Annotated in this window: 52 protein-coding genes, 4 tRNA genes and 1 pseudogene (1 of these 57 only partly in view); 31 read left to right on the top strand and 26 right to left on the bottom strand. The window is 71.4% G+C overall.

Annotation, left to right across the window (positions count from 1 at the left end; translation table 11 throughout):
* A protein-coding gene (locus tag DEI81_RS08825; RefSeq protein ID WP_111010340.1) for a 6-phospho-beta-glucosidase crosses the window boundary here: on the bottom strand, positions 1–871 show its 5' portion. It extends 488 nt beyond the left edge of the window; 871 of the gene's 1359 nt are visible here — the first part of the coding sequence; it begins with the start codon at positions 869–871; its stop codon lies beyond the left edge, outside the window.
* Positions 868–1644: a DeoR/GlpR family DNA-binding transcription regulator gene (locus DEI81_RS08820; protein WP_111010339.1), complete on the bottom strand. Its 777-nt coding sequence runs from the start codon at positions 1642–1644 to the stop codon at positions 868–870. Before DEI81_RS08820 ends, DEI81_RS08825 begins: the two co-directional genes overlap by 4 nt.
* A 200-nt stretch (positions 1645–1844) precedes the next feature.
* Between DEI81_RS08820 and DEI81_RS08815 the strand changes: the two genes are divergently transcribed.
* The 4 genes from DEI81_RS08815 to DEI81_RS08800 all read left to right on the top strand — a co-directional run bounded on the left by DEI81_RS08815 (position 1845) and on the right by DEI81_RS08800 (position 6112).
* The gene (locus DEI81_RS08815) at positions 1845–2903 is read left to right on the top strand and encodes a carbohydrate kinase family protein (protein WP_111010338.1); all 1059 of its coding nucleotides are present in this window, start codon (positions 1845–1847) and stop codon (positions 2901–2903) included.
* 85 nt (positions 2904–2988) lie between these two features.
* Positions 2989–4350: an extracellular solute-binding protein gene (locus tag DEI81_RS08810; protein WP_111010337.1), complete on the top strand. Its 1362-nt coding sequence runs from the start codon at positions 2989–2991 to the stop codon at positions 4348–4350.
* A 2-nt stretch (positions 4351–4352) separates the two neighbouring features.
* Positions 4353–5291, top strand: a complete 939-nt coding sequence (locus tag DEI81_RS08805; protein WP_111010336.1) for a carbohydrate ABC transporter permease — start codon at positions 4353–4355, stop codon at positions 5289–5291.
* The gene (locus DEI81_RS08800) at positions 5288–6112 is read left to right on the top strand and encodes a carbohydrate ABC transporter permease (protein ID WP_111010335.1); all 825 of its coding nucleotides are present in this window, start codon (positions 5288–5290) and stop codon (positions 6110–6112) included. The genes DEI81_RS08805 and DEI81_RS08800 overlap by 4 nt, the downstream gene beginning before the upstream one ends.
* A gap of 34 nt (positions 6113–6146) precedes the next feature.
* On the opposite strand, the gene DEI81_RS08795 is transcribed toward DEI81_RS08800, so the two are convergent.
* The 7 genes from DEI81_RS08795 to DEI81_RS08765 all read right to left on the bottom strand — a co-directional run bounded on the left by DEI81_RS08795 (position 6147) and on the right by DEI81_RS08765 (position 11425).
* A complete protein-coding gene (locus tag DEI81_RS08795) occupies positions 6147–6950 on the bottom strand; it encodes an ABC transporter ATP-binding protein (protein WP_220035656.1) in 804 nt (267 codons plus the stop codon).
* 5 nt (positions 6951–6955) lie between these two features.
* A complete protein-coding gene (locus DEI81_RS16400) occupies positions 6956–7678 on the bottom strand; it encodes a GntR family transcriptional regulator (protein WP_111010333.1) in 723 nt (240 codons plus the stop codon).
* Between the two features lie 110 nt (positions 7679–7788).
* Complete coding sequence (locus tag DEI81_RS08785; RefSeq protein ID WP_111010332.1) at positions 7789–8778, bottom strand: acryloyl-CoA reductase; 990 nt, start codon at positions 8776–8778, stop codon at positions 7789–7791.
* A 30-nt stretch (positions 8779–8808) separates the two neighbouring features.
* Complete coding sequence (locus DEI81_RS08780; protein ID WP_111010331.1) at positions 8809–9792, bottom strand: aldo/keto reductase; 984 nt, start codon at positions 9790–9792, stop codon at positions 8809–8811.
* Between the two features lie 38 nt (positions 9793–9830).
* Positions 9831–10091 (bottom strand): Txe/YoeB family addiction module toxin, encoded by a 261-nt coding sequence (locus DEI81_RS08775; protein ID WP_111010330.1) that lies wholly within the window; start codon positions 10089–10091, stop codon positions 9831–9833.
* Complete coding sequence (locus DEI81_RS08770; RefSeq protein WP_111010329.1) at positions 10088–10339, bottom strand: type II toxin-antitoxin system Phd/YefM family antitoxin; 252 nt, start codon at positions 10337–10339, stop codon at positions 10088–10090. Before DEI81_RS08770 ends, DEI81_RS08775 begins: the two co-directional genes overlap by 4 nt.
* 57 nt (positions 10340–10396) lie before the next feature.
* On the bottom strand, positions 10397–11425 hold the full coding sequence (locus DEI81_RS08765; RefSeq protein ID WP_111010328.1) for a 6-phosphofructokinase: 1029 nt from the start codon (positions 11423–11425) through the stop codon (positions 10397–10399).
* 124 nt (positions 11426–11549) lie between these two features.
* On the opposite strand from DEI81_RS08765, the gene DEI81_RS08760 reads away from it, so the two are divergent.
* Together DEI81_RS08760 and DEI81_RS08755 are read left to right on the top strand one after the other, a co-directional pair.
* Positions 11550–12521: a DNA-3-methyladenine glycosylase family protein gene (locus DEI81_RS08760; protein WP_375334604.1), complete on the top strand. Its 972-nt coding sequence runs from the start codon at positions 11550–11552 to the stop codon at positions 12519–12521.
* Between the two features lie 145 nt (positions 12522–12666).
* Positions 12667–16218, top strand: coding sequence for a proline dehydrogenase family protein (locus DEI81_RS08755; protein ID WP_111010327.1), 3552 nt, complete (start codon positions 12667–12669; stop codon positions 16216–16218).
* A gap of 62 nt (positions 16219–16280) precedes the next feature.
* Here DEI81_RS08755 and DEI81_RS08750 read toward each other — a convergent pair whose 3' ends face one another.
* The 4 genes from DEI81_RS08750 to DEI81_RS08735 all read right to left on the bottom strand — a co-directional run bounded on the left by DEI81_RS08750 (position 16281) and on the right by DEI81_RS08735 (position 18865).
* The gene (locus tag DEI81_RS08750) at positions 16281–17078 is read right to left on the bottom strand and encodes a YqjF family protein (protein WP_111010326.1); all 798 of its coding nucleotides are present in this window, start codon (positions 17076–17078) and stop codon (positions 16281–16283) included.
* Entirely contained in the window at positions 17075–17935 is an 861-nt protein-coding gene (locus tag DEI81_RS08745; RefSeq protein ID WP_111010325.1) for a nitroreductase family protein, read from the bottom strand. The genes DEI81_RS08750 and DEI81_RS08745 overlap by 4 nt, the downstream gene beginning before the upstream one ends.
* A 64-nt stretch (positions 17936–17999) precedes the next feature.
* Positions 18000–18425, bottom strand: a complete 426-nt coding sequence (locus tag DEI81_RS08740; protein ID WP_220035655.1) for a hypothetical protein — start codon at positions 18423–18425, stop codon at positions 18000–18002.
* A gap of 2 nt (positions 18426–18427) precedes the next feature.
* Positions 18428–18865, bottom strand: coding sequence for an Lrp/AsnC family transcriptional regulator (locus DEI81_RS08735; protein WP_111010397.1), 438 nt, complete (start codon positions 18863–18865; stop codon positions 18428–18430).
* Positions 18866–19117: 252 nt separating this feature from the next.
* Between DEI81_RS08735 and ddaH the strand changes: the two genes are divergently transcribed.
* Positions 19118–19987: a dimethylargininase gene (gene ddaH, locus DEI81_RS08730; protein ID WP_258368582.1), complete on the top strand. Its 870-nt coding sequence runs from the start codon at positions 19118–19120 to the stop codon at positions 19985–19987.
* 28 nt (positions 19988–20015) lie between these two features.
* Here ddaH and DEI81_RS08725 read toward each other — a convergent pair whose 3' ends face one another.
* The 4 genes from DEI81_RS08725 to DEI81_RS08710 form a co-directional block, all read right to left on the bottom strand.
* Complete coding sequence (locus DEI81_RS08725) at positions 20016–21293, bottom strand: MFS transporter (RefSeq protein WP_111010324.1); 1278 nt, start codon at positions 21291–21293, stop codon at positions 20016–20018.
* Positions 21294–21541: 248 nt separating this feature from the next.
* Positions 21542–21617 (bottom strand) — tRNA-Phe (locus tag DEI81_RS08720).
* 60 nt (positions 21618–21677) lie between these two features.
* Positions 21678–21754: transfer RNA gene (locus tag DEI81_RS08715), tRNA-Asp, on the bottom strand.
* A gap of 43 nt (positions 21755–21797) precedes the next feature.
* Positions 21798–21870 (bottom strand) — tRNA-Glu (locus DEI81_RS08710).
* Positions 21871–22162: 292 nt separating this feature from the next.
* Here DEI81_RS08710 and DEI81_RS08705 point away from each other — a divergent pair.
* Positions 22163–23530 carry a M23 family metallopeptidase gene (locus DEI81_RS08705; RefSeq protein ID WP_146244061.1) on the top strand — a complete coding sequence of 456 codons (1368 nt, stop codon included), beginning with the start codon at positions 22163–22165 and terminating at the stop codon, positions 23528–23530.
* 31 nt (positions 23531–23561) lie between these two features.
* Positions 23562–25031, top strand: coding sequence for an NlpC/P60 family protein (locus DEI81_RS08700; protein ID WP_111010322.1), 1470 nt, complete (start codon positions 23562–23564; stop codon positions 25029–25031).
* A 168-nt stretch (positions 25032–25199) separates the two neighbouring features.
* Here DEI81_RS08700 and DEI81_RS08695 read toward each other — a convergent pair whose 3' ends face one another.
* On the bottom strand, positions 25200–25688 hold the full coding sequence (locus tag DEI81_RS08695) for an inorganic diphosphatase (RefSeq protein WP_111010321.1): 489 nt from the start codon (positions 25686–25688) through the stop codon (positions 25200–25202).
* Between the two features lie 63 nt (positions 25689–25751).
* On the opposite strand from DEI81_RS08695, the gene tilS reads away from it, so the two are divergent.
* The 14 genes from tilS to DEI81_RS08630 all read left to right on the top strand — a co-directional run bounded on the left by tilS (position 25752) and on the right by DEI81_RS08630 (position 38747).
* The gene (gene tilS / locus DEI81_RS08690; RefSeq protein ID WP_111010395.1) at positions 25752–26876 is read left to right on the top strand and encodes a tRNA lysidine(34) synthetase TilS; all 1125 of its coding nucleotides are present in this window, start codon (positions 25752–25754) and stop codon (positions 26874–26876) included.
* A gap of 19 nt (positions 26877–26895) precedes the next feature.
* Entirely contained in the window at positions 26896–27447 is a 552-nt protein-coding gene (gene hpt, locus DEI81_RS08685) for a hypoxanthine phosphoribosyltransferase (RefSeq protein WP_111010320.1), read from the top strand.
* Between the two features lie 126 nt (positions 27448–27573).
* Positions 27574–29571: an ATP-dependent zinc metalloprotease FtsH gene (gene ftsH / locus DEI81_RS08680; RefSeq protein ID WP_111010319.1), complete on the top strand. Its 1998-nt coding sequence runs from the start codon at positions 27574–27576 to the stop codon at positions 29569–29571.
* A gap of 9 nt (positions 29572–29580) precedes the next feature.
* Positions 29581–30555 carry a dihydropteroate synthase gene (gene folP / locus DEI81_RS08675; RefSeq protein ID WP_111010318.1) on the top strand — a complete coding sequence of 325 codons (975 nt, stop codon included), beginning with the start codon at positions 29581–29583 and terminating at the stop codon, positions 30553–30555.
* A complete protein-coding gene (gene folB / locus DEI81_RS16560) occupies positions 30552–30929 on the top strand; it encodes a dihydroneopterin aldolase (RefSeq protein ID WP_111010317.1) in 378 nt (125 codons plus the stop codon). Before folP ends, folB begins: the two co-directional genes overlap by 4 nt.
* On the top strand, positions 30926–31465 hold the full coding sequence (gene folK / locus DEI81_RS16555; RefSeq protein ID WP_111010316.1) for a 2-amino-4-hydroxy-6-hydroxymethyldihydropteridine diphosphokinase: 540 nt from the start codon (positions 30926–30928) through the stop codon (positions 31463–31465). The genes folB and folK overlap by 4 nt, the downstream gene beginning before the upstream one ends.
* Positions 31462–31938, top strand: a complete 477-nt coding sequence (locus DEI81_RS08660; protein ID WP_111010315.1) for a DUF3180 domain-containing protein — start codon at positions 31462–31464, stop codon at positions 31936–31938. Before folK ends, DEI81_RS08660 begins: the two co-directional genes overlap by 4 nt.
* A gap of 38 nt (positions 31939–31976) precedes the next feature.
* Positions 31977–32483, top strand: a complete 507-nt coding sequence (locus DEI81_RS08655) for a PH domain-containing protein (RefSeq protein ID WP_111010314.1) — start codon at positions 31977–31979, stop codon at positions 32481–32483.
* Positions 32480–34201: a PH domain-containing protein gene (locus DEI81_RS08650; RefSeq protein ID WP_258368580.1), complete on the top strand. Its 1722-nt coding sequence runs from the start codon at positions 32480–32482 to the stop codon at positions 34199–34201. Before DEI81_RS08655 ends, DEI81_RS08650 begins: the two co-directional genes overlap by 4 nt.
* Positions 34198–34896, top strand: a complete 699-nt coding sequence (locus DEI81_RS08645; RefSeq protein WP_111010313.1) for a Rossmann-like and DUF2520 domain-containing protein — start codon at positions 34198–34200, stop codon at positions 34894–34896. The genes DEI81_RS08650 and DEI81_RS08645 overlap by 4 nt, the downstream gene beginning before the upstream one ends.
* A gap of 111 nt (positions 34897–35007) precedes the next feature.
* Positions 35008–36567 carry a lysine--tRNA ligase gene (gene lysS / locus DEI81_RS08640; RefSeq protein ID WP_111010312.1) on the top strand — a complete coding sequence of 520 codons (1560 nt, stop codon included), beginning with the start codon at positions 35008–35010 and terminating at the stop codon, positions 36565–36567.
* A 210-nt stretch (positions 36568–36777) separates the two neighbouring features.
* Positions 36778–37044, top strand: a complete 267-nt coding sequence (locus tag DEI81_RS08635) for a hypothetical protein (protein ID WP_146244060.1) — start codon at positions 36778–36780, stop codon at positions 37042–37044.
* Between the two features lie 81 nt (positions 37045–37125).
* Entirely contained in the window at positions 37126–37257 is a 132-nt protein-coding gene (locus DEI81_RS16550) for a hypothetical protein (RefSeq protein ID WP_258368579.1), read from the top strand.
* A gap of 443 nt (positions 37258–37700) precedes the next feature.
* A complete protein-coding gene (locus DEI81_RS08630; protein WP_111010310.1) occupies positions 37701–38747 on the top strand; it encodes a sigma-70 family RNA polymerase sigma factor in 1047 nt (348 codons plus the stop codon).
* A gap of 195 nt (positions 38748–38942) precedes the next feature.
* On the opposite strand, the gene DEI81_RS08625 is transcribed toward DEI81_RS08630, so the two are convergent.
* Positions 38943–39890: an NAD(+)/NADH kinase gene (locus tag DEI81_RS08625; protein WP_111010309.1), complete on the bottom strand. Its 948-nt coding sequence runs from the start codon at positions 39888–39890 to the stop codon at positions 38943–38945.
* A 219-nt stretch (positions 39891–40109) separates the two neighbouring features.
* Here DEI81_RS08625 and DEI81_RS08620 point away from each other — a divergent pair, with 219 nt between their 5' ends.
* On the top strand, positions 40110–42608 hold the full coding sequence (locus DEI81_RS08620) for an ATP-dependent Clp protease ATP-binding subunit (protein WP_111010393.1): 2499 nt from the start codon (positions 40110–40112) through the stop codon (positions 42606–42608).
* 129 nt (positions 42609–42737) lie between these two features.
* On the opposite strand, the gene DEI81_RS08615 is transcribed toward DEI81_RS08620, so the two are convergent.
* Positions 42738–43100, bottom strand: coding sequence for a hypothetical protein (locus DEI81_RS08615; protein WP_146244059.1), 363 nt, complete (start codon positions 43098–43100; stop codon positions 42738–42740).
* A 138-nt stretch (positions 43101–43238) separates the two neighbouring features.
* Between DEI81_RS08615 and DEI81_RS08610 the strand changes: the two genes are divergently transcribed.
* The 3 genes from DEI81_RS08610 (at position 43239) to DEI81_RS08590 (ending at position 44989) form a co-directional block, all read left to right on the top strand.
* The gene (locus tag DEI81_RS08610; RefSeq protein ID WP_111010307.1) at positions 43239–43778 is read left to right on the top strand and encodes an amino-acid N-acetyltransferase; all 540 of its coding nucleotides are present in this window, start codon (positions 43239–43241) and stop codon (positions 43776–43778) included.
* A gap of 63 nt (positions 43779–43841) precedes the next feature.
* Positions 43842–44609 (top strand): hypothetical protein, encoded by a 768-nt coding sequence (locus tag DEI81_RS16210; protein ID WP_181435358.1) that lies wholly within the window; start codon positions 43842–43844, stop codon positions 44607–44609.
* Positions 44609–44989, top strand: a complete 381-nt coding sequence (locus DEI81_RS08590; RefSeq protein WP_111010304.1) for a dehydrogenase — start codon at positions 44609–44611, stop codon at positions 44987–44989. The genes DEI81_RS16210 and DEI81_RS08590 overlap by 1 nt, the downstream gene beginning before the upstream one ends.
* A gap of 136 nt (positions 44990–45125) precedes the next feature.
* On the opposite strand, the gene DEI81_RS08585 is transcribed toward DEI81_RS08590, so the two are convergent.
* Both DEI81_RS08585 and DEI81_RS08580 read right to left on the bottom strand, forming a co-directional pair.
* A complete protein-coding gene (locus DEI81_RS08585) occupies positions 45126–46523 on the bottom strand; it encodes a sensor histidine kinase KdpD (protein ID WP_111010303.1) in 1398 nt (465 codons plus the stop codon).
* Positions 46523–47203, bottom strand: coding sequence for a response regulator transcription factor (locus DEI81_RS08580; protein WP_111010302.1), 681 nt, complete (start codon positions 47201–47203; stop codon positions 46523–46525). Before DEI81_RS08580 ends, DEI81_RS08585 begins: the two co-directional genes overlap by 1 nt.
* Before the next feature lie 135 nt (positions 47204–47338).
* Between DEI81_RS08580 and DEI81_RS08575 the strand changes: the two genes are divergently transcribed.
* Positions 47339–47926 (top strand): hypothetical protein, encoded by a 588-nt coding sequence (locus tag DEI81_RS08575; RefSeq protein ID WP_146244058.1) that lies wholly within the window; start codon positions 47339–47341, stop codon positions 47924–47926.
* 100 nt (positions 47927–48026) lie between these two features.
* On the opposite strand, the gene radA is transcribed toward DEI81_RS08575, so the two are convergent.
* Both radA and DEI81_RS08565 read right to left on the bottom strand, forming a co-directional pair.
* Positions 48027–49388 (bottom strand): DNA repair protein RadA, encoded by a 1362-nt coding sequence (gene radA / locus DEI81_RS08570; protein ID WP_111010300.1) that lies wholly within the window; start codon positions 49386–49388, stop codon positions 48027–48029.
* Positions 49389–49397: 9 nt separating this feature from the next.
* The gene (locus DEI81_RS08565; protein WP_111010299.1) at positions 49398–50375 is read right to left on the bottom strand and encodes an SGNH/GDSL hydrolase family protein; all 978 of its coding nucleotides are present in this window, start codon (positions 50373–50375) and stop codon (positions 49398–49400) included.
* Between the two features lie 143 nt (positions 50376–50518).
* Between DEI81_RS08565 and DEI81_RS08560 the strand changes: the two genes are divergently transcribed.
* From DEI81_RS08560 to DEI81_RS15990, 3 genes are all read left to right on the top strand, one after another.
* Positions 50519–50608, top strand: a tRNA-Ser gene (locus DEI81_RS08560).
* A 451-nt stretch (positions 50609–51059) separates the two neighbouring features.
* Positions 51060–52670 carry a DUF262 domain-containing protein gene (locus DEI81_RS08555; protein WP_111010298.1) on the top strand — a complete coding sequence of 537 codons (1611 nt, stop codon included), beginning with the start codon at positions 51060–51062 and terminating at the stop codon, positions 52668–52670.
* The gene (locus tag DEI81_RS15990) at positions 52658–53509 is read left to right on the top strand and encodes a PIN-like domain-containing protein (protein WP_146244057.1); all 852 of its coding nucleotides are present in this window, start codon (positions 52658–52660) and stop codon (positions 53507–53509) included. Before DEI81_RS08555 ends, DEI81_RS15990 begins: the two co-directional genes overlap by 13 nt.
* Before the next feature lie 53 nt (positions 53510–53562).
* On the opposite strand, the pseudogene DEI81_RS08550 reads toward DEI81_RS15990, so the two are convergent.
* Positions 53563–54874: pseudogene (locus DEI81_RS08550) on the bottom strand (ISL3 family transposase).
* 339 nt (positions 54875–55213) lie between these two features.
* Complete coding sequence (locus DEI81_RS08545; RefSeq protein ID WP_146244056.1) at positions 55214–56365, bottom strand: hypothetical protein; 1152 nt, start codon at positions 56363–56365, stop codon at positions 55214–55216.
* Positions 56366–56423 lie beyond the last annotated feature (58 nt).

Here is a 56423-nt window from a genome sequence, read left to right as displayed (position 1 = left end):
AGAGATCGGCGACCCCGTTCCCCGCGGCCGTGGCCCGGTCGTAGAAGGCGCCCTGGGACTCGGCGAGGAAGTCACCGCGGGTCTTGCCGGAGTCGATGATCGTCCGCACGGCGTCGCGGTTGAAGTAGTAGTAGAAGAGGTACTCGTTCGGGATCGCGCCGAGGGAGCGGATCCAGTCGAGTCCGAAGACGTGACCCTCCTCCATGGCGGCGAGGCGGGCGTCGTCCGCCAGCAGCTCGGGCAGGACGTCGCGGCCGTCGTACAGGACGCGGCGCATCCAGCCGAGGTGGTTGAGCCCGACGTAGTCCATCTGCACCCGCGTGTGGTCGAGCCCGAGGGTGCCCGCGACGCGACGCCCGAGACCGGACGGGGTGTCGCAGATGCCGAGCACGCGGTCGCCGAGCACGGTCTGCATCGCCTCGGTGATGATGCCCGCGGGGTTCGTGAAGTTCATGACGTAGGCGTCGGGTGCGAGGTCCGCGATGACCCGGGCCGCCTCGACCATGACCGGGACGGTGCGGATCGCGTACGCGAGGCCGCCGGGTCCCGTGGTCTCCTGGCCGAGCACGTCGAGGTCGAGGGCGACGTGCTCGTCGCAACGCCGTCCCTCCAGGCCGCCGACGCGGAGCGCGGCGAACACGTACTGGCTCCCCGCCACGGCGTCCTGAAGGACCGTGGTCGGCACGAGTCGCGGCGCGTCCTCGAACCCGGCCGCGAGCTCGGTGAGGATCGCGACCATGGCGGCGAGGCGGCGTTCGTCGACGTCGTACAGCGCGACCTCGTCCACGCGGGGCGTGCCGGTGTCGCGGAGCAGTGCCTGGTACACGTACGGCGTGCGGAACCCGCCGCCTCCGAGGATGCAGAGCTTCATGCGATGGTGACCTCTCCGCCGGCGTTCCGGCACAGTGCGAGCGTGTCGTCGGGGGCGCCCGTGGTGGTGACCAGGGCGTCGACGTCGGTGAGGGAGCAGAGCCGGAGGGCTCCGGTCCCGGGGAACTTGGCCTCGGACGCGAGCAGGACGACCTTGTCCGACGCCGCGATCATCGACTGCTTGATGGGGGCCTCCACGGCCATGTTGTCGACGACGTGCCCGTTCGCGCGCACCCCGGTGCACGACAGGAACAGGACGTCGGCGCTGATCTGGCTCAGCGCGAGCTCGGCGAGGGACCCGACGAGCGTGCGGTAGTTGCGGCGGACCACGCCGCCGAGCAGGACGAGCCGCACGGCGCGGTCGTCGCGGAGCTCGTCGAAGACGGCGAGGTTCGAGGTGACGACGGTGACGTCACGGCCGTGCAGGCGGCGCGCGAGCAGCGGCGTCGTGGTGCCGATGTCGAGCAGCACGACGTTCCCGTCGGCGACCATCGCGGCCGCGGCCTCGGCCATCCGTTCCTTGAGATCGAGGTCGCGCCCGTCGTCGAACGGCCCCTCGGCGCGGACGCGGCCGTGGTCCTCGACGGTCGTGCCGGGCTTCAGGACCGCACCGCCGTACGTGCGGGTCAGCTCGCCGTTACGGTCGAGCACCTCGAGGTCGCGGCGGATCGTCGCCTCGCTCACGTCGAGCGCGGCGGCGAGTTCCCGCACGGAGGCGGCACCCTCGGCGCGCAGGGCGCTGATGATGCGGTTCTGCCGTTCGCGCAGGATCATGCCGTCACTCTAACCACGCCGTGCTCGACTTCGGGCAAACCCGAGCAGAACCGCACCGGAGATGAACAGGATTAACAGAACCGCGTCACTTCGGTAATGTGCCGGAAACACCGAGTGCACAGGCTTGCAGGACATCGGGCGGAACCGCGACGTCGTGCAGCACGCACCCGGACGCGGAACCGCGATGACGAGGAGCCTCCGTGACCGACAGCCAGCGCGCCGACCCCGGCGGGACGGACCTGCCCGCCACCGGCCTGCCCCGCGCCGCCGGCCTGCCCGGTGCGGCGGGCCTGCCCGCTGCGGCCGACCTGCCCGGTGCGATCGATCTGCTGTTCGCGGGCGACGTCTTCTGCGACGTCGTGTTCTCGGGCGTCTCCGTGCCCGAACCCGGCACCGAGGTGTACGCCGACGGGTTCACCGTGACGCCCGGCGGTGTCGCGAACCGCGCGGTCGCCGCGGCCCGGGCCGGTGCGAGCACGCGGATCCTCGCCCGCCTCGGCGACGACCCGCTGGGCACCCACGTCCGCGCCGTGCTCGACGCCGAGCCGGACCTCGACACGAGCCTGCTCGAGCTGGTGCCCGGACACCAGAGCCCCGTCACGGTGGCCCTCACCGGTGCGCACGACCGGAGCTTCATCACCTACCAGGAGGCCCTCGGGCACCTCGAGCTCCCGGACGACCTCGGGCCCGTCGGCGCGACGCACGTCGGCATCGCGCACGAGCTGCCGCCATGGGTCGCCCGGCTGCGCGCGGCGGGCACGACCGTCGTCGGCGGTGTCGGCTGGGACCACACCGGCGAGTGGGGGTCGCACGTGCTCGACCGCCTCGCCGAGGTCGACGTGTTCGTGCCGAACGACGTCGAGGCGATGCGCTACACCCGCACCGACGACGCCGTCGCCGCCGCACGCGTGCTCGCCGAGCGGGTCCCGCTCGCCGTCGTCACGCGTGGCGCGGCGGGCGTCGTCGCCGTCGACGGCGGCACCGGTACGGTGGTCGAGGTCCCGACCGTGACCGTCCCGGTCGTCGACCCCACCGGCGCCGGCGACGTCTTCGTCGCCACGTTCATGGCGTCGGCATCGCGCGGCTGGGACCTCCGCACGCGCCTCCGGTTCGCGGGGCTGTGCGCGTCGATGTCCGTCACCGGACTCGGCGGTGCCGCGAGCGCACCGCGACCTGCCGACCTCGTCGCGTTCGTCGACCGGCACCGTCCGGACGGCGACTGGGCGTTCCTCCGGGAGGCCCTGCTCCCGGCCGCCTGACCGGCCCGCTCCGTCACCACCACCACACCCGCCCACCACCTCCACCGCCGCCGCGCTCCCCGCGACCCGGAGATCGGAACGAACCATGAAGACCACCAGGAAGGCACCGCTCCTCGTCGGTGTGGCGACCGCGCTCGCGCTGGGCCTCGCAGCGTGCACCCCCGGCGGCACGTCCGCCTCGAGCGACCAGAGCCTCGGCCCCGTGTCGAAGAGCGTCGGATCGGGCCGGACGACCCTGACGGTGTGGGACCAGAACACCGACGGCGGCATCGACGAGGCGCAGCAGCAGCTCAACGCGGCGTTCGAGAAGGCGCACCCGAACATCACCGTCAAGCGGGTCTCGCGGTCGTTCGCGGACCTCAAGACGACGCTGAAGCTCGCGCTCTCCGGGGACAACCCGCCCGACGTCGTGCAGGCGAACCAGGGCTACCCGGACATGGGCGCGTTCGTCAAGGCCGGACTGCTCCGTCCCGTCGACGACTACGCGAAGCTGTACGGCTGGAACGACTACTACCCGTCGAGCCTGCTCAAGCTCAACTCGTTCTCGTCGAACGGCACGACCTGGCAGGGCGACCACCTGTACGGCGTCTCGCAGACGGGTGAGCTCGTCGGGCTGTACTACGACAAGGCGGTGCTCGCGAAGGCCGGGATCACGAACCCCCCGACGACCGTGTCCGAGCTCACCGAGGACATGGCGAAGGTCAAGGCGGCCGGATCGCTGCCGCTCAGCTACGGCGACGTCGAGAAGAGCCCGGGCATCCACCTGTACGGCTTCGTGCTCTCGGCGCTCGCCGGGCACGACGCGGTGAACGACCTCGTCACGTCGGAGCGCGGCTCGTGGACCGGCTCCGACGAGGTCACCGCGGCGAAGACGATCCAGGGCTGGCAGGAGAAGGGCTACATCACGCCGGGTGCCAACGGGGTCTCGCGTGACGACGCCGTCGCGGCCTTCGGCAAGGGGCAGTCCGCGTTCCTCGTGACCGGGACCTGGTACGAGGCGACGCTCGAGGCCGCCGCCGCCGCGAAGGACATCGGCTTCACGGCGCTCACCCCGAAGGGCTCGGACACGCCGGTCACCATGGGCGGCGAGGGGCTCGCGTGGGCGCTGACCTCGAAGACGAAGCACCCGGACGCCGCGGCCGCGTACGTCGACTTCATCACGAACGCGAAGGCGTCCGAGACCCTCGTGAAGACGGGCAACCTGCCCACGGTCGTCCCGAGCAGCGACACCCCGGCCTCGGGCACGATCTCGGGCGACATCACGAGCGAGTACAAGGAGATCTCGCAGGCGAACGGCATCACGCCCTACCTCGACTACGCGACCCCGACGTTCTACGACACCCTCACCGCCGCGGCGCAGGACCTCGTCGCGGGCAAGGCGACGCCGCAGGAGTTCACGCAGACCCTGCAGACGGACTACGCGGCGTTCGGCAAGAGCCGCGGCTGAGCATGGTCGACGCCCTGCCCCGGGTCACCGCACCCGCACCCGCGGTCCGCGTTCGGACGCAGCCGCGGCGGCGACGCAGGCGCAGCCTCGTCCCGTACCTGTACGTGCTGCCCGCGTTCGTCGTGTTCGCGGTGTTCCTCGGGTGGCCGTTCCTGCAGACTGTGCAGTACTCGTTCTTCGACTGGGACGGCCTGTCGACCGCGACCTGGGCCGGGTTCGCGAACTACGTCGACGTCGTGCAGGACGCCGAGCTCCGCGGGGCGTTCCTCCACGCACTCGTGCTCATGGTGTTCTACTGCGCAGTGCCGGTCGCGCTCGCGTTGTTCCTGACGGCGCTCATCTCGCGGGCGAACGCGCTGCCGGGGATGAGCGTGTTCCGGACCGTGCTGTTCCTGCCGCAGGTCATCGCGTCGGTCGTCGTCGCGACGATCTGGGTGTCGATCTACTCCACCGACGGCCTGCTCAACCAGGTCCTCCGGCTCGTCGGACTCGGCGGCCTGGCGCGGGTGTGGCTCGGCGACTACGGCACGGCGCTGCCCGCGATCGGGTTCGTGGGCACGTGGCTCAACGTCGGGCTGTGCCTCGTGCTGTTCCTCTCGGGCGTCGGCAACATCGCGCCCGCGCTGTTCGAGGCGGCGCGGCTCGACGGTGCCGGGGCGGCGCGCGAGTTCTTCTCCATCACGTTGCCGTCGCTCCGCGGGCAGATCGCGGTGGCGCTGACCCTGACGATCGTGTCGGCGCTCAAGACCTTCGACCTCGTGTACATCACCACGCGCGGCGGTCCGGGCAACTCGACGACCGTACCGGCGTTCGAGGCGTACAACCGCGCGTTCAACACGGGCCAGGTCGGCGCAGCTGCCGCCGTCGCGGTCACCCTGACCGTCGTGATCATGATCGTCACGGCACTCGTGAACCGGATCCAGCCGAAGGACACCGAATGAGGATCACCACGCGCGAGAAGGTCGTCGACTACGTCGTCCTGAGCCTCTTCGCCCTGTTCGCGATCGTCCCGCTCGTCGGTGTGCTGTTCTCGGCCGTCACCCCGGCGACCGAGAACACCGGCTCGTTCACGCTGCCGACCCGGATCGACCTCGGGAACTTCGGGGACGCGTGGAGCCAGGGGCACTTCGGGTCGTACATGCTGTCGAGCGTCGTCGTGACGGTGTCCGTCGTGCTGCTGACGACGGTGCTCGCGGTGTTCGCCGGGTTCGCGTTCGCGCGCCTCGACTTCGCCGGGTCCGGGATCGTGTTCTTCGTGATGCTCGCCGGGCTCATGCTGCCGGCCGAGGCGTTCATCATCCCGCTGTACTTCGACCTGCGGGGTGTGGGCCTGACGGACACGTACGAGAGCCTCATCCTGCCCCAGACCGCGCAGTCGCTCGCGTTCGGGATCTTCTGGATGCGGAACCAGTTCCGGACGTTCCCGACCGAGGTGATCGAGGCCGCGCGGCTCGACGGTGCGCGCGACGTCCGGCTGCTGTGGCGGGTCGTCGTCCCCGCGTCCATCGCGCCGATCATGACGATGGGCGTGCTCCTGGCGATGTGGACCTGGAACGAGTTCCTGCTCCCGCTCGTCCTCATCACGAGCGAGGACCACCGGACCGCGCCGCTCGGTCTCGCGTTCTTCCAAGGCGAGCACCTGACCGACTACTCGCTCCTGTCGGCCGCGGGCGTGATCGTCGCCCTCCCGATCGTCGTGCTCTACTTCTTCCTGCAGCGGCGGTTCATCTCGGGCATGCTCGGCGGCGTGACCGCGAAGTAGCGCGGATCGTCGGGCCGGTGCCGCGCCTCCCGGCTCAGTCGGCGCGGCGTGCCTGCCAGCGTCCGTCGGTGCGCGTGATCGCGAGCGGGAACGCGAAGCAGGCGGACACGGCCTCGGACGTGATGACGTCGTCCGCGCGGCCCGCGGCGACCACTCCGCCGTCGCGGAGGAGCATCGCGTGCGACGTCGACGCGGGCAGGTCCTCGAGGTGGTGCGTCACCATGACGCTCGCGAGCTCGGGGTGCCGGTGGCGGAGGGCGTCGACCGTCTCGAGCAGGTGCTCGCGGGCCGCGACGTCGAGGCCGGTGGCGGGCTCGTCGAGCAGGAGCAGGCGCGGCTCGGACATGAGCGCCCGGGCGATGAGCGTGCGACCGCGCTCGCCCTGCGACAGGACGGCCCAGGACGCGTCCGACCGGTCGCGCAGCCCGACGTCGGCGATGTGCTCGAGGGCGAGTGCGCGCTGCTCGGGGGTCGGTTCCCACCGCATCATGAGGTCGGTCGTGCCCGTGAGCCCGGTCAGCACGGTGTCGAGGACCGAGAGCGGCGTGAGCATCCGGTGGCGCGGGTCGACGTGGCCGATGTGCTCGCGGAGCTCCCGCACGTCGGTGCGGCCGAGTCGCCGTCCGAGCAGGTCGACGCTGCCGGCGCTGGGGTGGCTCGTCGCGCCGAGCACGGCGAGCAGTGTCGACTTGCCGGCGCCGTTCGGTCCGAGGAGCGCCCAGTGCTCCCCGGCGCGCACGACGAGGTCGACCTCGTGCACGAGGTCGCGTCCGCCGCGGGTGACGCGGAGGCCCCGTGCGTCGACCAGGGGGCTGTCGGAGGTGGTGCCGGTGCTCACCCGGGTCAGATCCCGGGACCGGAGGTGATGACGAGCGCGGCTTCCTCGGGCTCGGCGGTCGCGAGGTCGGCGGCCCGGACGGCGTCGAGGTGGTCGGCCATGCCGTCGGCGAGGGCGCGGACGGCGGCGGCACCGGCCTCGCCGTCCCGGCCGGTGGCCGCGTCACGGAGGCTGGCGACCGCGTCCGCCGCGGCGGCGAACACGGGTTCGGCGCTGCCGACGGTCACGAAGCGCGCCCGGGCGAGGACCGAGGCGCTCAGCTTCGTGAGCAGCGCGTTGTCCGCGTGGTCGACGAGGAACCCGATGAGGGAGTGCACGTCGTCGTCCACGGCCCGGTCCCTCGCCGCGGCGTGGGTGCGGACGTCCGCGAGCAGGGCGTCGAGCGCGTCGGTGTCCTCGTCGGTGAACCGGGGGAACGCCCAGCGGGCGGCGAGTTCGGCGAACCCGAACAGCACCGAGAACGCCTCGTGGTACTGCCGACCGGTCGGGGTGGCGATGCGCGTGTATCGGTTCGCCTCCATCTCGACCAGGCCGTAGTCGACGAGCTTGGCGATGGCTTCGCGGATGGGCGTGCGGGAGACGCCGAGCCAGCGCACGAGCTCGTCGTCGTTGAGCCGTTCGCCGGGCTGCAGCGTTCCGTCGTGGATCGCCGCGAGCATCTTGTCGAACACCACGTCGCGGAGCAGGCGGCGCGGTGCGGCGTCGGCGGAGGGCTGGGGGACCGGCATGGGGGCGACCTTTCGGGCACGAGGGTCGGGACGCGTACCCGAATCCTAGGAGGTGATTTCACAATCACTTGACATGCAATGCGGGGGAACCCGCGGGCGAGGTGACGGTGTCAGGCGCGCACGTCGACGACCGTGCGCCCATGCACCCGCCCGGCCAGGACCTCCCGGCCGACGGCGACCACGTCGGCGAGTCCCACGGTCGTCGTCACGCTGTCGAGCAGCGCCGGATCGAGGTCCGCGGCGAGGAGCGCCCACGCCCGTTCGCGCAGGTCGCGCGGTGCCGCGACCGAGTCGACGCCGAGCAGCGCGACCGAGCGCAGGATGAACGGGAGGACCGACCCGGCCATCCGCGCGTCCTGCGCCAGCCCGCACGCCGTCACGGCGCCGCCCCACGCGGTCTGCGCCAGCACGTTCACGAGCGTCGCACCCCCGACGCTGTCGACCGCACCGGCCCACCGTGGGCGCTGCACCGGACGGCCCGGGGTGTCGAAGTCGTGGCGGTCCACCACCTCGGCCGCTCCGAGCCGGCGCAGGGCCTCGGTGTGCTGCGGCCGACCCGTCGACGCGGCGACCCGGTGTCCCCGCGCCGCCAGCAGCGCGACCGCGATCGACCCGACCCCGCCCGACGCTCCCGTGACGAGCACCGTACCGGCGCCCGGCGTGACGAACCGCTCGAGCGCGAGCACGCTGAGCGCGGCCGTGTACCCGGCCGTGCCGATCGCGGCGGCCCGTTGCGCCGTGATGCCCGCGGGGACCGGCAGGAGCACCGCGGCGGGGACGACCGCGAGACCGGCGTACCCGCCGTCGCGGGTCTCGCCGAGCCCGGCGCCGTTGAGCGTCACGAGGGTGCCCGGGGCCGGGGCGGAGGCGGTGCCGTCGCCGACCGCGCGGACCGTCCCGACGACGTCGATGCCCGGTACGAGTGGGTCGGCGCGCTGCACGCCCGGGTCACCCGCCAGCGCCATGCCGTCCTTGTAGTTGACGCTCGAATAGGCGACGTCGACCAGGACCTCGTCCGGACCCGGGGCGCCCACCTCGTGGTCCTCGACGACCGGTCCGGTACCGGTCCGGACGACGACCGCGCGTGTGCGCTCGCTCACCGGGAGGCCCGGCCCGCGGTCACGGGAGCGTCACCACCGGTCGTGCACGGACGCTCGGAACCAGCGGTCGTACACCTCGTGGACCCGCCGGTCGAGGTCCGCCCCGAGCGCCGGCAGGGACCCCGCCGCCGCGTTCGACCGGGCCTGCTCGACGTTCCGGGCGCCCGGGATCGCCGCCGTGACGCCGTCCTGTTCGACGATCCAGGCGAGCGCGGCCTGCGGGACGGAGACGCCCTCGGGCACGGCCGCGGCGAACTCCTGCGCCGCGTGCACGCCGTCCTCGAAGTCGACGCCGCTGAACGTCTCGCCCTGGTCGAACGCCTCGCCGTGGCGGTTGTACGTCCGGTGGTCCTGCGAGGCGAAGGTCGTCTCGGTCGTGTACTTGCCCGAGAGCAGCCCCGAGGCGAGCGGGACGCGGGCGAGGATGCCGACCCCGGCCTCCCGGGCGGCGGGCAGGACCGCGTCGAGCGGCTTGAGGCGGAACGCGTTGAGGATGATCTGCACGCTCGCGACACCCGGCCGGGCGATCGCGGTGAGCGCCTGGTCGGTCTCCTCGACGCTCACGCCGTACGCGGCGATGGAGCCGTCGGCGACCAGGGCGTCGAGCGCGTCGTACACCGCGTCGTCCTCGAACACGGCGGTGGGCGGGCAGTGGAGCTGCACGAGGTCGAGCGTGTCCTGGCCCAGGTTCCGGCGCGAGCGGTCCACCCACGTGCGGAAGTTGGCGGCGACGTAGTTCGCGGGGACCTGGTCGGCGCGGCGACCCATCTTCGTGGCGACGGTCAGCGGCACGTCCGGGTTGGCGGCGCGCCACCGACCGATGAGCTGCTCGCTCCGGCCGTCCCCGTACACGTCCGCGGTGTCGAACAGCGTGACGCCGGCCTCGGCCGAGGCGTCGAGGAGTGCCATCGCGTCGGACTCCGGCACGTCACCCCAGTCACCCCCGAGCTGCCACGTCCCGAGCCCGATGACGGACACGTCCCGACCAGTCCTGCCCAAGGTGCGACTCTGCATGGGGACGACGGTAGTCCGCGGCGCGCGGTCCGGCGTCCTCACTCGTCGTGGTGGTACCGGCACTGCGCGATGAGGACGCTGTCGTCCGTGACGCGGTACACGAGACGGTGCTCGTCCGTGATGCGCCGGGACCAGTACCCACGGAACCCGTGCTTGAGCGGCTCCGGTCTGCCGATGCCCTCGTTGCCGTTGCGCGCGATGTCACGGAGCAGCCCGTTGATCCGCTTGACGATCTTCCGGTCCTGCTGTTGCCACCACTCGGAGTCGGCCCAGGCAGCGTCGTCCCAGACGTACTTCACTCGTCCAGGTCCCGCTCCGTGCCCTCCCCGCGCTCCAGGCGCTCGATCGAGGCGAGCAGCCGCCGGGCGTTCGCGGGGTTCCTCAGCAGGTAGGCGGTCTCCTTCAGGGACTCGTAGTCGTCGAGGGACACGAGCACGACCGATTCGTGGCCCGCGCGCGTGACCACGACCTCCTCGCGGTCGTCCGTGACGGCGTTGAGGGTCTCGGCGAAGTGGGAACGCGTCTCCGAGTAGCTGAGGATGCGCATTGTGACCTCCTGACGTACGCAGAATTGTACGTCAGCTGCGACGCCAGCGCCATGCGGTCAGCCGAACAGGATCGCCGCCTCGTCGTAGCGCTCCTGCGGCACCGTCTTGAGCTCGCCGATCGCGTCGGCGAACGACACGTGCACGATGTCCGTCCCGCGCAGCGCGACCATGCGGCCCCAGCGTCCCTCGACCACGGAGTCGATCGCCGCCATCCCGAGCCGCGTGGACAGCACCCGGTCGTACGACGTCGGGGTCCCGCCGCGCTGGATGTGGCCGAGCGTCGTGGCGCGGGTCTCGATGCCCGTCATGCCCTCGATGAGCGGTGCGAGGCGCTCGCCGATGCCGCCCAGGCGCGGGCGACCGAACGCGTCGAGGCCACGCTCCGAGTGCGGGTCGTCCTCCTGGTCCGGCACGAACCCCTCGGCGACGACGACGAGCGGCGCCCGACCGCGGTCGTGGGCCGAGCGCACCCAGTCCGCGATCTGCGCCATGCTCGTCTTCTGCTCGGGGATGAGGATCGCGTGCGCCCCGGCCGCCATGCCGCTGTGCAGGGCGATCCACCCGACGTGGCGTCCCATCACCTCGGCGACCATGCAGCGGCTGTGCGACTCGCCCGTCGTCCGGAGCCGGTCCATGGCGTCGGTCGCGATCTGCACCGCGGTGTCGAAGCCGAACGTGTAGTCCGTCGCGCTCAGGTCGTTGTCGACGGTCTTCGGCACCCCGACGATCTTGAGGCCCGCGTCCGTGAGGCGGCGCGCGGCGGCGAGGGTGCCCTCGCCGCCGATCGCGATGATCGCGTCGATGCCGAGCCGGTCGAGGTTCGCCGCGATCGCCGCGGCGCCCCCGTTCTCGCCCTCGAACGGGTTCGTCCGGCTCGTGCCGAGGATCGTCCCGCCCTGCTTGGCGATCCCCTGGATCTCCTTGCGACCGAGCGGCACGACGTCCGCCTGCACCACGCCGCGCCAGCCGTCACGGAACCCCACGAACTCGTGCCCGTGGATCGCGATGCCCTTGACGACGGCGCCGCGGATGACCGCGTTGAGCCCCGGGCAGTCGCCGCCGCTGGTGAGGATGCCGATGCGCATGAGGGAGCACTCCGTGGTGTCGGGCCCGGCCCGTCCGGCCGCGCGGTGGTCCCCATCATCGCGGACCGGGTCGACGACGGCATCCCCTCCGCTTCCCGGGAGGCCCACCCCGGCCGGTTCGGCGATGTCACCGCCGCCACGTACGATCCTCCGCGTGATCGTCGAACCTGCCGCACCCCCGGCGCAGCGACACGACACCGTCTACCGGCCCGGGCACCACGTCGACGTCCGGGCCACGCTGCGCCCGCTCATGCGCGGCACGGGGGACCCTGCCTTCCGACAGGTCGACGCCACGACCTGGCTCGCGCTCCGCACGCCCGCCGGTCCCGTGACCGTCGCCGTCCGCGCCGTCGGCGACGAGGTCCGGGTGTCCACCTGGGGCGACGGCGCCGAGTGGGCGATCGCGCACGCGCCGGAACTCCTCGGTCGGGGTGACGACTGGACGGGGTTCGACGTCAGCGGCAACGCCTTCCTCGCCGCGGCGCGACACCGTCAGCCGGGGTTACGCCTCTGCCGCACGAACACCGTCGTCGCGATGCTCGTGCCCGCGATCCTCGAGCAGAAGGTCACGAGCCGCCAGGCCTGGCGCGCCTGGCGGTCCCTCGTCCGGCGGTACGGCACCCCGGCGCCTGGCCCCGCCCCCGAGGGCATGGCGGTCCCGCCCGACGCCGACACCTGGGCGCGGGTGCCGAGCTGGGAGTGGCACCGGGCGGGGATCGAGCCCGGCCGCTCGGCGACGGTGATGCGCGCCGTGCGGGTCGCCGCGTCGCTCGAGCGGACCCTGTCCCTCGGTCGTGGCGGCAGTGTCGTGGCGGAACGCCTCATGTCGATCCCGGGCATCGGCGTGTGGACCGCCGCCGAGACCACGCAGCGCTCCCACGGCGACCCGGACTCACCGAGCGTCGGCGACTACCACCTGCCGGCCGTCGTGGGATGGGCGCTCGCCGGCGCTCCGGTCGACGACGACGGCATGCTCGAGCTCCTCGAGCCGTGGCGCGGACACCGGGAACGGGTCATGCGGCTCATCACGGGCAGCGGCTTCCGGAAGCCGTCGTTCGGTCCGCGCATGACGATCCAGGACCACCGCTTCCACTGACCGGCCGCACCCGTGGTCGCCGCGGCCGTGCGCCTCCCGCCGCGGCCCGGCCCTCCCGGTGGGGGACGGGCGACACTCGGCCCGCGTCCACCGCGCGCCGGGCGCGCCCCCAGGTCCCGTCGGACCGCCCGAATACCATCGGAGGATGCCGGACCCGCGCCTCCAGGACTGCACCGACGACGCGGTCGCCCTCGTCCGCCGTTGGACCGCGGCGGCCGCGATGCTCCGGCCGGACGCCGGGGCCGTCCGGCTCGCGGGGGTGCTCCGCGACGAGCGCGGCCTCGACGTCACGCTCGGGTTCATCGACCGCGTCGGCCGACCGCAGGACCCGAAGGTCGCCGCGCAGCACCTCGAACGACTCGCGCGTGAGGTCCCGGACCCGGTCGCCTGGCACCTCCGCGGCGCGGCCACCGTCGGCGGTGGGTTCGCGCAGATGATGCCGTGGGCCGTCGTCCCACCGGCACGCCGTGTGCTGCGCCGCATGGCCGGACACCTCGTGGTCGACGCCGCACCGGCACGCCTCGGCGCCGCCCTCGCCAAGCTGGCGGTCCCGGGCACGGTGCTCGACGTCCTGCCGCTCGGACGCCCGGTGTCCGGTGACGACGAGTCCGACCGGCAGCTCCGGCGCACCATCGACCTGCTCGACCGCGACGGCGTGGACCGCGTCACCACCTCGGTCGCCGTGGCGCTCCCGCAGCCCGTGCTCTGGGCGTTCGACGACACCGTCGTCCGCGGAGTCGAGCGCCTGCTGCCGCTGTACCGGGCGGCCGTGGCGGGTGGCAGCCGCGTCACGCTCCGGGTGGACACCCACGACGACCTCGACCTGACGCTCGCGGTGTTCCGGACCCTGCTCGACCGGCCCGAGTTCCTCGAGCTCCCGGCGGGCCTCACCCTGCCCGCCGCGGTGCCGGACACCCGGCGTGCCCTCGACGACCTCACCGCCTGGTCGCAGGCCCGCCGCGCCCGGGGCGGATCACCGATCACCGTCCGGATCGACGCCGGCGCCGCCGACCCCGTCGAACGGGTGGAGGCAGCGCTCCACGACCGCCCGCTGGCCACGTTCGGCACCACACAGGAGATCCAGGCGGCGACCCTCCGCCTGCTCGACGCCGCGCTGACGCCCGCGCGGACGGACGCCGTCCGGATCGAGGTCCTCGGGCACGACCTGTACGACCTCGCCACCGCCCGCGTGCTCGCCGAGCGCCGTGGTGTCGTCGACGCCCTCCAACTCGGCATGCTCCTCGGCGTGGACGGCACCCACCTGCAGGCCGTCCGGGCCGACGTCGGGTCGGTGTTCCTCGTCACACCGGTCGTCGACCCCGACGAGTACGACGCCGCCGTCGGGTACCTCGCCCGGCGGTTGTACGAGCTGGCGGACCCCGAGCAGGCCGCGGGTTCCTCGACGACGACCGACACCGCGAGCGCCGGGTCCGAGCAGCGGCGCGAGCGGTACCTGGCCGCGGTCGAGGCGCTGGACGACCCCGTCCCGTCGACGTTCCGCACCCAGGACCGCACGGCCCCGCTCGGACCCCCGCCGCACGTCGCCGACTTCCACAACGCGCAGGGCACCGACCCGACCATCCGCGCCAACCGCGCCTGGGCCGGCGAGGTGCTGCGTCGCGTGCCGGGATCGTCGCTCGGTCGGCAGACGATCCGGAACGCGGGCGTCGCCGACCGGAACCGGCTCGAGCGCATCGTCGCAGCCACCGCGCAGGCGGGCGTGAACTGGGGACGGCAGGACCCGCAGGACCGCGCCGAGTTGCTCGACCTCATCGCCCACGAGCTCGAGGTCCGGCGGGGCGACCTCGTCGAGGTCGCCGTCGCCGAGACGGGCTCGACGCTCGCCGAGGCAGACGCCGAGGTGGGCCGAGCCGTCGACGCCGCACACCACGCCGCCGACCGCGCCCGTCACCTCGCGGACATCACGGGCGCGACCCCGGTGCCGCCGCGCCTCACCGTCGTCGTGCCGACCTGGACCTCCCCGATCGCCGTCGTCGCAGGGGACGTCCTGGCGGCGATCGCGGCCGGCAGCGGTGTCGTGCTCAAGCCGGCACCGGCCGCTCGGCGGACCGGTGCGCTCGTGGCCGACGTCCTGTGGGACGCCGGGGTGCCGCACTCGCTGCTCGTCCTCGTCGACCTCGACGTCGACCGGCTCGGCCGCGACCTCGTCGCCCACCCCGCGGTCGACCGCGTGCTCCTCACGGGCACGGCGGACACCGCGCGGTCCTTCGCCTGGTGGAGGGCGGGCCTCCCGCTCACCGCCGCGACGACCGGCACGAACGCGATCGTCGTGACGCCGTCCGCCGACGTCGACCTCGCCGTCCGCGACGTCGTGCGGAGCGCCTTCGCCCACGCCGGGCAGGACCGCGCGGCGGCGTCGCTCGTCGTCCTCGTCGGTGCCGTGCGTGAGGACGACCGGTTCCGCCGGCTGCTCGTCGACGCGACCCGGAGCCTCCGCGTCGCCTGGCCCGACGACCCCGCCGCCCAGATGGGACCGCTCGTCGACGAGCCCCGGGGGAGTGTGCGGCAGGCACTCACCGAGCTCGGACCGGGGGAGTCGTGGCTCCTGCAGCCGCGGCCCCTGGACGACTCCGGGCGGCTCTGGTCCCCGGGCATCCGCGACGGCGTCCGACAGGGCAGCACGTTCCACCAGACGCCCGTGCCCGCACCCGTGCTCGGGATCGTCGAGGCCGAGACCCTCGACGACGCGATCGCGATCCAGAACGGCACGGACTACGGTCTCGCCGCGGGCATCCACTCCCTCGACACCGACGAGGTCGCCCGCTGGCTCGACCGCGTGCAGGCGGGTGACCTGTTCGTGAACCGTGCGACGACCGGCACCCTGGTCCGCCGACAGCCCACCGGCGGCTGGAAGCGCTCCGCGATCGGCACCGGCACCAAGTCGGGCGCCCCGCTGTCGGTCGCGACACTCGGCCGCTGGGAGCCCACGCCGCACACCCCGCACGGCAGCATCCGACTGCACGGCGTCCCGGCCCGGATCGCGGCCGTGATCGAGGCCGCGCGGAGCGGCCTGACGTTCGAGGAGTTCGACCGGGTGCGGTCCGGGGCACGGAGCGACGTCGCCGCGCGCTCCGCGGAGTTCGCCCGCCCGGCGGACACCGCCGGTCTCGGGGTGGAACGCAACGTGCTCCGCTACCGGCCCCAGTCGGTCATCGTCCGCGCGTCCGAGGGCACGTCGGCCGGTGACCTCGTCCGCGTGCTCGTCGCCGCGACCGCCGCCCGCGCCCACGTGCTCGTCAGCACCGCGGTGCCGTTGCCCGGCAGCCTCGTGCAGCTGTTCGCCGGTCCGCGGTCCCCGCTCCACGTCGTCGACCACGTCGTCGAGTCCGACGACGAGTGGCTCGGGCGCGCGGCGGCCGGCGCGGTGTTCCGTGAGCAGTGGTCGTCGGACGAGCCCACGCCCGAGGACGAGCTCGCCGCGGTCCTGTCGCCGACGTACGAGCCGGTGCCGCACACCGCGTTCGGTGGTCCCGGCGCCCGGATCCGCCTGCTCGGCGGCGACCCGTTGGCGCTCGAGGAGGCCCTCGGTGCCTCGATCGACGTGGCGGTGCACGCGGGCCCCGTGGTCGAGGCCGGACTCGTCGAGATGCTGCCGTTCCTCCGCGAGCAGACCGTGACGATCACGGCGCACCGGTTCGGGGTGCCGGATCGGGCGTTCGTGGAGCTGCGGGTCTGACGCGGTCGCGCCGATCGCGCCGGTCGCACCCGTCACGACCGTCGGATGTCGTGCCGCTCGGCTCAGGCCGTCCCGCGGGCGAACGACGTCGTCACACCGGGCGACCACAGCACGGAGTCCGGCGGGACGTCGGCGAGCGAGCGCGGCAGCCCGACCTCGCCCATCAGGTCGTCGTGCACCGACTCGGCCCTCGCGTGGTGCAGGGGCCAGGCCGGGTGCTCGTTCGGCCAGAACCGGGTCGCCCCGAAGCGGTGGACGTGCATGCCCCACCGGGCGGTCAGGAACTGCTCGAGCGGTGACGGTTCGGCGATGGGCGCACCGACGTGCACGGCGAACCGCGAGCGCGCCGAGGACCCGTGGCGCCGCATCGCGTACGCCACGCGGCCGCCCTCGCCGTGTCGGCCAGCGGCGGCACCCCGGCCGCGCGTCCCGTCCCCGCCCCACCGCGTCGCCGCGTGCGCCCAGTGGTACGGCAGCCCGAGCATCGCCCGTGCCGCGACCGCCGGCAGGAACCGGCCCGCGTCCAGCGACAGGAACACGACGCCGTGCCGCCCCCGGTCGTCGACCGTGTAGACCCGCACGTTGACCTCGACGAACGTCCCGAGCCGCCGCATCGGCGCGAGCGGCGGGAACGCGGTGTCCGTGAACCGGAACCCGATGAGGCCGACCCAGGTGGTCACCCCGTCGTCGACGCCGTCCGCGCCCATGGTGTCCGGTCGGACGCCGGCCGGGAGGAGCGGGGCCACGGCCGACACGTCGACCCGCCAGTGCAGGAACACGACGTCGTGCCACCCCTGCCGGATGAACGCGCGGCCGGGCAGTGCCGGGGCGGTCGTCAGGACGGGAGCGACCCCCGTCACGACGCGTCCCTCCCCGAGGTCGTCGCGTCGGCCGCCGGGTCGTCCTCGATCGGCGTCACGAGCGGTGCGTCGTCCCAGCCCGTCTGCGGCGTGCGACACGTCCCGCGGAACACGTACTGCGACGGCCGCTTCCGCTCGTTCGACACCCAGTCGATCGCGGGCCGGCGGCGCTCGGGCGGCAGGTACCCGAGCCGGTACACGGCCATGAGCTCGAGGTCGTCCGGCACCCCGAGGACGTCCTCGACCTCGGCCCAGGCGCTCGGGATCTCCATCGGGAACGACACGAACTGGATGCCCATGCCGAGCTGGGTCGTGGCGAGCCAGATGTTCTCCATCGCCGCGCCCATGCTGAACACGGAGTAGAACGCGTTCGTCTCCTCGTGCCGGTACTCGTGCCGGTCGAGCATCACCCCCATCAGCAGCGGTGATCCCGCGACGAGCTTCCGGTTCTCCTCGCCGAGGGTCTGCGGCACCCGCAGCGTGTTCATGAGCTTCTGGCCGCGGGGCGTGAACACCTGCTTCGTGAACGGTCGGAGCGGCGCGGGCAGCTTGTCGAACAGCATGCCGTCGCGCCGGGCCTCCATCTCGGCCTTCGAGAACCGGAAGTACGGCTTGTACCGCTCGAAGAACGTGCCCTCGGCCATCGTCCGCGTCATCGACGAGCCGCTGATCGCGGCGATCCGCTCGATCGTCGGCCGTTCCTCGACGAGCACGAACCGCCACGGCTGGCTGTTGAGCTGCGAGGGCGCCCGCCCGGCGAGCTCGATCAGCAGACGCTGGTGTTCCTCGGAGACGGGATCGGGCAGGAACGCCCCGTTCGTCGTCCGTCGCCGTCTGATCGCCTCGATGAGCTCCACTGCCGCTGTCCTTCCCGGCGGTCGGACGGGAGGCCCGGTGCACGCGGGTGGGCCGGCTCCCGGGTCAGGAGCGCTCGGGCCGTCCCGCGCGGAGTCCGAGCACGGCGCCGAGGTAGGACGGTGCCGCCGCGACCGCGACTCTCCAGTGTGCACGCGATCGGGCGGGGATGCGCGGTGCGGCGGCGAGGGGCACGAGTGCGGGCAGGAGGAACGCCGCGGCCCGCGAGCGGGTCCACACGGGCGTCGTCACGGCGGCGCCGGTCAGGGTCGCCGTCACGACGAACAGCGCGTGGTGCACGACCCGGAGCCGCTTCGTCCGGATGACGCCGGTCGCGACCGCGATGCCCCACGCGCAGTTCGCGAGGTAGGCGACGGTGGCGGCGGTGACCAGGACGCGGGCCGGAGCGGTGCCCGCGCGACGGGTGCCGGGCCTCCCGGGCGAGCGCGGGACGGAGCGGCGGACCGGCGTCCGGGTCGTGCGCGGTGCCACGCTCACAGCGACTCGCGCGAGACGAGTCGCGACAGCACGATCGCACTGCGGGTGTGGTCGACGTGCGGGGCGGAGCGGACGCGGTCGAGGGCTTCCTCGAGCGACGCGATGTCCCGACTCCGCATGTGCACGACGGCGTCGGCGCTCCCGGTGACCGTTCCGGCGTCGACGACCTCGGGCACGTTCTCGAGCACGGCGCGGAGTTCGTCGGGCGAGACGGTGCCGCGGCAGTACAGCTCGACCCAGGCCTCGGTGCCGCGTTCCTCGACAGCGGGGTCGACCTTGATCGTGAAGCCCTGGATGACGTCATCGGCCACCAGGCGGTCCACGCGGCGCTTCACCGCGGACGCCGAGAGCCCGACCACCGCGCCGATGTCGCCGTAGCCGGCGCGGGCGTTCTCGCGGAGTTGGTCGAGGATGCGGTGGTCGAGCGAATCCATCGCCGTCATGCTACGCGCGGTCGTTGCGTCCGCCCCGGAGCAGGCGCACGGATCCTGCGCGGACGCACATGCGATCGGCGCCGCCGCGACACCCCCACGGCGGGGTCTGTCCGCGGGGAGCGCCGCGTGGCACACTGTGCCGGGGCGTCGACCTGGTCCGCCTCGTCCACGGGTGAGTGAGCCTGCACCTCACCCCAGCGCTCCTCGAACGGTGTCCCCTGGCAGGCTCGGGTCCGCCGCCCAGGAGACCCCTTGTCGAACCCGGCCCCCGCCACCACCCCAGCGCCCGCCCGCACGGCGACCAAGCGCACCGTCCTCATGTGCAAGCCGACGCACTACACCGTGAGCTACCGCATCAACCCCTGGATGCACCCCGAGGAGCCGACCGACACCGCGAAGGCGGTCGCCCAGTGGCAGACCCTCGTCGACACGTACGAGCGGCTCGGGTTCGACATCCACTTCATCGACCCGATCGAGGGGCTGCCCGACATGGTCTACGCGGCCAACGGCGGGTTCGTGCTCGACGGCGTCGCCTACGGCGCGAAGTTCCAGTACCCGGAGCGCCAGCCCGAGGGCCCCGCGTACATGGACTGGTTCCGCGAGCACGGCCTCCGCGTCGCCGAGCCGGTCGAGACGAACGAGGGCGAGGGCGACTTCCTGCTCGTCGGCGACGTCATCCTGGCCGGCACCGGGTTCCGCAGCGACAGCACCTCGCACGAGGAGATCGCCCGCGTGTACGGCCGCGAGGTCGTCACCCTGAAGCTCGTCAACCCGGCGTTCTACCACCTCGACACCGCGATCGCGGTCCTCGACCCCGAGCCGGTGGACGGCGTCGCGAACATCGCCTACCTGGAGTCCGCGTTCGACGAGGCCTCGCTCGCCGAGCTCCACCGCCGGTTCCCCGACGCGATCATCGCCACCGAGGAGGACGCCGCGATCCTCGGGCTCAACTCCTACAGCGACGGCCACAACGTCGTCATCGCGGCCCGCGCGACGACCTTCGCCGAGCAGCTCCGCCAGCGCGGGTACAACCCGATCGGGGTCGACCTGTCCGAGCTGGTGCTCGGCGGCGGTGGCGTCAAGTGCTGCACGCTCGACCTGCACCCCGTCGAGACCGCCTGACCGGTCCCTGCTCCCGAGCCCGTCGTGACTACGCGGCGGCGGGCTCGGCCGGGAGTTCCCGCATGCCGAGCAGGGGCGAGAGCAGGACGGGCAGCGCCGCGAGCAGGGCACCGATGCCGGCGACCCACATGGTCGCCTCGACACCGAGCCACGTGCCGAGCAGTCCCGCCGCGATGCCCCCGATGGGCACCACGCCCCACACCACGAACCGGATCGACGCGTTCATCCGGCCGAGGAGGCGCGGCGGACAGATCCGCTGCCGGTAGGTGACCTGCGTGATGTTGTAGACGAGGACACCGGCGCTCGTGAGGAACTCGGCCAGCACGAGCAGCGGGACCGCGAGCGTCGGCACCAGCCCCGGCGTCGCGAGCAGCAGCGCCCCGACCCCGGCCGCGACGGCCGCGACGGGGATCGCCGTGCCCTCGCCGACGCGTCGGGCCACCCTGCCGGCGGCCAGCGCGCCGAGGAGTCCCCCGACCGCGCCGACGCTCGTCGCGGCGCCCCACACGAGCGTGCCGAGGTGCAGGTCGCGGAGGACGAGGAGCGGCAGCACCGTCCCCCCGATCCCCGAGAACAGGTTCAAGCCGGCCGTGCACAGGACGACCCGGACCAGGAGCGGCTGGTGGAACACGAACGCCAGGCCCTCGCGGATCTCGGTCACGAGTGGCAGGCGTTCGTGCTCGGGCCGCGGCTGCTCGTCGTCCCGGATCCCGAGGAGTGCGACGAACGACGCGAGGTAGCTCAGCGCGTCGATCCCGACGACGAGCGCCGGCCGCAGCGCCGCGAGCAGGGCACCCGAGGCCGCGGGACCCCCGACGCGCGCGACCTGCTGTGACGCCTCGAGCTTGCCGTTCGCGTCGCCGAGGAGCGCCGACGGCAGGATCATCGGCGGGTAGCTCTGGTACGCCACGTCGAAGAACACCGTCGCCGCGCCGACCAGGGCCGCCACGACCATGAGCTGCCAGATCGTCAGCGCGCCGAGCAGCCACGCGACGGGGATGGTCGCCAGGAGCAACGCGCGGGTCAGGTCCGCCGCGAGCATCACCCGGCGCTTCCGCATCCGGTCCACCCAGGCGCCCGCGGGCAACCCGATGACGAGGAACGCCACCGTCTCGAGCGCGGTGAGGACGCCGATCTCGAACGTCGAGGCGGCGAGCACCGTGACCGCAAGGGTCGGGATCGCCAGCACGGCGAGCTCACTGCCGACCGCGCTCGCCGACTCGCCGCTCCACAGCCGGAGGAACGGTGCGTTGCGCCACACCGTGGCGGGTTCCGCCGCCCCCGTCGTCCGACCCGGCTCCGTCATCCGCTCAGTATGCCGGGAGGCCCGTCCCGGCCGGGAGGACCGTCCCGCCCCCGCCACCCGTCGCGTCCCGCTTCGCACACCCGCCGTTCGGCTTCGCACACGCGCCGCCCGGCTCCGCACACCCGCCGTCCTGTTGCACCCCGCGATGCCGTTGTTCAACGGGACACGACGTGTTCAACGCTCGGCGGGAGTCCGATCGGCGGCAGTCGGGAACGACGAAGGCCCCCGCTCCCGCGAGGGCCTTGCGATGGTGGCTGGACACGGCATCGATCCGTGGACCTTTCGATTTTCAGTCGAACGCTCTACCAACTGAGCTATCCAGCCGTGGGCGACTCGATGGATCGAGTGGTGCCCGGGACGACTCGGTCCGAGGACCGGACGCCATGGCGACCCTGACGGGACTTGAACCCGCGACCTCCGCCGTGACAGGGCGGCACGCTAACCAACTGCGCTACAGGGCCATGCTTGTTGAGTTGTGGGCGGCGCCGGACACCCCGCCTGCAGTGACCCCAACGGGATTCGAACCCGTGCTGCCGCCGTGAAAGGGCGGTGTCCTAGGCCACTAAACGATGGGGCCGTCAAGCGATGCTTCACAGCTACCGGAGAACCAGCATACGGAAGCTCGCCGCGAATGCCAAACCGAGCGGATACCGCCTCGCCGGTCGGCGTGTCGCGGGCGTCGTGACCGGGGCATCCGGGTTCACTCGCCGCAGAGAGAACCCCGTGCCGTCGTTCCCCGTGGGTCCGACGTCGGTGCCCCATGCCCCTCGCCAGGGGGGTGGAGTGTCCGACACCCCTGTTGTTACTGTTGCGACTGTTGACAGTGTGACTCGGGTGCGCCTCGCCGTGCTGTTACGAAATCGAGACCGATGACTTCTTCCTCCTCCATCAGCCGCCGATCCGCGCCCCGACGCGCCGCTCGGGCCCTCGCCGTCCCCGCGAGCCGACCCCGTGCCCTCGTCCTCGCCGTCGTCGTCGCGCTCACGGGGGGTGTCCTCGCCGCGACCGGGACGCCCTCGTCGGCGTCCGCCACGTCCTACCCGAGCTGGTCCGACGTCCAGGCGGCCAAGGCGTCCCAGGCCGCCCAGCAGGCGAAGGTGACCGAGATCAAGGGACTCATCGCGTCCCTCCAGTCCCAGGTGTCGGCCAAGCAGGCCGCCGCGGAGAAGGCCGGCGAGGCCTACCAGACGGCGCAGACCGAGTACGACGAGGCCGCGCTCAAGGAGCAGAAGCTCCGGACGCAGGCGGACGAGGCCCGCAAGACCGCGGCCGCGTCGGAGCGCCAGGCCGGGCAGCTCGCCGCGCAGCTCGGACGCTCGTCGAACAACGACGTCACCTCGAACCTCCTGGCACACCCGTCCGGAGCGAAGGACCTGCTCTACCAGCTCGGCGCGATGTCGAAGCTGTCCGAGCAGGCCGACGGCATCTACGAGCAGGCGAGCCAGGACCGCGGCACGGCGCAGGCGCTGACCGACCAGGCCGGGGTGGCGAAGAAGGCGCTCGGAACGCTCCGTGACGCCGCGCAGCAGAAACTGGCCGACGCGAACGACGCCGCGACGGCCGCGCAGAGCGCTCTCGACGACCAGAACGACAACCAGGCGCGGTTGCAGGCGCAGCTCGTCCTCCTGACGACGAACGCCAAGAACGTGCAGGCGAACTACGACAAGGGCGTCGCCGTCGCCAAGGCCGCGGCTGCCGCGCGAGCCGCCGCTGCCGCGCGAGCCGCTGCTGCTGCTCGGGCGGCTGCCGCTCGCGCCGCCGCTGCCGCCCGGACCGGGGGCGCCGGCGCGCAGACGAGCACGGGCACCACCACCACGACGCCGAACGGGTCGGGCTGGGTCCGCCCGTCCGCCGGGTACCAGACGAGCCCCTACGGCTACCGCGTCGACCCCTACACCGGTGCGTACGCCCTGCACGCCGGGGTCGACCTCGCGCCGGGCTGTGGTGCGCCGATCTACGCCGCCCACAGCGGGACCGTCACCTTCGCCGCGAACGGCGGGGGTTACGGCAACGAGGTCATCATCGACAACGGTGGCGGCATCTCGACGGCGTACGGCCACATCGTCAACGGCGGGTTCCTGGTCCACGCGGGCCAGACCGTGGTCGCGGGACAGCAGATCGCGCTCGTCGGCTCGACCGGCTGGTCGACCGGCTGCCACCTCCACTTCGAGACCCGGGTGAGCGGCGCTGCCGTCGACCCGGTCCCCTTCATGGCTGCGCGGGGGATCTCGGTATGACCACGAGCGCGCCCAGGAGGCACTGACCCGCATGAAGCCAGCACGCGTCCTCATCGGAGGCGCCGCGACCCTCGCGGTGCTCGGACTGACGTTCACCGTCGCCGCACCGGCGTCGGCCAGTCCGTCCGCTCCCTCGTGGGCCGACGTGCAGGCGGCGAAGCAGTCCCAGGCGGCGACGCAGCACCAGGTCGACACGTTGACCTCGTCGCTCGACGCGCTCCAGACCCAGGCGGAGCGGGCCTCGGTCGCCGAGCAGCAGGCCGGTGAGGCGTACCAGCGGGCGGCATCGCGACAGCAGGCGGCGCAGACCCGGGTCGACACCCTGACGCGCCAGTCGAAGCAGGCCGAGGCGAAGGCGAAGGTCTCCGCCCAGCAGGTCGCCGGCCTCGTGGTCGAGCTCTCGCGGACGGGCGGCGGCGACCTCTCGACGGCGATGCTCGTCGACGGCGCCGACGCGAAGGACCTGCTGTACCAGGTCGGCACGATGTCGCACCTGTCGGCTCGCTCGGCGGGCATCCTCGCCGACGCCGAGGCCGACCAGCGGCAGGTCGACGCCCTGCAGCACCAGGCCTCCGCGGCCGAGACCGCGCTCGGCAAGGCCACCACGGCCGCCAAGACGTCGCTGTCCGACGCGAACGACCAGGCCGCGAGCGCCGCCGGACGGCTCAAGAGCGTGCAGGACCAGCAGTCGACGCTCTTCGACCAGCTGGCGTACCTCAAGGGAACGACGGCGACCACCGAGGCCGCGTACTTCGCCGACCAGCAGGCGAAGCAAGCCGAGCGGGCGATCGCGACCTCGACGACCAGTGGGGGCGCCGGCACGACGAAGGCCGCCGCCACCGGGAGCACCGGGACGACCGCGTCGAAGCCCGCGGCGTCGAAGCCGACCGGTTCGAAGCCGACCGGGACGGGCACGGCCCCGAAGCCCGCCACCGCGCCCGCGCCGAAGCCGGTCGCGCCGGCCCCGAAGCCCGTCGCAGCGCCCAAACCGGCCGCGCCTGCCCCGAAGCCGGCCGCGCCTGCCCCGAAGCCGGCCGCGCCTGCGCCGAAGCCCGTCACCGCGCCCGCGCCGAAGCCGCCGACGTCGAGCACCGGCTCGTCCTCACCGTCCAAGGGCTCCGCAGCGCTGGCGTTCGCGTCCGCCCAGATCGGCAAGCCGTACCTGTTCGGTGCCGCCGGTCCGAACTCCTACGACTGCTCGGGGCTCGTGATGGCCGCGTACAGCAGCGTCGGCGTGGCCGTCGGTGGGCACCGGGTCGACTGGCAGTACGAGCACTTCGCCGCGCTCGGCCGACTCGTGCCGCTGTCCCAGGCGCAGCCGGGCGACATCATCTTCTACTCGACGACGGGCACGAACCCGGCGGGGATGTACCACGACACGATCTACGCCGGCGGCGGTCGGATGGTCGAGGCCCCCAAGCCGGGACTCAGCGTACGGAACTACGCTGTGTACACGTACCAGATCGTCCCCTACGTGGCGCGCCCCACCGGCTCGCTCTGATGACCCGGCCGGGACCCCTTCGGGTGGGGTTCCGAGCCGATGACGGTGCCGACCCCTTCGGGTGGGGTCGTCACCGGACGAAGGCGGCGGGCGCCCCATGGGCACCCGCCGCCTTCACTTCTCCCAGCCGGCCGCCTGGCCAGCGCCGCGCCTCGGGGCGCGACGGACTCAGTGGCCCGGCTGGTACGCGGCGAAGCCCGCCGCGACGATCTCCTCGGCCTCGGCGGCGTCACCCCAGCCCTCGGCGTTGACGAACTTGCCCGGCTCGAGGTCCTTGTAGCGCTCGAAGAAGTGGGCGATCTCGGCCTTCGTCTGCTCGTCGACGTCGGCGATGTCCTGGATGTGCTGCCAGCGCGGGTCCTTCGCCGGGACGCAGAGCACCTTGGCGTCGGAGCCGGCCTCGTCGCTCATCTTGAACACGCCGACCGGGCGGACCTTGACGCCGACGCCGGGGAACGCGGGGTACTCGAGCAGGACGAGGGCGTCCACGGGGTCGCCGTCGAGCCCGAGGGTGTTCTCGAAGAAGCCGTAGTCGGTGGGGTAGACGAACGACGTGAACAGGACGCGGTCCAGGTACACCCGACCGGTCTCGTGGTCGACCTCGTACTTGTTGCGGCTGCCCTTGGGGATCTCGATGACGACGTCGTACGCGGCCATGTGGCACTCCTCGATGTGGATGGTTCTGCGGTCCTACAGCGCCGATAACGTTACAGGGTGGACATGCACCGGCCCCGGCTCGGACCCGCAGTCGCCGCCGTGCGCCGCGCGGTGCGGACGTCCCTCGCGGACGCCCGTTCGGCGGGCGCCCTCGCCTCCGGTGACCTCGTCCTCGTGGCGCTGAGCGGCGGCCCCGATTCGCTCGCACTCACGGCCGCGACCGCGTTCGAGGCGCCCCGGCAGGGCCTCCGCGCGGGCGCCGTCGTCGTCGACCACGGCCTCCAGGCGGGCAGCGGGGCGGTCGCGAGCGCGGCCTCCCGGCAGGCGGAGGCGCTCGGGCTCGCGCCCGTCGTCGTCGACCACGTCCGCGTCGGTGACGCGGGTGGGCCGGAGGCCGCCGCCCGGGAGGCCCGGTACCGGGCGATCGCGGCCGTCGCCGCGGCGGAGCGGTCGCCGCTGGTCCTGGTCGGGCACACGATGGACGACCAGGCCGAGACGGTCCTGCTCGGCCTCCTGCGCGGCAGCGGTCCGGACAGCCTGTCGGGCATGCCGGCGCGGTCACCGGCACCGGTGGCGCCCGGGCCGCTGCTCGCCCGCCCGCTGCTCGGCGTCCGGCGGGCGACGACCGTCGCGGCCTGTGCCGAGAGCGGCCTGGAGCCGTGGACGGACCCACAGAACAACGACCCCGCGTTCGCCCGGGTCCGGGTGCGCGCGCGCGTGCTGCCGGTGCTCGCCGAGGAGCTCGGCGACGGCGTGGTCGAGGCCCTGGCTCGCACCGCCGACCAGATCCGCGAAGACGCGAGCGCGCTCGACCACTTCGCCGAGGAGCTCGCCGAGGAACTCGCGGAGCACGCCGAGGCGGGCATCGCGGTGTCCGTGTCGGGACTCGCGGCCAACCCGCCGGCCCTGCGGCAGCGACTCGTGCGCCTCGCGGTCGAGGGGGAGTTCGGCGTCGTGCTCTCGCGGCTCCAGACGCTCGAGGTGTGCCGGCTCGTGACGGACTGGTCGGGACAGGGGCCGATCGACCTGCCCGGCGTCCGCGTGCGGCGCGAGGGCGACCGCCTGCTGTTCGCGAGCACGACGTCCGGGCGGGTGTCCGGGTCCGGGCGGCCGGTGTCCGAGTCCGGGCCGGGGTCGCCCGGCCGTATCCTGGGAGACCCGGGCGGCACCGGCCCGGCGCACCACTGACCAGAGAGGGCACGCCCCCGTGGAACTCACCGACGTCCAGGCCGACCTGAGCGAGGTCCTGTTCACCGCCGAGCAGATCGACGCCCGGATCGCCGAGCTCGCCCGCGCGGTCGAGGCCGACTACACCGGGCGCGACCCGCTGCTCGTCGGCGTGCTCAAGGGCGCGGTCATGGTGATGGCGGACTTCTCGCGTGAGCTCAAGCTCCCGATCACCATGGACTGGATGGCGGTGTCGTCCTACGGGTCCGGCACCAAGTCGTCCGGCGTCGTGCGGATCCTCAAGGACCTCGACACCGACCTGCACGGCCGCGACGTCCTCATCGTCGAGGACATCATCGACTCCGGGCTCACCCTGTCCTGGCTCCGGCAGAACCTCGTGAGCCGCGGGGCCGCGAGCGTCGAGATCGTCGCGTTGCTCCGCAAGCCCGAGGCGGCCAAGGTGCAGGTGGACGTCAAGTACGTCGGCTTCGACATCCCGGACGCGTTCGTGATCGGGTACGGCCTCGACTACGACGAGCGTTACCGCAACCTGCGTGGTGTCGGGGTCCTGGCGCCGCACGTCTACTCCTGACGAACGGCCCTCCGGACGTCGAGTTCGCCCTCGGAGGACACCCACTCGCCCCACAGAGTCCCGGCCGTATGCTGACTTCCACGCAACATCGGCAGAGAAAGGTGTCGGGCGTGTCGCCCGGATCACATGGACTTCAAGCGCATCTTCCGTGGGCCGTACCTGTACGTGATCATCGCGGTCATCGGGATCTGGATCGGCTGGGCCGTGATCAGTCAGTCCGGGACGTCGCAGATCACGACGCAGAAGGGCCTCGAGCAGCTCGGTGACGGCAAGGTCGCCTCTGCCACCATCAACTCCACCGAGCAGCGCGTCGACCTCGTGCTCAAGGACGGCAACCAGACGGAGCAGTTCTACTACTCCACCCCGCGTGGGCCGGACGTCGTCTCGGCGGTCGACAAGGCGAACCTGTCGAAGGGCTACAACGACACCGTCCAGCAGTCGAACGTGTTCGTCTCGCTCCTGCTGACGTTCCTGCCGTTCCTCGTCATCGGTCTGGTGTTCTGGTTCCTCCTGTCGAGCGCCCAGGGCGGCGGCTCGCGCGTCATGCAGTTCGGCAAGTCCCGCGCGAAGATGAACAACAAGGAGAACCCGCAGGTCACCTTCGCCGACGTCGCCGGCGCGGACGAGGCCATCGAGGAGCTCCAGGAGATCAAGGAGTTCCTGAAGGAGCCGGCCAAGTTCCAGGCGGTCGGCGCGCGGATCCCGAAGGGCGTGCTGCTGTACGGCCCTCCCGGGACCGGCAAGACCCTGCTCGCCCGCGCCGTCGCCGGCGAGGCCGGGGTGCCGTTCTTCTCGATCTCCGGTTCGGACTTCGTCGAGATGTTCGTCGGTGTCGGTGCGAGCCGCGTCCGTGACCTGTTCGACCAGGCCAAGCAGAACGCTCCCGCGATCATCTTCGTCGACGAGATCGACGCCGTCGGTCGCCACCGCGGTGCCGGCATCGGCGGTGGCAACGACGAGCGCGAGCAGACGCTGAACCAGCTCCTCGTCGAGATGGACGGCTTCGACGTCAAGACGAACGTCATCCTCATCGCCGCGACGAACCGTCCCGACGTGCTCGACCCCGCGCTCCTCCGGCCGGGCCGCTTCGACCGCCAGATCGGCGTCGACGCCCCGAGCCTCATCGGCCGCAAGCAGATCCTGCAGGTGCACGGCAAGGGCAAGCCCCTCGCCGCGAGCGTCGACCTCGACGTCCTCGCCCGCAAGACCCCCGGGTTCACGGGTGCCGACCTGGCGAACGTCCTCAACGAGGCCGCGCTGCTCACCGCGCGCTCGAACGCGCAGCTCATCGACAACCGCGCGCTGGACGAGGCCGTCGACCGCGTCATGGCCGGTCCGCAGCGGCGGACCCGCGTCATGAGCGACCAGGAGCGCCTCATCACCGCGTACCACGAGGGCGGTCACGCGCTCGCGGCCTCGGCCATGCGGCACACCGACCCCGTCACGAAGATCACGATCCTCCCGCGCGGTCGTGCCCTCGGGTACACGATGGTGCTCCCGCTCGAGGACAAGTACTCGGTCACGCGCAACGAGCTGCTCGACCAGCTCGCCTACGCCATGGGCGGTCGTGTCGCCGAGGAGATCGTGTTCCACGACCCCACCACGGGTGCGTCGAACGACATCGAGAAGGCCACGGCGACCGCACGCAAGATGGTCACCGAGTACGGCATGAGCACGGCGGTCGGTTCGGTCAAGCTCGGCCAGGGGTCGGGCGAGCCGTTCCTCGGCCGCGACATGGGCGCCCAGCGCGACTACTCGGAGAACATAGCCGAGACCGTCGACGCCGAGGTCCGTGCCCTGCTCGAGTCCGCGCACGACGAGGCCTACCAGGTCATCAACGCGAACCGCGACATCCTCGACCACCTGGCGGGCGCCCTCCTCGAGAAGGAGACGCTCGACCAGAACGAGCTCGCCGAGATCTTCAAGGACGTCCGGAAGCTGCCCGAGCGCCCGCAGTGGCTCTCGAGCGACAGCCGCCCCGTGAGCGACCTGCCCGCGATCTCGCTGCCGGTCAAGGCGCCGGTGGACGAGGGCGCCGTCGACGGCGGCATCGACTCCGAGCCCCCGGCGAAGCCGCGTCGGGCACGGGCCCCGCGCGGGAACCCCGGTATCGCGCCGGCGTAGGCCAGCGGGATGACCGACCTCCCCAGCCGGCGCGAGCGCCGGATCTCCGAGGCGAGCCGCGCCCGCGCCGCCGCAGCCGAACCGGCGACCGTCGCCATCGACCTCCCTGCCCTGCAGCAGGAGGCGGCGACGCGTCGCCGGTCGGCGCGTGCGGCGGGCGCGGCCCCATCGACGCCGGGCCGGGCGCGGATCATGGGCATCCTCAACGTGACGCCCGACTCGTTCAGCGACGGTGGCGAACACCACCGACGCGACGCCGCCGTGACGCACGCGCGCCGGCTCGTGGCCGACGGCGCCGACCTCGTCGACGTCGGCGGCGAATCCACCCGGCCGGGTGCGCCGCGGGTGCCGGTCGACGAGGAACAGCGTCGCGTGCTGCCGGTCGTGCAGGACCTGGTCGCCGAGGGCATCACGGTGAGCGTCGACACGATGAACGCGGCGACGGCCGAGCGGTCGCTCGAGCTCGGGGCGTCGATCGTCAACGACGTCTCCGGCGGGTTGGCCGACCCCGACATGGCCCGCGTCGTCGCCGCGAGTGGTGCGGGCTTCGTCGTCATGCACTGGCGCGGCCACAGCGACGTGATGCACCGGAACGCCGTGTACGAGGACGCCGTCGAGGACGTCCGCCGCGAGCTCGAACTCCGGGTCGCGGAGCTCATCGTGCTCGGTGTGCACCCGGACCAGGTCGTCGTGGACCCGGGGCTCGGGTTCGCGAAGCACGGTCGGCAGAACTGGGAGATCCTGGCCGGGTACGAGCGCTTCGCGTCGCTCGGGCTCCCGGTGCTCGTCGCGGCGTCACGCAAGCGCTTCCTCGCCGGCGTCGGGAGCGATCCGGACGCCGCACCCCGGGACCGGGACCTGGCGACCGCGGCGATCACGCTGCTCGCCGCCGAGCGTGGGGCCTGGGGCGTCCGGGTCCACGACCCCGCCCCGAACCGCGCGGTGCTCGACGTCTGGGACGCCTGGAGGGCCGCGCGATCGTGAACGACGTCATCCGCCTCACGGGGGTCCGGGCCCGCGGTCACCACGGGGTCTTCGACCACGAGCGCGCCGACGGGCAGGACTTCGTCGTCGACGTCGCCGTCGAGGTCGACGCCCGTGCCGCCGCGGGCCCCGACGACCTCGACCGCACGGTGCACTACGGCGTGCTCGCCGAGCAGGTCGTCGCGGCCGTCGAGTCCGACCCCGTCGACCTCATCGAGACCCTGGCGGAGCGCATCGCCGCCGTCGTCCTGGGGCACCCGGCGGCACTCGCCACCGAGGTCACCGTGCACAAGCCCCAGGCGCCGATCACGGTGCCGTTCGCGGACGTGTCGATCACCATCCGCCGGGACCGCTCCGCGCGGGTCGACCCGTGAGGCGCGCCGTCATCGCCCTCGGCGCCAACCTCGGCGACCGGGGGTCGACCCTGCGCGAGGCCGCTGCGGCGATCCTCGCGGTGCCGGGGGTGCGCCCGGTGGCCGCATCGCACGAGGTCGAGTCCGTCGCGATGACCCTCTCCGGGCCCGACGAGACGAAGCCCCGGTACCGCAACGGGGTGGTCGTGGTCGACACCGATCTCGAGCCGCACGCACTCCTCGCCGCGCTGCACGACATCGAGGACGCCCACGGCCGGGTCCGCGTCGAGCGGTGGGGGGACCGGACGCTCGACCTCGACATCGTGGCCGTCGACGACGTCGTGCTCGACGCCGCCGACCTGACGCTCCCGCATCCCCGGGCCGCCGAGCGGGCGTTCGTGCTCGCGCCCTGGCTCGACGCCGACCCCGACGCGGTCCTCCCCGGCGCCGGTCCGGTCGCCGCGCTGCTCGCCGCGGTCGGCGACGACACCGTCCGCGTCGAGGAACCCCGACTGTTCGCGTCCCGTCCGTCCGAGCTCCCGGGAGCACCCCAGTGAGACACACCCGCGCCTCCACCCTGATCAGCGTCGCGATCGTCGCCGGTGTCGCCGGGTTCGCCCTCGACGCTGCCCTGGCGTCCCGGCAGCGGCCCGTCATCGTGCTCTCGTCGGCGCTCGGGCTGACCCTGGGCTTCATCGGCATCGCGCTCGTGCTCATGGCGATCCCGGTCCGTCGGCACGCCCGTGGCACCGCGACCCGCCCCGTCGACGCCTTCTACGCGACGCGGGTGGTGGTCCTCGCCAAGGCCTCGAGCATCTGCGGCGTGCTGTTCGGCGCGTTCACGGGCGGCGGGCTCGCGTTCGTCCTCACGCGGGCCGTCGTCCCCGCGCTAGGCTCCATCCTGCCCAGCGTCGTCGCGGTGTTCGGTGGTCTGGTGCTCATGGTGTGTGCGCTCGTCGCGGAGCACATGTGCACGGTGCCGCCCCGGGACGACGACGACTCCGACCCGGGTGGGACGACCGCGATCTGACCGACCCGGCAGCAGCGACGCCGACGACAGGGGGACCGATGCCGAGGGAACGTCTCGACCTGCCGGGGATCCCCTGGAGCCGGGTGTCGCCGCGCCTGGTCTGGACCGAACTCGTCACCGTCCTCGTCGTCGGGGTGGTCATCACCGCCGGGTGCTTCCTCATCGGCGTGGCGTTCCGGGGGTCCTCACCGACGACCGCGCTCGTGTGGACGCTCATCGGGCTCGCCGCCGCGGTGGTCACCGCCCTCGTCGCTGCCTTCACGCCCCGGCGGATCCGGTCGATCGGGTACGCCCTCCGCGACGACGACCTCGTGGTGCGGCGCGGACTCATGTTCCAGCGGTTCATCGCCGTCCCGTACGGCCGCATGCAGCTCGTCGACATCAGCCGCGGGCCGCTCGGTCGTGCCCTCGGTCTGAGCGACCTCCGGTTCGTGACGGCGGCGGCGAGCACGAACGTCCGGCTGCCCGGGCTCCCCGAGGCCGACGCGGACCGCCTGCGCGACGAACTCGTCGCGATGGCCGAGAGCCGACGGGTCGGGCTGTGACCTCCCGGCCGTCCGGCCCGCCGCTGCCGCCGCTGCCGCCGCTCCCGCAGCCCCACCGGCAGGGCGACGCCGCCGCGGCCGCCGACCTGACCGACGGGACGTGGCACCGCCTGCACCCGCTGACGCCGCTGCTCCGCGGAGGGATCGCGTTGCTCGTGATCCTCGGGTGGGTGGTCAACACCCTCCGCGAGCGGCTGCTCGACCTCGTGATCCCGGGTGGTGCCCGGGGCGGCGAGCAGGGCGACCCGATCGACTACGTCGTCCGCCACGACTACGTGGGCGTCGCGCTCCTCGGGGTGCTCGTGTTCATCCTCGTGCTCATCGGCCTGTTCACGCTGTCCTGGCGCATGCACACCTTCCGCGTGACCGGCGAGGTCGTCGAGGTCCGCTCGGGCGTGCTGTTCCGGAACCACCGCAAGGCCCGCCTCGACCGCATCCAGGCCGTCAACGTCGTCCGCCCGTTCGTGGCCCGGCTCGTCGGCACGGCCCGGCTCGAGATCTCGCAGGCGGGCAACGACGCGAACGTGCAGCTGGCGTACCTCGGCTCGCGGCCGGCCGACGACCTGCGGCAGCGCATCCTGCTGCTGGCGAGCGGTGCCCGCGCCGACGTGCCGGGCGGGTCCCGGGCCTCCCGGCCGGCGGGACGGTTCGTCGACGAGCGGATGACGGAGTTCCTGGCCCCGGAACTCGACCCCGCCGCGGTGCGCGCCACGCGCGTCGTGCGCGTGCACACCGGGCGGCTCATCGGCTCCGTGCTCCTGTCGAACACGACCGTCGTGCTCGCCCTCGCCGCGGTCGGCATCATCGTGAGCGTCGCCGTGACGGGCCAGTACTTCCTGCTCGTGACGTTGTTCCCGGCGATGATCGGCGCCGTCGGGGTCACGGTCCGCCGCTTCACGAAGTCGCTGCAGTACTCGATCGCGGCGACCCCGGACGGGATCCGCATCGGCTACGGCCTCGTGTCGACCTCGAACGAGACCCTGCCGCCCGGGCGCATCCACGCCGTCGCGGTCACGCAGCCGCTGCTGTGGCGTCCGTTCGGCTGGTGGGACGTCCGCGTCAACCGCGCCTCGCACGCCGGCGGCTCCCGTCAGAACCAGCAGACGTCCTCGGTCGTGCTGCCCGTCGGTGACACCGCGGACGTCCGTGCGGTGCTCGAGATCATCCTGCCGGAGCTCGTCGGCACCGCGGTCGCCGGGCCCGCCGCCTCCTTCGCCAGCCTGCAGGAGGGCTCGGCCGCCGCGGTCGACGTCGTGCAGGGCAGCCTGACGGGGTCGGGTGACGCCGGTGGGTTCACGCGGTCACCCGGTCGCGGCGCCTGGCTCCGACCGCTGTCCTGGCGTCGCAACGGCTACCGGAGCGTCCCCGGGGCGGTGCTGCTCCGCCTCGGCGCGGTCTGGCGGTCGCTCGTCGTCGTGCCCCTGCCGCGCGTGCAGAGCATCCGGGTGGCACAGGGCCCCCTCGAGCGCGCGCTCGGGCTCGCCGAGGTCCACGTGCACACCGTGCACGGACCGGTCGTCGCGCGCATCGGCGCGCTCGCCGTGCCCGACGCGATGCGGCTGTTCTCCGGCACCGAGGCCGAGGCCGTCCGCGCGGCCGCCGCCGACACCTCGCACCGGTGGCGTGACGACCGGGAGGCCCGGGGCGCCGACCCCGCGTCGGTCACCGCACCCGTTGGGTGGGAGCACGTGCCACGACCGGACGGAGGACCACGATGAGCGAGCGGGCCGGACGACTCGGGGTCGGCGTCGTCGGTGCGGGCCGGGTGGGCCCGGTGCTCGGCGCCGCGCTCGCGAACGCGGGGCACGCGGTCGTCGGCATCACCGCGGTCTCCGACGCGGGACTCGACCGGGCCGAGGCGCTCCTGCCCGGCGCGCCCGTGCTCGGGACCCCGGAACTCGTCGAGCGGAGCGAACTCGTCCTGCTCGCCGTGCCGGACGACCAGCTGCCGGGGCTCGTGCAGGGTCTGGCCGACGCCGGCATCTGGCAGGCGGGACAGCTCGTCGTGCACACGAGCCCGGACCACGGGGTCGGGGTCCTCGCGCCCGCGACCGCCCAGGGCGTCATCCCGCTGGCGATCCACCCCGCGATGGCGTTCACGGGCACGAGCGTCGACCTCGCCCGCCTCCGGGACGCCTACTGCGCGGTGACCTCGCCCGCGCCGGTGTTGCCGATCGCGCAGGCGCTCGTGGTCGAGATGGGTGCCGAGCCGGTCGTCGTCCGTGAGGCCGACCGCGCCGCCTACGCCGACGCGGTCCGGGCCGCGGTGGACTTCTCGAGCGCGATCGTCGACCAGGCCGCCGGGACGCTGGCGGCGATCGGCGTCGACCACCCGGGACGGGTGCTCGGTGCGCTCGTCCGGTCCGCCGTCGAGAACGCGCTCGCGCAGGCGGACGGGCAGCAGGCGCTGTAGCGGTGCGCGGTCCCCGGCCAGCGTCTCCCGGCCGGCGTCTCCCGGCCGGCTGCGCCGTGGTGGGCCGGTAGCATCGACGCATCCCCCACGACCCCCGGAGCTGCGCGCGCGATGACCGACGAACCCGCTGACACCACCGACCCCGAGGCCGTCGCCCTCGAGACCGCCCGCATCGACGCCGAGGCAGCCGCCGCGGCCGAGACGAGCGAGCAGCGTCAGGTGCGCCTCGACAAGCGGGAGCGGTTGCTGGCGGCGGGCATCGAGGCCTACCCGGTCGAGCTCGGGATCACGACGACGATCCCCGCGGTCCGCGCCGAGCACGCCGACCTGCCGAGCGGCGAGGAGACCGACGACGTCGTCGGGCTCGCCGGCCGCGTGGTGCACGCGCGGAACACGGGCAAGCTGTGCTTCGCGACCCTCCAGTCCGGCGACGGCTCCCGCATCCAGGCGATGGTGTCGCTCGCCGAGGTCGGGGACGAGTCGCTCGCGCGCTGGAAGGAGTTCGTCGACCTCGGTGACCACGTGTTCGTGCACGGCCGCGTGATCTCGTCCCGCCGCGGCGAGCTGAGCGTCATGGTCGACGACTGGGCGATCGCGGCGAAGGCGATCCTGCCGCTGCCGAACCTGCACACCGAGTTGAGCGAGGAGACCCGGGTCCGCGCCCGCTACCTCGACCTCATCGTCCGCGAGCAGGCCCGCACCACCGTGCGCGCACGTGCCGGCGTGATGCAGTCGCTCCGCGCGACGTTCGCGGCCCACGACTACCTCGAGGTCGAGACGCCGATGCTGCAGACCCAGCACGGTGGCGCGTCGGCCCGCCCGTTCGTGACGCACTCGAACGCGTTCGACACCGAGCTGTACCTCCGGATCGCGCCCGAGCTGTTCCTCAAGCGCGCGGTCGTCGGCGGCATCGAGCGTGTGTTCGAGATCAACCGGAACTTCCGGAACGAGGGCGCCGACTCCACGCACTCGCCCGAGTTCGCGATGCTCGAGGCGTACCAGGCCTACGGCAACTACGAGCAGATGGCCGACCTGACGCAGGAGCTCGTGCAGAACGCCGCGCTCGCCGTCACGGGCGGGCTCGTCGTGACGCTCGCCGACGGCACCGAGTACGACCTCGGCGGCGAGTGGGACCGCATCGACATGTACGGGTCGCTCTCGGCCGCGGCCGGTCGCGAGATCACGCCCGACACCCCGCTCGCCGAGCTGCAGGCGCTCGCCGAGGCCGAGGGCGTCGAGGTCGCGCACGCCACCCACGGCAAGTACGTCGAGGAGCTCTGGGAGCACTTCGTCATCGACTCGCTCGAGCGCCCGACGTTCGTCATGAACTTCCCGGTGGACACGTCCCCGCTGACGCGGGAGCACCGGTCGCGCCCGGGCGTCGTCGAGAAGTGGGACCTCTACGTCCGCGGGTTCGAGCTCGCCACGGCGTACTCCGAGCTCGTCGACCCGGTGGTGCAACGCGAGCGGTTCGTCGAGCAGGCGAAGCTCGCCGCGGGCGGCGACGTCGAGGCCATGCGCGTCGACGAGGAGTTCCTGCGCGCCCTCGAGCACGGCATGCCGCCGTCGGGCGGGATGGGGATGGGCATCGACCGCCTGCTCATGGCGATCACGGGCCTCGGGATCCGCGAGACGATCCTGTTCCCGCTCGTCAAGGGGGCTGGAGCTTAGGGCAACGCGCCAGCGTTGCGCGACGCTAGCCCCGGGCGAGCCTGCGAGCACGGCAGTCGACGCACTCCTGCGCACACGGACGACAACGGGACGTGCGGGCGCATGCGCACTCGTCGTCGGCGTGCGCACACGGCGGACGGGCTCCGCTCGCTGGCCGTGCGCTCAGGTCCCCCGCACGGCACCCCGAGCACCGGGACGTACCATGGTCGCGTGCCTCATGGAGTCGTGACCGGGATCATCTTCTCGCTGACGCCGACCGTCGTCGTCGGCCTGGTGTTCTGGTTCGTCATGCGGGCGATCATCCGGGCCGACCGCACCGAGCGCGCGACCTACGCCAAGCTCGAACGGGAGGAACGCGCCCGTTTCACCGCGGAGCGTGCCGCCGGTGGACCCGGCGCGGGTACCGCGGGGCCGCGTGACGTGCAGGCGCCGAGCCGCCCCGCAGCCGTCCCCGCCTCGCCGCAGTCCGCGGAGTAGTCGCTCCCGGACGTCCGGCGGTCAGCGCCGCGACACGAGCCGTTCACCCCGCCGTCGTCGGGGCTGGTCAGCATCGCCGGCATGACCGATCTGCTGCATGCCGTCGCCCGCTCGTTCGTCGGGGACATCGAGAGCGAGTACGACGAGTTCGACCTCGACGCCGAAGCGGAGGGGACCCAGCGACGCACGGACTGGCTCGAACCGAGCTGGTGACCGCCGATCGACCCCCGGGTGACGAGCGTGTTACGGGATCGTTGCCGAAAAGGGGTACGGACGTGCCGCGGGGGCCCCATCCGCACGCGTACCCCGGAACGTGTCGGCCGCCGGGTGACAGGGCGGGGTACAGTCCCGGAATCGGTTCGGACGCGGGCGAGGATCCGCGGATTTCCGGGCTCTTCCCCCAGCATCTTCGGGATCGGAGGGCCGGTCGGCGGAGTGGTCCCGTACCCCCACCCGGGGGTCCGCGATGACGAAGCACGGAGATCCCTGGGAAAAGCAGGAAACGATTTGTGGGGTACACCTCCGGCCCGCTTTACTCGTTGCACGCCCCGATGGAGGGGCAGCAGGACCAGCGCCGAACGACACCGTCCGACGTGATCCGGCCCGGCCCAGCCGGTTCGGCCCCCGTCAACCGTCACCGCGAAGGAGAGTCAGCCATGACCATCGCAACCGAAGCTCCGAGCACCACCCGGCGTTCCAAGACCACCACGAAGGTCGAGGCGGCACCGCGCGAGCTCGACAGCGTCGACACCGCGATCGAGGCCGACGAGCGTCTCGCCGGTGTCCGCGGCGCCTCGGTCGACCAGGTCGGCGACTACCTCCGCCACATCGGCCGCCTGCCGCTGCTCTCCGCCGAGGAGGAAGCGGACATCGCCCGCCGCATCGAGGTCGGCCTGTTCGCCGAGGAGAAGCTCGCGAACACGCCCGACGTGCCGAAGCAGCTGCAGCGCGAACTCCGCTGGCTCGTCCGCGACGGCCAGCGTGCCAAGGAGCGGATGATCACCTCGAACCTCCGCCTCGTCGTGAGCATCGCCAAGCGGTACTCGCAGCGCGGTCTGCCGTTCATGGACGTGATCCAGGAGGGCAACCTCGGCCTGGTCCGTGCTGTGGAGAAGTTCGACTTCACGCAGGGCTACAAGTTCTCGACCTACGCGACCTGGTGGATCCGCCAGGCGATCTCGCGCGGTCTCGCCGACAAGGCCCGCACCATCCGCATCCCGGTGCACACCGTGGAGCTCATCAACAAGATCTCGCGCACGGAGCGCGACCTCACCGTCGACCTCGGCCGGGCGCCGAGCCCCGAAGAGGTCGCCGAGGAGCTGAGCATGGACGTCGAGGAACTCCTCGACCTCAAGGGCCGCTCGCACGAGCCCGTGTCGATCCACACGGTGGTCGGCGACTCGGACGACTCCGAGCTCGGTGACTTCATCGAGGACGAGGACGCCGCGAGCCCGAACGAGATGACCGAGAGCACGCTGCTCCACCGGGACATCCGGTCGATCGTCGCCGAGCTGCCGACGGACGAGGCGCGCGTCATCCGCATGCGCTACGGCCTCGACGACGACCACCCGATGACCCTCGACGAGATCTCGAAGGTCGTCCACACCACGCGCCAGGCGGTCAGCCGCGTCGAGTCCCGCGCCAAGCTCCGCCTGTTCGCCAAGGCGGTCAGCCAGGACATGCAGCTCTACCTGACCGACTGAGGTCCAGGACCACGGCCGACCCGGACGGGGTCGGTGCGGGGAGTCGGGTCGTCCTGTGGGAAGGCGATCCGGCGGGGTGATGGGAACGGCCCGTCCGAGTCACACGACTCGGGCGGGCCGTCGTCGTCGGTCCCGACGGTCGCGTGGGCCGCTCCGGTGGTCCTGCACCGGGCCTCCCGTCCTGGAGGCGCGGCCTCAGCCCTCGTCGGGCTCCGGTCGGTCGTGCTGCCGCAGCCGCTGCCGCACCTCGGAGGGGATGAGCTCGATGAGCTGGTCCGGTCGCACCGGGAGATCGAGCAGGCTCAGCTTGACCCGGCCGGTCCGCCCGTGGCGCTCGGCGTCGAGGCGGATCACCGTGCCGGCGTTCTTGCGCAGCCGGACCTCGAGTTGCGCACCGGTGGCGACCTCGCCGACGACGAGCCCGTCGACCTCGAGCGCGGCGCTCCGCGTGCCCTCGGCGATGTCGAACCGGTAGCGCTCCTTCGCCGCGAGGACCACCGAGCGGTCGATCCCGGCCATCGGGGCGACGGGCGTCACGACCGAGCCGGACAGGGCGGGGGAGAGCACCGGGCCCCCGGCGGCGTAGTTGTAGGCGGTGGAGCCGGCAGGGGTCGAGGCGACGACGGCGTCGGCGCGGTAGTACCCGTACGTGAGGCCCCCGATCGTCAGGTCGGCCGAGACCTGCCCGGCGCCGGGGCGCCGGACGATCGTCAGGTCGTTGAACGCGAGGTAGTTCGTGCGGGCACCCGACCACGTCAGCACGGCCTCGAGCGCGTGGTGCGGCTCGAGCGAGTAGTCACCGGCGGACATCCGTTCGAGCGCCGCCGCGAGTTCGTCCGGCTCGATCTCGACGAGGAACCCGACGTTGCCGTAGTTCACCCCGAGGACCGGCACCGGACGGGCGGCCACGAGGCGCATCGACCCGAGCATCGTGCCGTCGCCACCGAGGGACACGACGAGGTCGACCCGCTCGCAGAACTCGACGTCGTCGAGCACCTCGATCCCCGGGCCGAGCCGCGCGGCGTCGATCCGGCGCGCGACGAGCTGACCCCGCCCCGACGCGTGCCAGCGCTGCAGGGTCTCGACCGACGCCCGGACGTCCTTCGAGGGGTGCATCACGATCCCGACGAGTGGTGCCTCCATGGTCCGGAGGGTAGCGGTGACCACCTGACCGCGGCCAGGGTCAGGCGAGGCGAGCACCGCCTCCCGGGCCGTCCGGACCGACTGCGCACGTGGGTCACGCCCACGGCGAACAGGGGCAGCCCCGTGGAGGCGCGCTGGTTAGTCTCGATGTACGTCGCCGGGCCCACCAGGGACCGGCACATCTGTCGGCTCCACCCCCTCGGAGCCAAGGGAGAGCACATGTTCGAGAGATTCACCGACCGAGCCCGTCGTGTTGTCGTCCTCGCCCAGGAAGAGGCGAAGATGCTCAACCACAACTACATCGGCACCGAGCACATCCTCCTCGGTCTCATCCACGAGGGTGAGGGCGTCGCCGCCAAGGCACTCGAGTCGCTCGGGATCTCCCTCGACGCGGTCCGCGAGCAGGTCCAGGACATCATCGGCCAGGGCCAGCAGCAGCCGACGGGGCACATCCCGTTCACCCCGCGCGCCAAGAAGGTGCTCGAGCTGTCCCTGCGCGAGGCGCTGCAGCTCGGCCACAACTACATCGGCACGGAGCACATCCTGCTCGGGCTCATCCGCGAGGGCGAGGGCGTCGCCGCCCAGGTCCTCGTGAAGCTCGGCGCCGACCTCAACCGGGTCCGCCAGCAGGTCATCCAGCTCCTGTCCGGGTACCAGGGCAAGGAGGCCGTCGCCGTGGGCGGCGAGAACCAGCAGGGTGCACAGCAGGGTTCGCAGGTGCTCGACCAGTTCGGTCGCAACCTCACCCAGGCCGCGCGTGACGCCAAGCTCGACCCGGTGATCGGGCGCGAGAAGGAGATGGAGCGGGTCATGCAGATCCTCTCCCGCCGTTCCAAGAACAACCCCGTCCTCATCGGCGAGCCGGGCGTCGGCAAGACCGCCGTCGTCGAGGGCCTCGCCCAGGCGATCGTCAAGGGCGAGGTGCCCGAGACGCTCAAGGACAAGCAGCTCTACTCGCTCGACCTCGGGTCGCTCATCGCCGGGTCCCGCTACCGCGGTGACTTCGAGGAGCGCCTCAAGAAGGTCACGAAGGAGATCCGCACCCGCGGCGACATCATCGTCTTCATCGACGAGATCCACACGCTCGTCGGGGCCGGTGCGGCCGAGGGCGCGATCGACGCCGCGTCGATCCTCAAGCCGCTCCTGGCCCGCGGTGAGCTCCAGACCATCGGTGCCACCACGCTCGACGAGTACCGCAAGCACTTCGAGAAGGACGCCGCGCTCGAGCGCCGGTTTCAGCCGGTCCAGGTGAACGAGCCGTCGCTCCCGCACGCGATCAACATCCTCAAGGGCCTCCGCGACAAGTACGAGGCGTTCCACAAGGTGTCGATCACCGACGGCGCGATCGTCGCCGCGGCGAACCTGGCCGACCGCTACGTGCAGGACCGCTTCCTGCCGGACAAGGCCATCGACCTGATCGACGAGGCCGGCGCACGCCTCCGCCTGTCGATCCTGTCGGCGCCGCCGGAGCTCCGCGACTTCGACGAGAAGATCTCGACGGTCCGCGGGCAGAAGGAAGCCGCCATCGAGGAGCAGGACTTCGAGAAGGCCGCATCGCTCCGCGACGAGGAGAAGAAGCTGCTCGGCGAGCGGCTCCGCCTCGAGAAGCAGTGGCGTGCGGGTGACGTCGCCGCGTCCGGCACCGTCGACGAGGGCATCATCGCCGAGGTCCTGGCGCAGGCCACGGGCATCCCGGTGTTCAAGCTCACGGAAGAGGAGACCTCGCGCCTCGTCTTCATGGAGAAGGCCCTGCACGAGCGCGTGATCGGGCAGGAGGAGGCGATCTCCGCCCTGTCGAAGACGATCCGCCGGACCCGCGCCGGCCTCAAGGACCCGAACCGGCCCTCCGGCTCGTTCATCTTCGCCGGCCCCACGGGCGTCGGGAAGACGGAGCTCGCCAAGGCGCTCGCCGAGTTCCTGTTCGACGACGAGGGCGCGCTGATCTCCCTCGACATGTCGGAGTTCGGTGAGAAGCACACGGTCTCGCGGCTGTTCGGTGCCCCTCCCGGGTTCGTCGGGTTCGAGGAGGGCGGCCAGCTCACCGAGAAGGTGCGCCGCAAGCCGTTCTCCGTGGTCCTGTTCGACGAGATCGAGAAGGCCCACCCGGACATCTTCAACTCGCTCCTGCAGGTGCTCGAGGAAGGCCGCCTGACCGATGGTCAGGGTCGCGTGGTCGACTTCAAGAACACCGTCATCATCATGACGACGAACCTCGGTTCGCAGGGCATCGCGGGTGGTCCCGTCGGGTTCCAGGTCGAGGGCAACTCCTCCGTCGGCTACGACCGGATGCGCGCCAAGGTGAACGAGGAGCTGAAGAAGCACTTCAAGCCCGAGTTCCTGAACCGCGTCGACGACACCATCGTGTTCCCGCAGCTGTCGCAGGACGAGCTGCTGCAGATCGTCGACCTGTTCGTCAAGCGCCTGTCCGACCGCCTGCTCGACCGCGACATGACCGTCGAGCTGTCGCTCGCCGCCAAGGAGCAGCTCATCAAGGTCGGGTTCGACCCCGCCCTCGGCGCCCGGCCCCTGCGTCGCGCGATGCAGCACGAGGTCGAGGACCAGCTGTCCGAGCACATCCTGCAGGGTGAGCTCACGGCGGGCGACCACGTCAAGGTCGACTTCGCCGACGGTGCCTTCCAGTTCGAGACCGGGCGTCAGCCGGGTCGCGAGGAAGTGCTCGCCGGGGCTGCCGAGCCGGCCGGGGAGCTCGAGGCGTAAGGGCCTCCTCCCCACACACGACGCGATCCCCTCCGCACCACTGGAAACGGTGGTGGGGAGGGGATCGCGTCCTGCTGGGCGCGTCGTCTCGCGCGAGGGGGCGGGTCGTCCGGCCCGGGGGCGTTGGCGCTAGGGGTGGGTGACCTCGCCGTCACGGGCGTCGCCGGCCGTGTAGCCGCCGCCGTCCGTCACGTTGCCGCCGCCCTCGGTGTCGTCGAACGTGAGGCGCCCGTCGCCGGTGCTGCTCTCGCTGCCCTGCAGGTCCTCGTTCTCCTCGCTGTCGCCCGAGAGGCCGTCCGCCAGGCCGTTCGTCTGGTCGAAGATGTGCCCCACCGAGTCGTCGCCCAGGGCACCGATGTTCGTGTGCGGGCTCGAGTCGTGCGTGTGGTCGTGGTCGAGTGCTGCGGCGTCGCCCGAGGGCTCCGCTGCGTGGCGCCCCTCGCTGCCGAGGGGGACCGCCGGGTGCTGTGCTGCGTCGTTGGAGTCAGTCATGGCGCGCACGCTACGCCGGGTGCCTGGTGTGCCGTCAGGTCGGATCCAGCTTCCGCCCACCGGCCGGGAGGGACGGTGCGGATCGGTCCCGCGCCTCCCGGCCGTCGTGTGCGCGGCACCCCGGCTAGGGTGGAGCGGATGGACGACCAGGAGCCGGCGGCACTCGCGCGCGACGAGCACGGGATCCTCGTCCGTCCGGCGCTCGCCTCGGACGTGCCACACATCCAGCGGCTCATCGAGCCCTACGTGGCGCGGCGGATCCTGCTCGGCAAGGACAACGTCACCCTGTACGGCTCGATCCAGCAGTTCCGGATCGCCGAGGGACCCGATGGGGTGCCGATCGGCTGTGGCGCGCTCGCGGTGTTCTGGGACGACATCGCCGAGGTGCGCACGCTCGCGCTCGACCCCGCCTGGCTCCACAAGCGCGTCGGGCACCGGCTCCTCGACGGGCTCGAACACGACGCCCGCCAGCTCGGCATCGGCCGGATCTTCTGCCTGACGTTCGAGGTCGAGTTCTTCACGAAGCACGGCTACCTGGAGATCGGGGAGTCCGTCGTGTCGCCCGAGGTCTACGCGGAGCTCGTGCGGTCGTCGGACGAGGGCGTCGCGGAGTTCCTCGACCTCGCCCGGGTCAAGCCGAACACGCTCGGCAACACCCGGATGCTCAAGATCCTCTGAGCCGCTCGCGCCGGTCCGGCGTCGCTCCGCGGGAACCCCGCCGAGCGGACCTACCCTGTCCGCATGTCGTCGTTCCGCAACCCCGTCGGCGGTCAGCCCGCCGCTGTGTACTGGCGGCGGCGCGCCATCGTCGGCGGTGCGCTGCTCCTCGTCATCGTCGTCGTGCTCCTCATCGTCTTCGGCCACGGCGGCGGATCGGAGGCCGCTCCCGCTCCCTCGGCCAGCGCCTCCCGGACTGCGTCCGCGCACCGGTCGTCGAGCGCGGCCGAGCGTGCCGCTGCGCGCGCCGCCGCTGCCGACGCCGCGGCGAACGCATCGGCACGAGCGAGCGCCGCAGCCACCGCGGCCGCGACCGCGATCGCCACCCCCGAGGCCGGGGCCACCGCCGGCGCGACGTCCGCACCCGCAGCCGGGTCGACGAAGAACGGCGCCACCTGCCGCAAGTCGCAGATCACGCTCAAGGCCCTGACCGACAAGACGCAGTACGGCCCCACGGAGGAACCGAAGATCTCGATGTCCATCACGAACACCGCGTCGACGAGCTGCCACATGGACCTCGGCTCGAGCCAGCAGGTCCTCACGATCACGAGCGGCACCGAGACGTACTGGTCGAGCAAGGACTGCCAGACCGGCGGCACCGACCAGGACATCACCATCAAGGGCGGCCAGACCCTGACGACGCCGGCGATCACGTGGGACCGCACCCGGTCCTCCACGTCGACCTGCGACTCGAGCCGGCCGTCGGTGACCGCGGGTGGCGCGAGCTACCACCTCGGCGTCGCGGTGGGGAACATCACGAGCGCCACCTCGACCCAGTTCGTGCTCCAGTGATGGCCGAGCAACGGTTCCGGAGCGAGCCGCTCGAGGCCGCGCTCGCCGCGCAGGACGTCGCCGCGGTCGCGTTCGCCCTGCGACACGACATCGTCATCGTGCCGAAGCTCGTCACCGGGCGTCCGAAGGACCAGCAGGTCCGGGTGTTCGGCCGCGAGGGCACCGACAAGCGCATCCTGCTGCTGTTCTCGTCCGTCGACGCCTACACCGCGATGGTGCCGGACGAGAAGGTCCGGCAGGTCATGGTGTACGACGCCGCGCGGCTCGAGGAGTTCATCGCTGCGCACCTGGACGTGCTCGAGCAGGTGTTCTTCGACATCGCCGGGCCGAACACGATGCAGGCCGAGCCCGCGGACCTGTTGGCGGCGCTGCGCGCGTAGGCCGGGAGGGCCGGGGCCGGGTCGCGTGGTTCGCACCGGTTCCACGCGGCCGCAGATCGGTGACGTGCGTCCGCACCGGTTCCACGCGGCCGCAGGTCGGTCGCGTGAACACGCACCGGTTCAGCGCGGTCGCGGGTCAGTTGCTTGAGTCCGCGCGCTTGCCGCCGCTCGCCGGGAGGGTGAGCGTGAACGCGGCCCCGCCGCCCGGCGCGTGCCCGGCGCGGAGCGACCCGCCGAGCCGCCCGACCAGCCGATGGGCGATCGACAGTCCGAGGCCGGTGCCGACCACGCGCTGCCGGCGGTACCGATCGGCGAGGAGCCCCCGCTGGAACGCCTCCGACAGGTCGGCGTCCGAGAGGCCCGGTCCGCCGTCCTCGACGGTGATCGTGGTGGACGGCCGCGCCGGATCGTCCCCGGGCGCGATCCGCACGGTCACCGCCGAACCGGCCGGGGCTGCGCGGAGGGCGTTCTCGAGGAGCCCGTCGAGCAGCTGCCGCACCCGCATCGGATCCGAGACGCACGTCGGCAACGGGTGGTGTGCCTCCAGGGCGAGTCGCACGCCGAGGCCGTCCGCGCGCGCGTCCCACGCGGTCAGCGCCTGCGTCGCGATCGCCGCGACGTCGACCGGTTCCGGTCGGAGGGGGAAGTCGTCGGCCTCCAGCCGCGCGAGCTCGAGCAGATCGCGGGTGAAGGCGTCGAGCCGTGCGGTCTCGGTCACCAGGGTCCGCCCGACGTCCGCGACCCCCTGTTCCGGGACGAGTCCGTCCGCCAGCGCGTCCGCGTACCCGCGGATCGCGGTGAGCGGTGTGCGGATCTCGTGGGACACGGACAGCAGGAACTCGTGCTGACGCCCCTCGGACGTGGCGAGGGCGGCGTCGAGGGTGGCGAGGGCGTCGTCGATGTCCGCGACCTCCGTGATGGTCTCGTGCGTCGCCGCACCCGCGGCCATCCCGCGCTCCCCACCGGCGAGTCGTCGCGCGACGGCGGCGGCCCGACGGAGGGGACGGACCACGAGCCGCGCCACGACGATCCCGACGGCGACCGCCACGGCGACCCCGAACAGCGCGGCGACGAGCAGACGGTCGAGCAGGCGCCGTGTGGCCGACCGGACGAGCGAGACGTCCTGCGTCGCGATCACGGTGTCCCCGGCCGACAGTCGTTCGCCCTGCAGCAGGAAGACGTGTCCGGACGCGTGCACCCGCTCCGACAGGACGCCCGCGATCTGCACCCGCCGGATCGCGGCCGCGGGGACCGGTCCGGTCCGCTTCGGCACCGTCGTCCCGTCCGCGTGCACCAGGAGCAGGCGGATGCTCCGGGCGTGGGTGCGGTCGAGGTTGCGCACGAGCGTGCGGCGCTCCCGCGGGGGCGTCGACGCGACGACGAGGGTCGTGGCCCGCAGCTGCTCGCGCGACTGCTGCATCGTGACCTGGCGGACGAGCTGGTACGCGACCCCGACCGTCGCGAACGTCGCCAGGAGCGCGACGGTCACCGTCGTGAGGACGATGCGCGAGGCGAGGCTGGCCCGGCGCGCCATCACGCCGGCCCGAACGCGTAGCCGACGCCGCGGACGGTGCGCAGCGGGACGGCGTCGCCGAGCTTCGCCCGGAGCTGTGCGACGTGCACGTCGACGGTGCGGCTCCCGCGGTAGTCGGCGACGCCCCACACCGCCGCGAGGAGCTGCGACCGCGAGAACACCTGGCCCGGGCTCCCCATCAGGTAGGCGAGGAGGTCGAACTCCGTGGCGGTCAGGTCGACCGCACGATCGGCCAGTCGGACGGTCCGCGAGCGCTGGTCGAGGCGGAGCTCCCCGACGACGAGCAGCTCGGACTGCAGCGCCTGCTGGCTCCGGCGGACGAGGCCCTTGACGCGCGCTGCCAGCTCCCGCGCCGAGAACGGCTTCGTGACGTAGTCGTCCGCCCCGAGCTCCAACCCGAGGATGCGGTCCACCTCGGCGTCCCGAGCCGTGACGAACACCACGGGCGTCCAGTCGCCGACCGCACGGAGCTGCGCGCACACCTCGATCCCGTCGATGCCCGGGAGTCCGATGTCGATGAGGGCCGCGACCGGATGGAGTGACCGGATGGCCTCGAGGCCCGCGCGGCCGTCGCGAGCGATGTGGACACCGAAGCCGGCATCCGCGAGGTAGATGCGCTCCACGTCGGCGATCGTCGGCTCGTCCTCCACGACGACGACCAGGCCGCGGCTGTCGCTCATGACACCATCCAACCCGGTCCCTCCGTCGATCGAGGACGCCTTACACAACCCGTACACAGTCCGAACGTCGTCGTGTCGGAGCGCTCGCAGGATGATCGGCAGGCCGCGGAACCGTCGGCCGCGAAGGAGCAGACCATGAAGACCACCGCATCCCGCATCCTCATCGGAGCAGCCACCGCCGGCGCCGTCGTCGCGCTGACGCTCGGCGTCGGCGCCACCGCCGCGGACGCTGCGACGCCGACCGCCTCGTCGTCGTCCACGTCGTCCTCGTCGTCGTCGTCGTCGTCCACGACGCGGGTCGCGCTCGCGTTCCCGATGCGCACGCTCCGTGCCCACGCCGTCCGACTCGAGACCGGCTCGGTGCCGAGCACGCTGCGGAGCGACGTCACGGCCCTGAAGGGCAAGAAGGGGCACGACCGCCGCGAGGCCGTGCACGCGATCGAGACGAAGGCGATCGGCGGCGGCTACGGCAGCGCCGTCGAGACCATCGCGAAGGAGGCCCAGACGGCGTGGGCGTCGAAGCCGGCCGGGCTCGAGCAGGACCGCCGGGCGCTGAAGGGCGACTCGACGTCCGAGCGCCAGGCAGGTCTCGCCGCCATCGAGGCGAAGGCCCTCAAGGGCACGTACGGCAGCGCCATGCAGCACTACGCACAGTCCGTGAAGACGAGCATCGACAAGCACCTCGCGGCGACGGAGGCGACGTCCATCGGCGCGATCGTCTGACGCGCGGCCCGGACCCGAGTGTGACCTGCTGGCCGCGCCCGGGTCCGCCGCGTCCCCGTCACCAGTCCTGTGCGATCGGGAGGCGCGGCTCGCGTCCGCCTCAGAACGCCGCGTCGAGCTCGCGCTCGCGCACCGACTTGGTCATCGCGAAGGCGACGCGTAACGCCTCACGCAGGTGCTCGGAGTCGGCGCCGAGCACCGTCGTGAACCCGAGCCGCCGGGCCTCGGACACCCGTTGCTTCTCGCCGGTGGTCGGGCGGATCTCGCCCGCCAAGCTGATCTCGCCCGCGGCGGCGAGCGTGTGCGGATACGGGCGGTCCCGAGCCGCGCTCGCCAGTGCCAGGGCGATCGCCAGGTCCGCGCCCGGCTCGGTCAGCCGCATGCCGCCGACGGTCGACACGTAGACGTCGCTGTCCGACAGCTTGATGCCGGCCCGGCGCTCGAGGACCGCCAGGAGCATCGCGACGCGGGAGGAGTCGACGCCGTTGACCACCCGCCGGGGCTGCGGCGCGGAACTCGGCACGACGAGCGCCTGGACCTCGACCGGAAGCGCGCGCCGGCCCTCCAGGGCGATCGTGATGCATGTGCCGCTGACCGGGGCGCCAGCCCGGGACATGAACAGGCCGCTCGGGTCCGGGACCTCGTGGATGCCGTCGCCGGTCATGTCGAAGCAGCCGACCTCGTCCGTCGGGCCGAAGCGGTTCTTGAGCGCGCGGATGAAGCGGAGTGCGGTCTGGCGGTCGCCCTCGAAGTGGCAGACGACGTCGACCAGGTGCTCGAGCAGCCGGGGACCGGCGATCGTGCCGTCCTTGGTGACGTGCCCGACGATGAGGATGGGGAGCGCGCGGTCCTTCGCGACGCGGATGAGGGTCGATGCGACCTCGCGCACCTGGGACACCCCGCCCGCGATGCCGTCGACCGCACTCGACGAGATCGTCTGCACGGAGTCGGCGATGACGAGGTCCGGCTGCACCTGGTCGATCTGCCCCAGGATGACGGCGAGGTCGACCTCGCTCGCCAGGTAGAGCTCGTCGTGCATCGCCCCCGTGCGTTCGGCGCGCATCCGGACCTGGTCCACGGATTCCTCGGCCGAAACGTAGAGGACGCGCTTGCCGGCCGCGGCAGCACGGGAGGCGACCTCGAGCAGGAGTGTCGACTTGCCGACCCCGGGCTCGCCGCTCAGTAGGATCGCGGCGCCGGGCACGATGCCACCGCCGAGCACGCGGTCGAACTCGCCGATGCCCGTGCGCCAGTGGGTGACGCGCTCGCCCACGGCCTGGGTGATCGGCTTGGCGACCCGGCCACCGGTGACTGCGATCGCCGCGGTGCCACGGGTGCTCGCCTGCGTGGCGGTCGCGTCTTCGACCGTGCCCCACGACTGGCACTCACCGCAGCGGCCGACCCACTTGATGCTGGTCCACCCGCACTCGGTGCAGCGGTACGCGGTCTGGGCCCTGGCCATGCGTCGAGGCTAGGCGGCGCCGCTGACATCGCCGCGCTGGCTCGCGGCGTCGTGGCGCTCGGTCCGCGCGTCCGGGTTCCCAGCGACGTGGCTGCCGTGCGATCGGTGCTGCCGCAGGTGCTGGAGGTCCGGGCTGTGCTCGTCCGCGGTGTCGGCGTCCTGGTCCGCCCGCGCCGCCGCCACCGCCGCCGCACGGGGACCGAGCTCCTCGACCTCGCGCGCGGAGAGGTAGCGGCGGATCGCCATGAGGGTGTCGACACGGGCGTCGACCGCCGGCTCGAGCGCGCTCGCCCAGATGCGGTAGCCGTTGTCGTTCGGGTGGAAGAGGTCGCCGTACGTGTTGCGGAAGGTCCGGCGGAGGCCGACGCGCTTCGTGATCTCGTGCAGGGGAGCGACGGTGAGGCCGAACTCGGCGGCCACGCGGTGCACGATCTCGTTCGCGACCTGGACCTTGCGCTCGCGCTCGCGGAAGAACATGCACGGCAGGTCCGCGACGATCGCGTGCGAGGGCACCGCGGCGTAGATGCGGCGGAGGTTCCGCTCGAACTTGTCGGGATGGAAGTCCAGGATGTCGTTCGCCCCGATGACGACCGTGCAGATGTCCGGCGTGTACGTGCCGAGGACCGGGAGCTGCTCGTGCCGGGCACCCCAGGTCGTGGCGCCGGAGACGCTGAGGTTGACGACGCGCAGGGTGGACCGCGACCGCCGCCGGACCCGCCGCGCGAGCAACCCCACGTAGCCCCGGCTCGGGACCGTCGCGCCGACGCCCTGGGCCGCGGAGTCGCCGATCGCCACGTAGGTGAGCTGCCCCTCGTGGTGGATGCGCTCCCGCCACCAGTCCGCGTGCACCGGCAGCATGTCGACGACTCGCTGTGCCGCGGCGCGCTGCCCCCGGACGCCCGCCCTGGCTCCGAGCGCAGCCGCACCGGCGACCGCGAGGCCACCGCCGACGGAGGACACGAGTGCCACGAGAGAGCGCGTCTTCATACCCGGGACGATACGCAGTCGGGCTCAGCGCCAGGTCACCGCGTCCGGGGACGGTGGACAGCCGTGCATCGGGTGCCGCTGGGGACGGCGAGCCGACGGTCCTGCGTTCCTCGGGCCTCCCGGCATGCGGTAGGATGGTCGGCGGTACCGTGTCCGAGCGGCCTAAGGAGCATGTCTCGAAAACATGTGTGGGGGCAACTCCACCGTGGGTTCAAATCCCACCGGTACCGCCACAGAAAACCCCCGTTCGAGCGGGGGTTTTCTGCTTTCTAGGAGTGGCTCTGGTGCACATCTGGTGCATTTCTTGAGCGAACCGCTCCGTGCCGCGGTTCTCGCCGCCGACTCCTGTTCAGCGGGCGGCGCGCCGGGGCTTCTCCCTCAACCAACTCTGGTGCCGCCGGCACACTCGCCTCTTCCCCGAGCATGCACAGTAAAGAGGATGTGCTCGCTTGGGTTCCTCCTGCGGCGGGCTGGATCGGACGCCACGACCGGCTGGCGCTCTTTAGAAGCAGTCGCGCACGGCCGGCCGCGCGCGTTGCTGCCGGGCATACCCAAAGGAAGCAGCCAGGGGATCCACATGGTATGGGACCCGTAGCGCAACGCCTCGCACGCCAGGGTGAGCAGGAGATGCTCCCATGGCCGATTGAAGGTTGCTTTCCACTTCGTTGTCACTAGGCTCATCCCGTGGATACGCCGCTCAATGCCTCGTCTACGACCGCCGGTGCTCTCATAGGTGGTGGACGATTCAATGTACCCGAATTTCAGCGCGAGTACGCCTGGGGTGCCGATGAAATCAACGAGTTCTTCGGGGACCTATCCGGGGCTCTCGGGGACGAAACCTACTTCCTCGGTCTAGTCATCGTGACTGGAGATCAGACCGTAAAGGATGTTGTTGACGGGCAGCAGCGAATTCTGACGCTGACGCTGCTGGCATCGGCCGTATACCATGAGGCGATCCGGTATGAGCGACATGCTCTAGCTGATCGAATCCAGACGACCTTCCTCCGCTCGATCGACTTTGGCACGGACGAAGAGACGCCGCGTGTAACGCTATCTTCGCCAAGGGATGACGCCGCGCTGCAACAGATACTTGCATCACCCGCTCGAGATCTGCCTCAGGCAGATTCCACACACGGCGTGGCCAGCTATCTCGTGAGCGCCTATAAGCGAATAAGCGATAAGCTTCTTGAAGACCTGAAGGACGACCCCTTCCGGCGATTGGGTAGTTGGGCGGAATTCCTTACCGCCAAACTGTATTTTGCAGTCTTCGTTCACCCCGACCCGGCATCTGCCTACCGAGTATTTGAGATCATCAATACGCGCGGACGCGAATTGACTACCGCAGACCTGTTGAAAAGCTACGTACTCAGTCAGACGCCCCCGCAGTTCCGCCCCGAACGCTACGAACAATGGCAAAGTGTTTCGGAGGCTTTCCTGGAGGATGGTCAATCAACATTCGTTCAGTTTATTCGCCATGCTGTAACGGTGCAACGTGGGCACGTGGCGCCCCGAGACCTCTACGATGTTCTTACGGGTAAGCGTCGCTCAGACGACGCAATGTCGCCCGCGGACCTGATGGCCGTCCTGGAGCACCACCTTCCGCTCTACCTCCAGATCGCCGACCCTACTGTCATCGGGAGAGCCTCCAGTGATGAGTTAGGGGTATTCTCGATGCTCAATGCACTGAATGTAATCTCGGTGCGACCCATTTTGTTGGCACTAGCCGACACGCCGGACTCGACTGAGGGGATGCTGCACCTTTTGCGCTTGGTGATGCAGCGGATTGTCACAGGAACGCTCGGCACTGGAAACGTAGAGCGGCGGTTCGGCGTCACCGCACAACGAATTGCGCAGGAGGGGCGGTGGCAAGCGGCGTTAGCCGGCCTGAACGACCTCCGGCCTCAGCCGCACGACTTCGAACAACGAGCAGCGGAACGGTCATTGAACCGTAATGTGCTTGGGGCGATTCGCGCATCTGTGCTGCAGGGAACTATCATTCCAGAACTCGAAGGAAGCGTGTACTTCATCAAACCTAGGAATGCTGAGTGGTCTGCCGAGGACGAGGATCGCGCTTCCTACTGGGCTTCGACACTGGGCAACACGTTCATTTCGACTGAGACACGCAGGCCAATGGGTAGTTCCACCTGGGATGGCTTCAAACGCGAACTCCTCCCGCTCGGGATCGATGCTGAACGTAAGGATCAATATCGCGCAGAGAGCGACTGGGGAGTGGAGCAAATCATCGAGTTCGGAAAGGAGCTCGCGGCGGAGGCGCGGGAGCTATGGTACGAGTAGCGGGGCTGGCGCGACGGCAAAAGCTAATCGGCTCTGATGCTAGATTAGCAAAACTGCTGTCCGTTCTTGATCGCCACGAAGTCCTCGATTCACGCGAGGCCCTCCGTGCGGCACTCGACTCCAAAAACCGACTTGAAGAATACCAACCGCGCGGACCGTTCATTCTGGGATTTGATACTAATGCGGCGTTCAGGCTTGGGCTAAATGGAACGCGCGGTGCCAATGCCGTAGATTATCTGCGCGTTCGGCACGACGGCCCAGTGATAATACCTGGGCAAGTACTGCAAGAGATTTGGAACAATTCGCTAGAGGGCCTAGACCCGAAGGCAAAAAGGATCTCAGCTGCACTGGAAAACCTTCGAAATGAGGCGGCGGGCATCGGGCAGGATTTAGGGGAGACGGGAGAGGCGGTAGAGCGGGCTGTCGCAGAGCTTTCAGGGGTACACGGAAGCTGGATCGACCCCTCGGCGCGGGAAACATTCGAGCGCACTCTCGATGCCCTCATTGCAATTGGTGTAGTGGCCAATGTTCCCCGATCCGAGCTCCTGGCGGTTGCTCGGGCGCGCCATGAAACAAAGACGCCGCCGGGGTTCCGGGATCCTGCAGGTAATCACGGGGACTTTTTTGTGTGGGCTGATTTCTTGTTTGGCGCGATGGAAATGAAGGCCGCTGCCGTGGATGCCGTTGTCTTTGTGACGAATGACAACAAGAAGGATTGGAGCCGTAACGGTGTCGCTCATCCTGTGCTAGCGGCGGAGGCGCGCGCTGTCATCGGCAAACCGTTCTATCTGTGGAGCCTTGAGGAATTTCAACGGTTCGCGACGGAACAGATGGGGTGAGCAGCGCTGTGTTCTACGTGGTGGTCTCTGGTCCGATTGCGGCGGTAGGTGGCTCATCGCATTTGAGGGTGTAGTTGGGGTCTGAAGCCGCCGGACTCGAGCAGGCTCCTGGCGATGTAGTTGGTGAGGTTCCGGAACCCCAGCGCCGAGCCGCGGAGGTGCTCGAGGCGGCCGTTGATCGCCTCTGTCGGGCCGTTGGTGGTGCCGGGGCGGTCGAAAAACGCGAGGACGTCAGCGGCGCGTTGCTGCAGAGTCCGTCCGAGGCGGCGCACCTCGACCAGGGCGGATGGCACGCCGGTGCGGAGTGAGTCGATCACCACTTGCAGGAGCTGTTTCCCGATGGTCTTGTCGGGGTGGTGGTAGGCGGCGATCATGCGTTGGTAGATGCCCCACGTCGCTTCGACCTCGACGTGATCCTCGACTCGGAACACGGCGTGGAGGCGCGCGTGCTGCTTCTCGGTGATGAGGTCAGCCCCGGTATGCAGGGTCCGCCTGGCCCCGATAGAGCGGGTCCCCGGCTCGGCCGCGGTGTCCGTGGAGGGTCTGCTGGACACGTCTGCGGCATTGGTCGAGAGCGTCGCCGGCGAGGCGGATCACGTGGAACGGGTCCATCACCGGGACCGCGTCCCGGAGTTCCTCCGCGGCAGCGGTCTTGAACCCAGTGAACCCGTCCATCGCTACGACTTCGACGGCGTCCCGCCATGCCTGTGGTCGGTCCGCGAGCCAGGACTTGAACACTTGCTTCGACCGGCCGGGAACCATGTCCAGCAGTCGTGCGGGCCGAGTCCTGGTGCGGTTCGGGGTGAGGTCGATGATCACGGTGACGTACTTGTCACCGTGCCGGGTGTGCCGCCAGACGTGCTCATCGACCCCGATCGTGGTGACCCCCTCGAACCGGGCCGGCTGGTCGATCAGGGCTCGGCGTCCTTCGGCGAGGACCGCGCTGTTCGCGGTATGCCAGGACACCCCGAGCCCGGCGGCGACCCGGCTGACGGTGAGGTGGTCCACGACGAGTCCCGTCAGCGCCCACCGGAGTCCCGAGCGGGAGATCTTCGCTCTCGGCTCCGCGGCGGCCGTGGTGTCCTGTCGCCAGACGCGGCCGCAACCCCCGCACCGGTAACGGCGAACCCGGAGCAGCAACGTCGTCGGCCGATGTCCGAACGGGTCATACGCGAGCCGACGCGTCACGGTGTCGCGCGGAACGCCCTCCGCCCCACACCGCAGACACCACTGGTCGTCCGCGATCACACGGCACACGATCTCGGCACGATCCGGACCGAGCCGCTGCCCGACGGCTTCGAGGCCGAGCGCATCGAGGCGGCAGAACGTCGTGAGGTCGGCAGGCGTGAAGGTAGCGTGGGACACGTCGAGGTCTTCCGGATGAGCGGCGTAGGAACCTTCATCATCGGGGGACCTCGACCCCTACCCACTCACAGCCACGCGCCTCCGCTACACCCTCGTTTACGAAGAGCCCGATAGGTCCTCAACCGCTCGTGGCCCCCGCGCGGGGCATGGTTCGTGGGTCACATTGAACGCCTCTCAGATGCGTCAGGGAGCGGCCCAGTTGCTTATTTGTTCTCGCCGGAGCATTCAGAGTCTCAGGCGTTGGCGAGCTTCGGGATGCCATGGGCGCCACGCCGACGGCCAGCCGGGGCCCCGAAAAAAGGTGACTATGAACTCAGCGTGCGGATAGGGGACTCGCGCTTAGCGGTCATTCTCAATCGGGCCGGGCGTCCGTGCTCCCTGGTCAGCGGCGGAGCGGCCATCGATGGCGTCCGCGAGGGCGATGGTTGCCACGTAAATGTGGAACACCCAGTCTAGGAACTCGTCAGAGTAGTCAGCGCGCTGCTTCTCATTACGATGACGGATACTGAACTCGTTCGCTATGCGGAAGAGCGCGCTTTCGTCGTTCTTAAGGAGCTGTTGCCTGATCGTGAGCTTCCGCTTCTCAATCTCACCGGCAAGAAGCGTAACGGAGGCTATCTTCTGTGGTCGCCCGGCGCTACGCGTTCGGTAGTCGCGAATCGCGTGAGCGACTTCATCGTCTGGACTCTGGTGGCGAGTCAAAGTCTCGTTGACACCGGCGGCCAGTTCGGAGGGGAAACGTCGCACCAGACGTCCTCGCTCCCCCCTATTTCGGCTGAGTTCAAGCGGCACGTTGTGCTCTCGTAGTAGGTCGTTAATTCGCCATCGGTAAACCGCGCCACCCGACTGTTTGTTCGCGCCTTCGTCGTAGTGTGGCCCGCACTTGTTGAAGTCGTGGATGAATCCGAACGCGCGTGGTCGTTGGGCTTGGTCGTGGAAGTATTCGATGAGGGTGTATAGCAGATGCTCAGGGTACGTGTCTCGCTGTTCGTAGGGGATTGGCCAGTCGAAACGGATGCCCGTCGCACGCCGGAGATGCTGCTCGACCGCCGCATCGACGCTGTCCTCATATTGATCGGGGCACTCCTTCGGGTAGACGCGAGGGAAGTACCCGTGGGTTCGGAACTCGGCGAGGAGTTCGAGAAAGGCCGCACTCAGTGAAATGTGTAGGTTCGGAGCCTCGTCAGTGAGCCCGTGCCGGTTCGCCCAGTATGCCGGTGCCTCTCGCTCCTGCAGCTTGTTCTTCGATTCGAGTAGTTCGCGTAGCCACCTCTCGGGATCCGGGCCGGTGGCTGGCGTGTCGAAGACGTTCCGTGTCGTCCACATCGATCGATCGAACAGCTCCCGCGGTCCTGTCTCCTCGAAGGCTTCCTCGAGCAAGACAGGGAGCGACAGGGCGAGGGTGCTCGGTGACTTCAGGAGTTGTGTCGCCTCCCAGAAGAACAGATCCCGCGGCCAGCGGAGGGTGTAGTCAGGTTCGGATTCAAGCACTATTTCCTCCAGGCGCCTCGGCAACACCGTACCTTGCGTAACCCGGTCTTAGTGTCCG

The organism is Curtobacterium sp. MCBD17_013 (assembly GCF_003234565.1).
GTDB lineage: Bacteria > Actinomycetota > Actinomycetes > Actinomycetales > Microbacteriaceae > Curtobacterium.
This window is presented reverse-complemented; position numbering and strand designations above follow the sequence as displayed.

Excerpts from the sequence above, each read along its gene's own strand:
- DEI81_RS08820 (WP_111010339.1), bottom strand. The coding sequence starts at position 1,644 with ATGATCCTGCGCGAACGGCAGAACCGCATCATCAGCGCCCTGCGCGCC.
- DEI81_RS08810 (WP_111010337.1), top strand. The coding sequence starts at position 2,989 with ATGAAGACCACCAGGAAGGCACCGCTCCTCGTCGGTGTGGCGACCGCG.
- DEI81_RS08805 (WP_111010336.1), top strand. The coding sequence starts at position 4,353 with ATGGTCGACGCCCTGCCCCGGGTCACCGCACCCGCACCCGCGGTCCGC.
- DEI81_RS08800 (WP_111010335.1), top strand. The coding sequence starts at position 5,288 with ATGAGGATCACCACGCGCGAGAAGGTCGTCGACTACGTCGTCCTGAGC.
- DEI81_RS16400 (WP_111010333.1), bottom strand. The coding sequence starts at position 7,678 with ATGCCGGTCCCCCAGCCCTCCGCCGACGCCGCACCGCGCCGCCTGCTC.
- DEI81_RS08780 (WP_111010331.1), bottom strand. The coding sequence starts at position 9,792 with ATGCAGAGTCGCACCTTGGGCAGGACTGGTCGGGACGTGTCCGTCATC.
- DEI81_RS08770 (WP_111010329.1), bottom strand. The coding sequence starts at position 10,339 with ATGCGCATCCTCAGCTACTCGGAGACGCGTTCCCACTTCGCCGAGACC.
- DEI81_RS08765 (WP_111010328.1), bottom strand. The coding sequence starts at position 11,425 with ATGCGCATCGGCATCCTCACCAGCGGCGGCGACTGCCCGGGGCTCAAC.
- DEI81_RS08760 (WP_375334604.1), top strand. The coding sequence starts at position 11,550 with ATGTCACCGCCGCCACGTACGATCCTCCGCGTGATCGTCGAACCTGCC.
- DEI81_RS08755 (WP_111010327.1), top strand. The coding sequence starts at position 12,667 with ATGCCGGACCCGCGCCTCCAGGACTGCACCGACGACGCGGTCGCCCTC.
- DEI81_RS08735 (WP_111010397.1), bottom strand. The coding sequence starts at position 18,865 with ATGGATTCGCTCGACCACCGCATCCTCGACCAACTCCGCGAGAACGCC.
- DEI81_RS08725 (WP_111010324.1), bottom strand. The coding sequence starts at position 21,293 with ATGACGGAGCCGGGTCGGACGACGGGGGCGGCGGAACCCGCCACGGTG.
- DEI81_RS08705 (WP_146244061.1), top strand. The coding sequence starts at position 22,163 with ATGACTTCTTCCTCCTCCATCAGCCGCCGATCCGCGCCCCGACGCGCC.
- DEI81_RS08700 (WP_111010322.1), top strand. The coding sequence starts at position 23,562 with ATGAAGCCAGCACGCGTCCTCATCGGAGGCGCCGCGACCCTCGCGGTG.
- DEI81_RS08695 (WP_111010321.1), bottom strand. The coding sequence starts at position 25,688 with ATGGCCGCGTACGACGTCGTCATCGAGATCCCCAAGGGCAGCCGCAAC.
- tilS (WP_111010395.1), top strand. The coding sequence starts at position 25,752 with ATGCACCGGCCCCGGCTCGGACCCGCAGTCGCCGCCGTGCGCCGCGCG.
- ftsH (WP_111010319.1), top strand. The coding sequence starts at position 27,574 with ATGGACTTCAAGCGCATCTTCCGTGGGCCGTACCTGTACGTGATCATC.
- folP (WP_111010318.1), top strand. The coding sequence starts at position 29,581 with ATGACCGACCTCCCCAGCCGGCGCGAGCGCCGGATCTCCGAGGCGAGC.
- DEI81_RS08655 (WP_111010314.1), top strand. The coding sequence starts at position 31,977 with ATGCCGAGGGAACGTCTCGACCTGCCGGGGATCCCCTGGAGCCGGGTG.
- DEI81_RS08645 (WP_111010313.1), top strand. The coding sequence starts at position 34,198 with ATGAGCGAGCGGGCCGGACGACTCGGGGTCGGCGTCGTCGGTGCGGGC.
- lysS (WP_111010312.1), top strand. The coding sequence starts at position 35,008 with ATGACCGACGAACCCGCTGACACCACCGACCCCGAGGCCGTCGCCCTC.
- DEI81_RS16550 (WP_258368579.1), top strand. The coding sequence starts at position 37,126 with ATGACCGATCTGCTGCATGCCGTCGCCCGCTCGTTCGTCGGGGACATC.
- DEI81_RS08630 (WP_111010310.1), top strand. The coding sequence starts at position 37,701 with ATGACCATCGCAACCGAAGCTCCGAGCACCACCCGGCGTTCCAAGACC.
- DEI81_RS08625 (WP_111010309.1), bottom strand. The coding sequence starts at position 39,890 with ATGGAGGCACCACTCGTCGGGATCGTGATGCACCCCTCGAAGGACGTC.
- DEI81_RS08620 (WP_111010393.1), top strand. The coding sequence starts at position 40,110 with ATGTTCGAGAGATTCACCGACCGAGCCCGTCGTGTTGTCGTCCTCGCC.
- DEI81_RS08615 (WP_146244059.1), bottom strand. The coding sequence starts at position 43,100 with ATGACTGACTCCAACGACGCAGCACAGCACCCGGCGGTCCCCCTCGGC.
- DEI81_RS08610 (WP_111010307.1), top strand. The coding sequence starts at position 43,239 with ATGGACGACCAGGAGCCGGCGGCACTCGCGCGCGACGAGCACGGGATC.
- DEI81_RS16210 (WP_181435358.1), top strand. The coding sequence starts at position 43,842 with ATGTCGTCGTTCCGCAACCCCGTCGGCGGTCAGCCCGCCGCTGTGTAC.
- DEI81_RS08590 (WP_111010304.1), top strand. The coding sequence starts at position 44,609 with ATGGCCGAGCAACGGTTCCGGAGCGAGCCGCTCGAGGCCGCGCTCGCC.
- DEI81_RS08585 (WP_111010303.1), bottom strand. The coding sequence starts at position 46,523 with ATGGCGCGCCGGGCCAGCCTCGCCTCGCGCATCGTCCTCACGACGGTG.
- DEI81_RS08580 (WP_111010302.1), bottom strand. The coding sequence starts at position 47,203 with ATGAGCGACAGCCGCGGCCTGGTCGTCGTCGTGGAGGACGAGCCGACG.
- DEI81_RS08575 (WP_146244058.1), top strand. The coding sequence starts at position 47,339 with ATGAAGACCACCGCATCCCGCATCCTCATCGGAGCAGCCACCGCCGGC.
- radA (WP_111010300.1), bottom strand. The coding sequence starts at position 49,388 with ATGGCCAGGGCCCAGACCGCGTACCGCTGCACCGAGTGCGGGTGGACC.
- DEI81_RS08565 (WP_111010299.1), bottom strand. The coding sequence starts at position 50,375 with ATGAAGACGCGCTCTCTCGTGGCACTCGTGTCCTCCGTCGGCGGTGGC.
- DEI81_RS15990 (WP_146244057.1), top strand. The coding sequence starts at position 52,658 with ATGGTACGAGTAGCGGGGCTGGCGCGACGGCAAAAGCTAATCGGCTCT.